At 38.1% G+C, this 57,671-nt stretch carries 48 protein-coding genes, 1 pseudogene and 1 other annotated feature (2 of these 50 cut by a window edge); of the genes and pseudogenes, 33 read left to right on the top strand and 16 right to left on the bottom strand.

Annotated elements, in window-relative coordinates; translation table 11 throughout:
* Positions 1-104: the 3' portion of a glycosyl hydrolase family 65 protein gene (locus bsdcttw_RS17450; RefSeq protein WP_225903693.1), read on the top strand. The gene continues 2,059 nt to the left of window position 1, outside the view; only the last 104 of its 2,163 coding nucleotides appear in the window; its start codon lies beyond the left edge, outside the window; the stop codon is at positions 102-104.
* Between the two features lie 495 nt (positions 105-599).
* Here bsdcttw_RS17450 and bsdcttw_RS17445 read toward each other — a convergent pair whose 3' ends face one another.
* Positions 600-1,616, bottom strand: a complete 1,017-nt coding sequence (locus tag bsdcttw_RS17445; protein WP_185256104.1) for a LacI family DNA-binding transcriptional regulator — start codon at positions 1,614-1,616, stop codon at positions 600-602.
* Between the two features lie 221 nt (positions 1,617-1,837).
* On the opposite strand from bsdcttw_RS17445, the gene pgmB reads away from it, so the two are divergent.
* From pgmB to bsdcttw_RS17360, 16 genes and pseudogenes are all read left to right on the top strand, one after another.
* Entirely contained in the window at positions 1,838-2,506 is a 669-nt protein-coding gene (pgmB, locus tag bsdcttw_RS17440; RefSeq protein WP_225903692.1) for a beta-phosphoglucomutase, read from the top strand.
* An 88-nt stretch (positions 2,507-2,594) separates the two neighbouring features.
* Positions 2,595-4,157 (top strand): glycosyl hydrolase family 28 protein, encoded by a 1,563-nt coding sequence (locus bsdcttw_RS17435; RefSeq protein WP_185256103.1) that lies wholly within the window; start codon positions 2,595-2,597, stop codon positions 4,155-4,157.
* A 25-nt stretch (positions 4,158-4,182) separates the two neighbouring features.
* A complete protein-coding gene (locus tag bsdcttw_RS17430) occupies positions 4,183-4,806 on the top strand; it encodes a discoidin domain-containing protein (protein ID WP_185256102.1) in 624 nt (207 codons plus the stop codon).
* A 29-nt stretch (positions 4,807-4,835) separates the two neighbouring features.
* On the top strand, positions 4,836-6,896 hold the full coding sequence (locus tag bsdcttw_RS17425) for a methyl-accepting chemotaxis protein (protein ID WP_185256101.1): 2,061 nt from the start codon (positions 4,836-4,838) through the stop codon (positions 6,894-6,896).
* 584 nt (positions 6,897-7,480) lie between these two features.
* On the top strand, positions 7,481-8,227 hold the full coding sequence (locus bsdcttw_RS17420; RefSeq protein ID WP_185256100.1) for an ABC transporter ATP-binding protein: 747 nt from the start codon (positions 7,481-7,483) through the stop codon (positions 8,225-8,227).
* Positions 8,224-9,357 carry an ABC transporter permease gene (locus bsdcttw_RS17415; RefSeq protein ID WP_185256099.1) on the top strand — a complete coding sequence of 378 codons (1,134 nt, stop codon included), beginning with the start codon at positions 8,224-8,226 and terminating at the stop codon, positions 9,355-9,357. The genes bsdcttw_RS17420 and bsdcttw_RS17415 overlap by 4 nt, the downstream gene beginning before the upstream one ends.
* A gap of 371 nt (positions 9,358-9,728) precedes the next feature.
* Positions 9,729-12,430: pseudogene (locus bsdcttw_RS17410) on the top strand (heavy metal translocating P-type ATPase).
* 160 nt (positions 12,431-12,590) lie between these two features.
* Positions 12,591-12,863: a metal-sensing transcriptional repressor gene (locus bsdcttw_RS17400; protein ID WP_185256096.1), complete on the top strand. Its 273-nt coding sequence runs from the start codon at positions 12,591-12,593 to the stop codon at positions 12,861-12,863.
* 341 nt (positions 12,864-13,204) lie between these two features.
* Positions 13,205-14,503, top strand: a complete 1,299-nt coding sequence (locus bsdcttw_RS17395; protein WP_185256095.1) for an LCP family protein — start codon at positions 13,205-13,207, stop codon at positions 14,501-14,503.
* 186 nt (positions 14,504-14,689) lie between these two features.
* The gene (locus tag bsdcttw_RS17390; protein ID WP_185256094.1) at positions 14,690-15,397 is read left to right on the top strand and encodes an ABC transporter ATP-binding protein; all 708 of its coding nucleotides are present in this window, start codon (positions 14,690-14,692) and stop codon (positions 15,395-15,397) included.
* Between the two features lie 22 nt (positions 15,398-15,419).
* On the top strand, positions 15,420-16,991 hold the full coding sequence (locus bsdcttw_RS17385; protein WP_185256093.1) for a hypothetical protein: 1,572 nt from the start codon (positions 15,420-15,422) through the stop codon (positions 16,989-16,991).
* A 13-nt stretch (positions 16,992-17,004) separates the two neighbouring features.
* Positions 17,005-17,325 carry an autorepressor SdpR family transcription factor gene (locus bsdcttw_RS17380; RefSeq protein WP_185259857.1) on the top strand — a complete coding sequence of 107 codons (321 nt, stop codon included), beginning with the start codon at positions 17,005-17,007 and terminating at the stop codon, positions 17,323-17,325.
* Entirely contained in the window at positions 17,318-17,950 is a 633-nt protein-coding gene (locus bsdcttw_RS17375) for an SdpI family protein (protein ID WP_185256092.1), read from the top strand. Before bsdcttw_RS17380 ends, bsdcttw_RS17375 begins: the two co-directional genes overlap by 8 nt.
* A gap of 389 nt (positions 17,951-18,339) precedes the next feature.
* Positions 18,340-19,434 (top strand): ABC transporter permease, encoded by a 1,095-nt coding sequence (locus bsdcttw_RS17370; protein ID WP_185256091.1) that lies wholly within the window; start codon positions 18,340-18,342, stop codon positions 19,432-19,434.
* Between the two features lie 4 nt (positions 19,435-19,438).
* Positions 19,439-20,641, top strand: a complete 1,203-nt coding sequence (locus bsdcttw_RS17365) for a hypothetical protein (RefSeq protein ID WP_185256090.1) — start codon at positions 19,439-19,441, stop codon at positions 20,639-20,641.
* Positions 20,638-21,303, top strand: coding sequence for an ABC transporter ATP-binding protein (locus tag bsdcttw_RS17360; protein WP_185256089.1), 666 nt, complete (start codon positions 20,638-20,640; stop codon positions 21,301-21,303). Before bsdcttw_RS17365 ends, bsdcttw_RS17360 begins: the two co-directional genes overlap by 4 nt.
* A 93-nt stretch (positions 21,304-21,396) precedes the next feature.
* Here bsdcttw_RS17360 and argH read toward each other — a convergent pair whose 3' ends face one another.
* Together argH and bsdcttw_RS17350 are read right to left on the bottom strand one after the other, a co-directional pair.
* A complete protein-coding gene (argH, locus tag bsdcttw_RS17355) occupies positions 21,397-22,773 on the bottom strand; it encodes an argininosuccinate lyase (protein WP_185256088.1) in 1,377 nt (458 codons plus the stop codon).
* Between the two features lie 308 nt (positions 22,774-23,081).
* Positions 23,082-24,584 carry a carboxypeptidase M32 gene (locus tag bsdcttw_RS17350; protein WP_185256087.1) on the bottom strand — a complete coding sequence of 501 codons (1,503 nt, stop codon included), beginning with the start codon at positions 24,582-24,584 and terminating at the stop codon, positions 23,082-23,084.
* Between the two features lie 240 nt (positions 24,585-24,824).
* Here bsdcttw_RS17350 and eno point away from each other — a divergent pair, with 240 nt between their 5' ends.
* The gene (gene eno / locus bsdcttw_RS17345; RefSeq protein ID WP_185256086.1) at positions 24,825-26,144 is read left to right on the top strand and encodes a phosphopyruvate hydratase; all 1,320 of its coding nucleotides are present in this window, start codon (positions 24,825-24,827) and stop codon (positions 26,142-26,144) included.
* 63 nt (positions 26,145-26,207) lie between these two features.
* On the opposite strand, the gene bsdcttw_RS17340 is transcribed toward eno, so the two are convergent.
* Complete coding sequence (locus bsdcttw_RS17340) at positions 26,208-26,417, bottom strand: hypothetical protein (protein WP_185256085.1); 210 nt, start codon at positions 26,415-26,417, stop codon at positions 26,208-26,210.
* 503 nt (positions 26,418-26,920) lie between these two features.
* On the opposite strand from bsdcttw_RS17340, the gene bsdcttw_RS17335 reads away from it, so the two are divergent.
* The 5 genes from bsdcttw_RS17335 (at position 26,921) to bsdcttw_RS17315 (ending at position 32,725) form a co-directional block, all read left to right on the top strand.
* A complete protein-coding gene (locus tag bsdcttw_RS17335) occupies positions 26,921-27,838 on the top strand; it encodes an ABC transporter permease (protein WP_185256084.1) in 918 nt (305 codons plus the stop codon).
* Between the two features lie 12 nt (positions 27,839-27,850).
* Positions 27,851-28,894: an ABC transporter permease gene (locus tag bsdcttw_RS17330; protein WP_185256083.1), complete on the top strand. Its 1,044-nt coding sequence runs from the start codon at positions 27,851-27,853 to the stop codon at positions 28,892-28,894.
* A 19-nt stretch (positions 28,895-28,913) separates the two neighbouring features.
* Entirely contained in the window at positions 28,914-29,912 is a 999-nt protein-coding gene (locus tag bsdcttw_RS17325) for an ABC transporter ATP-binding protein (protein ID WP_185256082.1), read from the top strand.
* On the top strand, positions 29,912-30,889 hold the full coding sequence (locus tag bsdcttw_RS17320) for an ABC transporter ATP-binding protein (RefSeq protein ID WP_185256081.1): 978 nt from the start codon (positions 29,912-29,914) through the stop codon (positions 30,887-30,889). The genes bsdcttw_RS17325 and bsdcttw_RS17320 overlap by 1 nt, the downstream gene beginning before the upstream one ends.
* Positions 30,890-31,027: 138 nt before the next feature.
* Complete coding sequence (locus tag bsdcttw_RS17315) at positions 31,028-32,725, top strand: peptide ABC transporter substrate-binding protein (protein WP_185256080.1); 1,698 nt, start codon at positions 31,028-31,030, stop codon at positions 32,723-32,725.
* A 76-nt stretch (positions 32,726-32,801) separates the two neighbouring features.
* Here bsdcttw_RS17315 and bsdcttw_RS17310 read toward each other — a convergent pair whose 3' ends face one another.
* Positions 32,802-35,618: a cation-translocating P-type ATPase gene (locus tag bsdcttw_RS17310; RefSeq protein WP_185256079.1), complete on the bottom strand. Its 2,817-nt coding sequence runs from the start codon at positions 35,616-35,618 to the stop codon at positions 32,802-32,804.
* 383 nt (positions 35,619-36,001) lie between these two features.
* Between bsdcttw_RS17310 and bsdcttw_RS17305 the strand changes: the two genes are divergently transcribed.
* The 3 genes from bsdcttw_RS17305 to bsdcttw_RS17295 all read left to right on the top strand — a co-directional run bounded on the left by bsdcttw_RS17305 (position 36,002) and on the right by bsdcttw_RS17295 (position 41,287).
* Positions 36,002-37,843 (top strand): ABC transporter ATP-binding protein, encoded by a 1,842-nt coding sequence (locus tag bsdcttw_RS17305; protein ID WP_185256078.1) that lies wholly within the window; start codon positions 36,002-36,004, stop codon positions 37,841-37,843.
* Positions 37,833-39,590, top strand: coding sequence for an ABC transporter ATP-binding protein (locus tag bsdcttw_RS17300; RefSeq protein WP_330602238.1), 1,758 nt, complete (start codon positions 37,833-37,835; stop codon positions 39,588-39,590). Before bsdcttw_RS17305 ends, bsdcttw_RS17300 begins: the two co-directional genes overlap by 11 nt.
* A gap of 107 nt (positions 39,591-39,697) precedes the next feature.
* Positions 39,698-41,287 (top strand): L,D-transpeptidase family protein, encoded by a 1,590-nt coding sequence (locus bsdcttw_RS17295; protein ID WP_185256077.1) that lies wholly within the window; start codon positions 39,698-39,700, stop codon positions 41,285-41,287.
* 125 nt (positions 41,288-41,412) lie between these two features.
* On the opposite strand, the gene bsdcttw_RS17290 is transcribed toward bsdcttw_RS17295, so the two are convergent.
* The 3 genes from bsdcttw_RS17290 to bsdcttw_RS17280 all read right to left on the bottom strand — a co-directional run bounded on the left by bsdcttw_RS17290 (position 41,413) and on the right by bsdcttw_RS17280 (position 43,215).
* A complete protein-coding gene (locus bsdcttw_RS17290; RefSeq protein ID WP_185256076.1) occupies positions 41,413-41,688 on the bottom strand; it encodes a hypothetical protein in 276 nt (91 codons plus the stop codon).
* A 21-nt stretch (positions 41,689-41,709) separates the two neighbouring features.
* Positions 41,710-42,576: a hypothetical protein gene (locus bsdcttw_RS17285; protein ID WP_185256075.1), complete on the bottom strand. Its 867-nt coding sequence runs from the start codon at positions 42,574-42,576 to the stop codon at positions 41,710-41,712.
* Positions 42,577-42,735: 159 nt separating this feature from the next.
* Entirely contained in the window at positions 42,736-43,215 is a 480-nt protein-coding gene (locus bsdcttw_RS17280; RefSeq protein WP_185256074.1) for an S-ribosylhomocysteine lyase, read from the bottom strand.
* A gap of 253 nt (positions 43,216-43,468) precedes the next feature.
* Here bsdcttw_RS17280 and bsdcttw_RS17275 point away from each other — a divergent pair, with 253 nt between their 5' ends.
* From bsdcttw_RS17275 to bsdcttw_RS17260, 4 genes are all read left to right on the top strand, one after another.
* Positions 43,469-44,086, top strand: a complete 618-nt coding sequence (locus bsdcttw_RS17275) for an HAD family hydrolase (RefSeq protein ID WP_185256073.1) — start codon at positions 43,469-43,471, stop codon at positions 44,084-44,086.
* 108 nt (positions 44,087-44,194) lie between these two features.
* Positions 44,195-44,443 (top strand) — a binding site (T-box leader).
* 76 nt (positions 44,444-44,519) lie between these two features.
* Positions 44,520-45,530, top strand: a complete 1,011-nt coding sequence (gene trpS, locus bsdcttw_RS17270) for a tryptophan--tRNA ligase (RefSeq protein WP_185256072.1) — start codon at positions 44,520-44,522, stop codon at positions 45,528-45,530.
* Between the two features lie 52 nt (positions 45,531-45,582).
* Positions 45,583-46,542, top strand: a complete 960-nt coding sequence (locus bsdcttw_RS17265; protein ID WP_185256071.1) for a D-2-hydroxyacid dehydrogenase — start codon at positions 45,583-45,585, stop codon at positions 46,540-46,542.
* Between the two features lie 159 nt (positions 46,543-46,701).
* Positions 46,702-47,790 (top strand): bifunctional helix-turn-helix transcriptional regulator/GNAT family N-acetyltransferase, encoded by a 1,089-nt coding sequence (locus bsdcttw_RS17260; RefSeq protein WP_185256070.1) that lies wholly within the window; start codon positions 46,702-46,704, stop codon positions 47,788-47,790.
* A 92-nt stretch (positions 47,791-47,882) separates the two neighbouring features.
* Here the strand turns inward: bsdcttw_RS17260 and bsdcttw_RS25550 are convergent, their stop codons facing one another.
* The 7 genes from bsdcttw_RS25550 to aroC all read right to left on the bottom strand — a co-directional run bounded on the left by bsdcttw_RS25550 (position 47,883) and on the right by aroC (position 54,393).
* Entirely contained in the window at positions 47,883-48,962 is a 1,080-nt protein-coding gene (locus bsdcttw_RS25550; RefSeq protein ID WP_185256069.1) for an ABC transporter substrate-binding protein, read from the bottom strand.
* A 111-nt stretch (positions 48,963-49,073) separates the two neighbouring features.
* Positions 49,074-49,871 (bottom strand): ABC transporter permease, encoded by a 798-nt coding sequence (locus bsdcttw_RS25545; RefSeq protein WP_185256068.1) that lies wholly within the window; start codon positions 49,869-49,871, stop codon positions 49,074-49,076.
* Entirely contained in the window at positions 49,865-50,683 is an 819-nt protein-coding gene (locus tag bsdcttw_RS17245) for an ABC transporter permease (RefSeq protein ID WP_185256067.1), read from the bottom strand. The genes bsdcttw_RS25545 and bsdcttw_RS17245 overlap by 7 nt, the downstream gene beginning before the upstream one ends.
* Complete coding sequence (gene potA / locus bsdcttw_RS17240; protein WP_185256066.1) at positions 50,673-51,752, bottom strand: spermidine/putrescine ABC transporter ATP-binding protein; 1,080 nt, start codon at positions 51,750-51,752, stop codon at positions 50,673-50,675. Before potA ends, bsdcttw_RS17245 begins: the two co-directional genes overlap by 11 nt.
* A 69-nt stretch (positions 51,753-51,821) precedes the next feature.
* Complete coding sequence (locus tag bsdcttw_RS17235) at positions 51,822-52,361, bottom strand: cupin domain-containing protein (RefSeq protein ID WP_185256065.1); 540 nt, start codon at positions 52,359-52,361, stop codon at positions 51,822-51,824.
* 384 nt (positions 52,362-52,745) lie between these two features.
* On the bottom strand, positions 52,746-53,279 hold the full coding sequence (locus bsdcttw_RS17230; RefSeq protein WP_185256064.1) for a biotin transporter BioY: 534 nt from the start codon (positions 53,277-53,279) through the stop codon (positions 52,746-52,748).
* A gap of 7 nt (positions 53,280-53,286) precedes the next feature.
* Positions 53,287-54,393, bottom strand: coding sequence for a chorismate synthase (aroC, locus tag bsdcttw_RS17225; RefSeq protein ID WP_185256063.1), 1,107 nt, complete (start codon positions 54,391-54,393; stop codon positions 53,287-53,289).
* 428 nt (positions 54,394-54,821) lie between these two features.
* On the opposite strand from aroC, the gene bsdcttw_RS17220 reads away from it, so the two are divergent.
* Positions 54,822-55,055: a hypothetical protein gene (locus bsdcttw_RS17220; protein ID WP_185259956.1), complete on the top strand. Its 234-nt coding sequence runs from the start codon at positions 54,822-54,824 to the stop codon at positions 55,053-55,055.
* Positions 55,056-55,255: 200 nt separating this feature from the next.
* On the opposite strand, the gene bsdcttw_RS17215 is transcribed toward bsdcttw_RS17220, so the two are convergent.
* Positions 55,256-55,474 (bottom strand): chorion class high-cysteine HCB protein 13, encoded by a 219-nt coding sequence (locus bsdcttw_RS17215; RefSeq protein WP_185256062.1) that lies wholly within the window; start codon positions 55,472-55,474, stop codon positions 55,256-55,258.
* Positions 55,475-55,762: 288 nt separating this feature from the next.
* Here bsdcttw_RS17215 and bsdcttw_RS17210 point away from each other — a divergent pair, with 288 nt between their 5' ends.
* Both bsdcttw_RS17210 and bsdcttw_RS17205 read left to right on the top strand, forming a co-directional pair.
* Positions 55,763-56,305, top strand: a complete 543-nt coding sequence (locus bsdcttw_RS17210; protein ID WP_185256061.1) for an isochorismatase family protein — start codon at positions 55,763-55,765, stop codon at positions 56,303-56,305.
* Positions 56,306-56,555: 250 nt separating this feature from the next.
* Positions 56,556-57,671 carry the 5' portion of a 2-oxoacid:acceptor oxidoreductase subunit alpha gene (locus bsdcttw_RS17205; RefSeq protein ID WP_185256060.1) on the top strand. Its footprint extends 543 nt past the window's final position, so 1,116 of the gene's 1,659 nt are visible here — the first part of the coding sequence; its start codon is at positions 56,556-56,558; its stop codon lies off the right edge, out of view.

Raw genomic sequence — 57,671 nt, 5'->3', positions numbered from 1 at the left:
AACTGCCGGAAGGCTGGAACAAACTCTCCTTTCATATTCATTATTTAGGAGACTTGTATCAGGTAACTGTAACAAGGGAAGAAGCGAAAGTTGAAAAATTATAATTCATATATCGCTTTTCATTACATGTCCTAAATAAAATTCAATGCTTTCAACGTATTTACAATAAAAAGGCTGGGTAATAACAGATGCAATATCAGATATAATAATTGAATTTTAGCATTGTCGCAGTTCAGCTTTGTATTAATACATGGAAAATTCTATGGCAATACACAGATAGCAGATGTTTCCATTCAGGCATTTTCCATTGAGGAGTTTCGTATGACACTTAAATGGCAGCCGTTATTCCTAGGTTAAATTACGCCATGTCTGAGCTCCCAACATTACACCACCAGTAAAATCGGAAGCGAGTTTGGCGCAATTTAACCTTCCAGGAATAACGTCTGGCATTTTAGTGGAATTCGAAACACCGAACAGGAAAATGAATGAATGGAATCATCTGCTATCGTCCGTCCCCCATAATCCACACCCCTGAACTGTAACTTAGAATTAAATAAAGACACTGCAAAGGGGATGCATGATTTCACATCCCCTTCTGATTAATTATAAAGTGATTTAACGCTTTGACGTTCTACCAGATGTATCGGCAGAATGACTTCTCTTTTAAGTATTGGTTTATTTTCCAGCTTATCCATCAGAAAATAAACAGCTAATTTACCCTTTAAAGGAGCATCCTGATGAATAGTAGTAATGGTTGGACTGGTCAGCTGACAGAGATTGATATCATCAAAGCCCATTACCGAGATGTCCTCAGGAACTCTCTTGCCGGCAGCGTTAAGACCTGCCATTATACCGGCAGCCAGTATATCTGCAGTTGCAAAGACTGCGGTAATATCCTTTCTTGTGGCAAGTTTTGTACCAAGAGCAATGGTGGTAGCCGTATCAAGCTCCTGTTCGAAGACAAGATTCTGACGAAACGGAATGGAAGCTTCCTTTAAGGCATCCTTGTATCCTTGAAAACGTTCATATACAACGCCCTTTTCCTTGATACTTGGTGAAGCAAAGGCTATGTTCTTATGGCCTTTATCTACTAAATACCTGGTTGCAGTATAACCGCCTTCATAATCTTCCAAGCCTACGTTGCAGATATTAGGATGGGATACATAACTATCAATTAAAACTACCGGAATCTTAAGACTTGTCAGAGCCTCAAAGAACTCATCCTGGAATACACCGGTGCAGAATAAACCATCGACATTCCAGTTGTGTAAAAAGTTTATCAAATCAGATGTGGTCTCTACTGTACGAAGCATTAAGTAATAACCATTTTCTCTTAAGGTCTTTTCAATGGAACCGATAAAAGCGGAGTGAAAGGGGTCTTCTACGATACTTTCTTTTTTATTGGAAGCAAGGTGGCTGATCATTCCGATAACTTTGGAAGAGCTGGATACCAAGGAGCGTGCGGACATATTCGGAACATAACCTAGTTTATCTATGGCTTCATTGATACGGGTAATGGTTTCTGCCGATACACGGCCTGTCTTTCCATGTATTACATTGGAGACAGTTGTACAGCTTACCCCTACAGCCTGTGCAATATCTTTAATGGTGGTCATTTTCATGTTCCTTTCTTTCGAAGGTTTAATGTTAAACTAGTAATTAGTTTAACATAATTCATGAAAAATGTACAGATTAAATAAAAAAGGCAGATATATACTGGTAATTTATAGTAAACTGCCAGATATACTCATTCGAAAACTATGACTGCATTCAACACAGGAATGCCGGAAATATAAAGATAGAAAGGAAGTCACAAAGCATATCAGAGCTGTTTTTTGTGACAGTGGTATTAGAAATGATAAGAGGTGTAATTTTTGATTTAGATGGAGTTTTAGTCTCCACAGATGAAATGCATTTTAAGGCATGGAAGATGCTGGCGGAAGAGCTGGGCATTGATAAATTTACAAAGGAGGATAATAAAAAGCAAAAAGGTGTCAGCAGAATGGAATCTCTGGAAGTAGTACTTAGTAAAGGCAGTAAAATCTATACCGCTGCTGAGAAGGAAGAGTTAGCAGAGAGGAAGAATAATTATTATAAGGACCTATTAACGGAGTTGGATGAGAGTGCCATATTGCCAGGAGTGGTGGAATGTCTGAAGATGTTGCGGGAGAAAGGGATTTTAATAGGTATTGGTTCTGTAAGTAAGAATGCGCCGCTTATTTTAACCAAAACAGGATTGATGGAATATGTAGATAAAGTCAGCTGCGGCCTGGATATTACAAAATCAAAACCGGACCCGGAGGTGTTTGAAGTAGCGGCCAATAAGCTGGAGTTAAAATATGAAGAGTGCCTTGTAGTTGAGGATTCCTTTGCAGGCATAGTAGCAGGAAGGGCAGCTCATATGAAAACCCTTGGGGTTGGTTCGGAACACGAGCAGCTTCGTGCAGATTATGAGGCAACTGGCCTTGACGCGGATATTGCTTGGGAGAAAATATTGGAGGAGTAAATGGAGTTTTAAAGCTGAAAGAAAATAAGAAGGAGAAGGAAAGCCACAAATTCTTCTTTCAGCTTTTTTTGTGGCATGGGGTAAAAGCATGAAAAAGATTAAAGCAATAATGATTATTGAGTGGTTTGCAATTCTCGCTCTTATTGTTACTGCAGTGGCAGCGGGAAAGCACTTGAAAGACAGAACGGAAGAGGTCAGTAAAATGATAAGCTTTGAAGGCTCCAAGCTGGTTTTATATGAAGGTCCGAAGTCTTTAAAGGATGCAACAAAGGAAGATTTAGTAAGTGCCAGCGAAAAGGACAGGAATTTCGCCCTGCTTCATTGTACGGACACACAGGTTAAGGTAGATGGGTATGATTGCTATGTCTATGATACCAATGTTAATAACAGCAGAGAGTGGCATGCAGATTATTTGCCGCCTCAGTCGCGTACTCCAATTACATATTTTGATTTTGAAGGTGTTGCCAAGATAGTGGTAAGTGTTCCCGATATGGACTTGAAATCCGTTAAAATAAGTCCGTTAAGCTATGATATCAAACCGGAAGTTGATACTGCTGCAAAGACAGTATCTTTTACCATTACAAAGCCGGATAACTATACTTTAATGTTTAATGATTCCACGGACCGTGCACTTCATATTTTTGCTAATCCTATTGATCCCAATGCTCCTACCAAGAGCAGCGATAATTTAAAATACATCGGACCCGGTGAATGGAACATTGAAAATATTGTTCTGGAAGACAATCAGACCCTTTATCTGGCAGGCGGTGCTGTTGTCCATGGAATTATCAATTCCAACTATGCTAAAAATGTCACAGTAGAAGGAAGAGGAATTCTGGATGGCTCCGGGTTTGAAGGCTGGATGGGAAAGACGGCGTATATCCCATTAAAATTTGATAATTGTGACAGTGTAACCTTAAAAGATATTATTGTACTAAATCCCAATGCCTGGGTATGCTCTGCTAAGAGTTCCACTGGCGGTGTGATTGACGGCATACGAATTATATCCTCCAGACCCAACGGAGATGGTATTACCTTGCAGTCCTGCACCAACTATAAAGTATCCAATTGCTTTGTCAGAAGCTGGGATGACTCCCTTGTTATCAAGAATTATGAAGGAAGTTCTTCCGATATATCCTTTAAAAATATGCAGCTGTGGACAGATTTGGCTCAATCCATGGAGATTGGTTATGAGACCAATAAAGGTAAACAGCCAGAGGTTTACATATCAGGTATCAGTTTCGAAGATATTACTGTATTGAATAACTTCCACAAGCCGGTGATTTCTGTACATAATGCAGATGATGCGACAATAAAAGATATAACCTTTAAAAACATAACCGTTGAAAATGCACAGATGGGTTCCGGAGACGGAGATGAGATGCCATATCTGATAGATCTTCATATTCCTAAGACTTCCAACTGGACATCTACAAAGGAAAGAGGACAGATTGATGGTGTAACCATTGATAATGTTAAGGTACTTTCCGGTAAGTTCAGCCCTTCCAGAATAGAAGGCTTTGATGATACACATAAAATAAAAAATGTAGCCATCAGCAATCTGGAGATTCTGGGAGAAAAGATTACAAGTCTTGATCAGGGGAAATTCGAGATTGATCCTGATACAACGGAAAATATAACTATTCAATAAAATGAGTTTAAAGGAGGATAGGCAGATGAAAATAGTACGTCCTGTTATTATAGTACTTTTATGTGCATTAAATATATATCTTTTTGGTTATGCCCCCGGAACTATAAAAGAGCCATCTCAGAAGGTGGATGCCGCAAATGTAACGGTTGTCAGTGCGCCGGATCAGACAGAAGCTACGGAGCATCCGGATTTTAAGAAGAAAGAATATAAGCTGGTACTGCCGGAAGGAACTAATATCGCTTTAAAGAAGAAAGTTGATGCCAGCAGCTTTAACGATGTCTATACCCCGAGAAAAGTAACGGACGGAGTTGCACTTGGCGTTTCTTACTGGGAGGGCAAGTCAGATTATCCGAATTATCTTACGGTAGATTTAGAGAGCGTTCAGCAGTTCCATGCTATCAGGGTGGCGCTAAGCCCTATGGCGATATGGGGAAAGAGAACCCAGACCTTTGCTGTTAATTTAAGTGATGACGGAAAGAACTTTAAACCTTTTATAGACAGCAAACAGTATACCTTCGATCCGGATACCGGTAATGAAGTACAGCTGCTCTTTGATGATACTAAGGCTAGATATGTTCAGCTTGTATTTACAGAAAATTCAGGTGCCGGCGGCGGTCAGGTCGCAGAGTTTGAGGTTTATCAAAAGTAGCACTAAAGTGCATTACACGGAGGAGTAAAGTGAAGGCACAAAGGAAAATTAAAAGAGGCAACAGTATCAGAGTACGTTTAATAGGTGCTTTTTTGATACCTGCCTTGTTTATAATCGTGTTGGGGGTAGTAAGCTATTATTTGGCATCAAAGGGAATGATATCAAATTATATAAATTCCAGCAAAGTAAGTCTCACAATGATGGGGGAGTATTTTGATCTGGGACTTACCAATATGTCCAGTAAAGCCATTGATATTATTTCTGATGAAACCACTCAGAAATATTATTCCAAGTATTATTCAGATAAACCTACAGAAGAAATCAGCAGGTATAAGGAAATACAAAAGAAAGTGCTTGCTGCTGTTGCTGCAGATAAATCCATATCTAACATATCCGTCTTTGCAGGCTATGGGCATCCCGTTTCATCAGCAGGGGCACTAAAGGATAGTTTTTATGCGGATTTTACAGCTTCGAAGGATTATACCTTACTAACAGCCGGAGGAAAGGAGATTAACTGGATTGGAGAGCATCCATTTTTGGATGAAACCTCTAAGCTGGATTCCTCTGCATACGGCATCAGCTATATTAAGAAAATAACCAACTCTGCATATAAACAGATTGGTTATGTGGTAGTAGATATAAAGAAAAGCTTTTTTTCCGATATTCTTACGAAATCAAATTTTGGAAGCGGCAGTCTTAGCGGGTATATTACGGCAGATAAAAAAGTGATTCTAGAAGGAGTGGAAAAGGGAAAAACTGCAATTACGGAGACTTCTTTCTATAAAGAAGCACTAAAAGACAAGCTATCCTCCGATGCCCGGTATGTGGTGTACGATGGTAAGGATTATCTTTTTGTATATACCAAGTCCTCTTTAAATGGTTCTGTAACCTTTGCTCTGATTCCTGATTCTAAAGTTACGGCTCAGGCAGATGCTGTGAAGGTCATAACCATGATAATTATGATTTTAGCAGTCATTATTGCTCTTATCATAGGTGTTTTTATCTCCGGAGGTATCAGTTCGGCTATCCGCGTTACCAATAAAGTGTTAGATGCTGCTGCCACCGGTGATTTAAGACAGCAGATTCATCTAAAGCGAAAAGATGAATTCCACCTGCTATCCAAGAGTATTAATTCCATGTTTGACGGCATGAGGCATCTTATTGAGAACATTTTTAGCATCAGTAAGCAGACCGCAGGTATGACAGCAAAAGTATCCCATACCTCTGAACTTTTAGTAAATGCTTCAAAAGATATTGCAATGACTGTTACAGAGATTGATCAGGGAATATCCTCTCTGGCAAAAGATGCACAGAGTTGTTTTAATGGTATGTCAGAACTTGCCGGAGAAATTGGAACACAAGAAGAAAATGCCGGAAATATCAGGTCTATCACTTTGAATACCAATAGCATCTTAACCAAAGGGTTAATAAACATGGAAGAGTTAAATACCAAGCAAAAGGATACCTCTGATATTACAAAGGCTGTCATCGGAAATATCCTAAATCTTGAAAAGCAGTCCGATGCTATTATTGAAATAGTAGAGGCAATTAATGAAATCGCAGACCAGACAAGATTGCTATCCTTGAATGCTTCAATAGAAGCCGCAAGAGCCGGCACATATGGCAGGGGATTTTCAGTCGTGGCGGATGAAATCAGAAAGTTGTCGGAACAATCTTTAGGGGAAGCCGGCCGAATAGGTGACATTGTTACCCGAATCAGACAGAGTACCCAGGAAACAGCTAATGTAGCCACAAAAGCCAATGATATTGTTACAAGGCAGGAAGATACCCTTAAAGAAACCCTGTCCGCTTTTCATGGTATTAATACACATGTATCCCAGCTTACAGAAAGCTTAAATGAAATAATTAACGGGCTTGGCCGCATCGGTGAATTAAAAAGCGAGACACTTACAGCAATTGAAAGCATATCAGCAACCCTGGAGGAAACTTCTGCAGCCTCGGCACAATTAGGTTCGACAGCTGATACCCAGCTCTTAGCAGTGGAAGAATTAAATAAGTCAGTGGAGGAACTGAATCAGGAAACAGAAAACATGGAAAATTCTGTGAGGATGTTTAAGATCCACATTTAGTTAAGAATGAGTTAACTTACCTTGATAAGTTATGGCCAGTTAAGGAAAGGAGACGAATAAACTTTGTAGATTGTCAACCTTAAGTTTATTGTGCTAACTAAATGATATTAAAATGTCTTGACATCTAATACCGCTTTATTTGCAGCCATGTATAGGTAGTAAATACCTATACATGGCTATAACTTTATCCCGTATTAATATACATTCCATACATCACAATTGGAAATTACCTCTTAATGATCTATCAATAGTATATACTAAAAAATTAGACTACTTTAATAGTTGACTTTATTTGTAATTGGGAATATAATCCTTTCAAATATATTTTGTCTGGGGGATATAGAGCAAAGACTTTTATGTGATATGATAATGATAAATTTAAAGAGCTTTTATGAGTATATTTTTATACCACTAACAAAGAATAGAAGCTTCTTCGGCCATTTATGAGGCTGGATGCAGAAAGATTCAGTTTGGAATGGAGAGTGGAAATGATGATATAATGTTACCACTGAGCAGATTCAGAATGCAGTAAAACTAGATTCCATTACTTTTAGGCAAGACAGTCTAATTATGAAGGAGTTATCATGATAGAAGTGAATGAAGTGTATAAAAAATATGTTGGGAATAATTTTTATAGCGTAAATGGAATAGAATTCCAGGCTGAATCTGGTTCGATTTTGGGGTTACTTGGACATAATGGTGCCGGTAAATCAACAACAATGAAGATGCTTGCAACACTTTACTTTCCTGATAAAGGATCTATTCTTATAAATGGTATGTCTACCGGAGCTTCTAAGTATAAAATCAGGAAAATATTAGGCGTTGTTTATGAAGAACCTAGGTTGTATGATCAGTTGACCGGAGAAGAGAACATCTTATTTCATACTTCACTTTGGGGATTAAATAAGAAAAACGTTTTATCTAGACTTAAGGATTTGTATAAAGAGCTTGAAGTTGATTTTGAAAAGCAATATGTAAAAAACTATTCAAAGGGAATGAAGCAGAAGTTTTCATTGATTAGGGCACTAATTACCGACCCACAGCTTTTATTGCTCGATGAACCGACAACAGGGTTGGATATCGTTAGCAGAAACCAGATAAGAAATTATATTAAGAGATTAAAAGCCAGTGGAATAACAATCATTATGACATCCCATATTGCAGAGGATATAGAAGCATTATGTGATCGAATTGTTATTTTATCAAAGGGAACTATTATAGAGAATAGTACAGTGAATAATCTAAAAAGCAAATATTCTTCAGAAAGCTTCGAAGAAGCTTACGTAAAGGTTCAAAAGAAAATCGGTGACTATGGGGGTATTACAGAATGATTAGCTTAATGATATCAATTAAAGAATTGAAAGAGCTTCTCAGGGATAAACGGAATATCGCTTTAAATATTATCCTCCCATTTCTGGTGATTATATTAATGGCAGGTATGTATGGGTTTATAAACATGTCTGCATCCTCAAAAACGGATTATCATATCATAGTCAGTGCAAATCTTGATGCAAAGCCTATGTTATACAAATTAAAAAATAGTTTGACTATAATAGAAGCCGATTCGGTGGAAGCTATTAAGAGGAATATATTGGATGGAAAGTCCGAATTGGGAGTATACTGGGATGATTCATATAAAAAAGTTTACTTTTTTGAAGATCAGAACCAAAGAAATAAAGCAATTACACTTGCAAAAGACAGTATTGCTCAAATTATTATGCTCTTAAAGGCAAATAAAAATGAAGTAACACCTATTGTTGTTGAAACAACTGAAATAACAAAAGACAACACTTATACATATATAAATTATATTGCAATTATATGCGGGTATATTGTATTACTTCTCGTGATGAGACTAAATAATGCAAATGCATTTTACTTAAGTACAAAAGAAAAGCAATCTCACACTATCGAAGTATTAAGAATTTCTCCTGTTAAAACAGTACAATTAGTTCTTGGAAAATGGTTAACTAATTTTATATCATGTTTGTTCATTACATTAGTATTTTTTTTAATGATCTTTTTTGGTGTATACTTAATCTTTTCATTAGCAATGAAGATAGATATTGCTTTACTACCTAAATTACCTGCATTAATATTAGGTTATGCTTTATTTGCAGCAATTTATTCTCTCTTACAGCTTGTCTTTGGATTTACTGCAAAAACCACAAAGCAGGCTCAATTGTATTTAATTTACTTTCCATGGATATTATTGCTTCCCCTAACAATAAAATTTGGTATGGATTTAAGCCATGTCAGTAATATGATATCCAAAATGAACTGGATTACTTTTATACCAGTAATAAATATATATAATTTAATTCAGATGATATTTTTAGCTGATTACAATATTATCAGTATTCTAATTATACTTTCTACTAATTATCTCGTAGCTATATTTTTTATATATTACCTAATTAAGTTATTTGATAGAGAACAGTTTACATACTTTACTGAATAAGAAGGGAATGATTTGAAATGGATATTCGGTTTATAGTTGCTGCAGCCATATTGGGAATTATTATTGGATTAATAATTAAGATTATCAAACTTAAATTTACAAGAAAATAATTGGTGTTTTGATAAGAAAATATAACTTTCATAAAGAACTCATCTTTAATACACTAAATATTTATAGTTCTTTGAAAAACTTCTTGACAGTATATTGAGGATGATGTATTTTAATACTGTAGACACCCCACGGGGGTATAGTAATATAAACTTTCCAAATTCGTATAGGAATGTAACGCATGTTTATGCTCTTATACGAAATGGGGTATATTAATATAAAGATTACTGTAAGTATTTGCAGTACTTATGAAAGGGGACAATATGAATCAGAAATTTTCTGTTACCGGGATGACTTGTTCCGCTTGCTCGGCAGCTGTCGAGAAAAGTGTTAAGAATGTCGAAGGCGTTAGCTCCGTCGTAGTGAATCTGCTTGGCAACAGCATGCTGGTGGATTATAACGGAGAGATTACCGACCAGAATACCATAATGAAAGCTGTAGATAATGCAGGTTATCATGCTTCCGTCTTTGTAAAAGGAAACGAGGCTAAAAGCAGCAGTGAACCGGCTGAAAATAAAGTACAGGCAGAATTAATGGAGATGAAACAAAGAATTATAATTTCTTTCGTGTTTTTAATTCCTGTATTTTACATTGCCATGGGCCATATGTTAAATTTTCCTTTACCGATGTTCCTGCACGGTGAAAAGAATGCTATTTCTTTTGCATTTCTGCAGTTTTTACTGACACTGCCTATTGTATATATAAACCGTAAATACTTTCAGATAGGTTTTAAGACCCTTTTTAAGGGGCACCCAAATATGGACTCTCTTATTGCCATAGGCTCCAGTGCAGCGATAGGCTACGGGGTATTTGCAATTTTTCGAATTGGGTACGGCCTTGGACATATGGATATGGATGTAGTAATGAAATATTCCATGGATTTATATTTTGAATCGGCAGCAACGATATTAACCCTTATTACACTGGGTAAATTTTTAGAAGCCAGATCAAAGGGAAAGACCTCTGAAGCAATCAGTAAACTTATGGACTTATCCCCTAAGACGGCCACAGTGGTAAGAGACGGAAAAGAAGAAGAAATACCCATCGAGCAAGTTGCAATCGGTGATATTCTGGCAGTTCGTCCCGGACAGAGTATTCCGGTGGATGGAATTATCACCGAGGGAAGTACCGCTGTGGATCAATCTGCACTGACCGGTGAAAGTATTCCGGTAGAAAAAGGAATAGGAGATAAGGTAATCGGGGCAACGATTAATAAAACTGGTTTCTTTTTGTTCCGTGCAGAGAAGGTGGGAGATGATACCACACTTTCACAGATTATACAGTTGGTGGAAGATGCCAATTCTTCCAAGGCACCTATAGCAAAGCTTGCAGATAAGATAAGCGGAGTATTTGTGCCGGTTGTAATTACCATTGCGGTGTTAGCAACAGTTATCTGGCTGCTTACAGGTGCAACCTTTGAATTCGCTCTTTCTATCGGAATAGCAGTTTTAGTAATCTCCTGCCCGTGTGCATTGGGTCTTGCCACACCGGTTGCAATTATGGTAGGTACAGGGAAAGGAGCGAGCAACGGTATATTAATTAAATCCGCAGAAGCCCTTGAAATTGCCCATAAAATAAATACAGTAATTCTTGATAAAACCGGTACTATTACAGAAGGAAAACCAAGGGTTACAGACATTTTAACAGCAGAAGGTGTAACAGAAGAGGAGCTGCTAAAGATTGCTGCCACCATCGAAAAACCCTCAGAACACCCACTGGCAGAAGCAATTCTGGAAAAGGCGAAGGAAAAGGACCTTATTCCTTTAACGGTAACAGATTTTAAAGCTTTATCAGGAAGAGGAATTATAGCAAAGACGCAGGATGAAACCTATTATTCCGGTAATGCTTATCTGATGCAGGAGCAGGGAATTGATACTTCCGCGCTTTTAAAGGCAGCAGAAGCTTTTTCAGAAGACGGTAAAACCCCTTTATTCTTTGCCGCAGAGAAGAGATTCTTAGGTGTTATAGCAGTAGCAGACGTTGTGAAGCCTACCAGTATGGCTGCTATCATAGAAATGAAGAGTCTTGGTATTGATGTTGTTATGCTCACCGGTGATAATAAAAAGACAGCGGAAGCGATTAAAAAACAGCTTCAGATGGATAAGGTTATAGCAGAGGTACTTCCTCAGGATAAGGAAAGTGAAGTTCGAAAACTTCAACAAGCAGGTAAGAAGGTTGCTATGATTGGTGACGGCATTAATGACGCACCGGCACTTGCAAGAGCGGATGTTGGTATTGCCATAGGGGCTGGAACAGATATTGCAATCGAATCCGCAGATATCGTTCTAATGAAGAGTGATTTGCTGGATGCGGTTACTGCTATTACATTGAGTAAAGCAACTATCAGAAATATCAAGCAGAATCTTTTCTGGGCTTTCTTTTACAATACTATTGGTATTCCCTTGGCAGCCGGCGTATTTTATGGTATACTTCATTGGAAGTTGAATCCTATGTTTGCAGCAGCAGCCATGAGCTTAAGTTCCGTATGTGTTGTAACTAATGCATTAAGACTTCGTTTTTTTAAGCCAAAATATAAGACTTTATAAGACTATATAAGAATTATAGGAATTAAAAGAATTGAAAGAATTGAAAGAATTAAAGGATTAAAAGAATTACTATCAGCAAGTTATCAAAACTGCCTGAGAAGGTCATTTTATCAAAAAGATATGTTCCGATATATTAATATAAATTCATTGAGAAGAAAGGTAAGCCGTAATCCGGTAAAGGTATAAAAATGAAAAAAGTTATGAAAATCGAAGGAATGTCCTGCGGACATTGCCAGGCCAGAGTAGAGAAAGCATTAAGTGAAATTAACGGTGTAACAGCAAAAGTAAATCTTGGAAAAAAGGAAGCTGTCATAGAGTATTCTTCTGATATCAAGGATGATGTATTCGTAAATGCGGTTACAGAGGCCGGATATGAAGTGGTATCTATTGCCGAGAAAAAAGGACTTTTTGGGAGATGATGTGAATTATATAAAGCATAATTCACAGACAAATATGTGCTGACGCCCATATTAGTGGCGCGTTGGCGGTGGAAGGTTAGTGTGAATTATAAAAAGCATAATTCACAGACAAATATGTGCTGACGCCCATATTAGCGGTGTTAGCATTGGGAGGTTTAGTATGAAAGCTGATAAAGAAAAAGTCGCACGCTTGTTGAAGACTGCCAGAGGGCAGATAGATGGCCTGTTAAAGATGGTAGAAGAAGACAGGTATTGTATTGATATTTCCAATCAACTGTCTGCTACCCAGGCAATCCTGCAAAAGGTTAATAATGAAATCATCCAGTCCCATTTAAAGAGCTGTGTTAAGGATAGCTTCGAAAAAGGTAGTGAGGAAGATAAGGATGAAAAAATTGAAGAAATTGTAAAATTGCTGGATAAACTGTCAAAATAAGCAACCAGGTCAAATTCAAAATTTTTGAAATGAGATCTAATATATATTACTAAAAAGAACAACTGACTGCTGGAATCAGAGTGAGAGTGAATATCATTAATCACCTGAACTGGCAGTCTTTTGCGTTTCTGACAACGAACTCCTGAATGATAATTATAAAAATAACAAAATATAATAACGATTCATTAATTTTATCTTAATTTTAAAAAATATACTTTTCTTTTGACAAATAGCTGTGATATAATTGTTCGAGATTTAACACAAATTTTATAAAATTTGAATACTTTCTTTTCATTGATATGGAATCAGAGTATAATGTTGGATAAAACAGGAGCGTTGGGATGGATAATCAAGAGAACGAAAACGGTAAGGGGAGACATAGTTCTGCAGGGGGGACTAATCCTCAAAACGATAATAACTGGTCATCCGGGATAAACGGATATGCAGAAGAAGATGACAATTTTATGCAGGAAGTGAATGCTTCTCTTGCACAGCAGATTAGCTCAGAGTTGGAGGATACTACTACGGACACAGAAAACGGAACAAATAAGAAAAAGAAGTTTCCCAAGGGACTTAAGATATTTACCATAGCATTTTCCAGTATCATGTTAGTATTGGCGCTGCTGGTATTTACTCCGGCAGGTCAAAAATTATTATTCACAATAGCAGGTAACTATATTCATAGTAAGTTAAATTATACTGATAGTAATAACCAACCAGGTCAAGAAGTAAGTACTAGTGTCACACCTACACCAACACCTGCAAAACCGGATAAGGATGTTATTAACATTCTTCTTGTCGGCGTAGAGCAGATTGGAGGAGGTTCAAATACCGACTCAATGATTGTTGCTTCCATGAATACGAAGAATAAAACGGTAAAACTTATGTCTATCATGCGTGACTTGTATGTACAAATACCGGGGCATGATAATAATAAATTAAATGCAACGTATTCCTTGGGTGGAATCGATTTGTTATATCAGACTTTAAAATTGAATTTTGGATTAGACATTGATGGCTATATGATGGTTAACTTTGATACTTTTGAACAGGTAGTAGACATGGTCGGCGGTGTAAATGTAACACTGACTTCAAAAGAAGCGAATTATCTGAATACAACTAATTATATATCAAACCCTGCTAATCGTACGGTTCATGAAGGAACCCAGCTAATGAATGGTAATCAGGCTCTTGGGTACTGTAGAGTACGTTATGTATCAACCGGTACAGAAAATAATGACTTCGGAAGAACACAGAGACAGAGAGCGGTATTAAATGCGATATTTGATAAAATAAAGAGTAAAAATCTGCTGCAAATGGGCTTACTGATGAATAAGATACTTGATAATGTAGACATTGTTACTGATATTAACGGCACTGATTTTAATAATTATCTGCAGTGGGGAGCCAGTATGAAACTGAAAGAGCTTCAGAATTACAGAATTCCTTCTGACGGAAGCTATGGTTCTGAGAAAGTACAGCTTGGTAAGTACAAACAGGATGTTTTAGTTCCTACCGACTGGGATGCCACCAGAACAGAAATTCATGATTATATTTATGGCAGTGGTACAACTACCGATGATTCAATAGCAAGTGGTGATACAACAGGAACAACATCAGAACCTGCAGACGGACAATAATATATCTTAAATGAAGTAAAACCCTTATCTATTATAAACAGTGAATAACTGTAATTATAATGGGTAAGGGTTTTTTTGAGGATTCAGAAAATAAAGTTGACAGAAATAAATAGAAGGAGTAAGATACAGATAGATATTTAGACAATTATCTAAATATCTATCTGCGTGAAAGGAGATTATAAAAGGATGCTTCAAATCGTACATTTTAGTAAAAGCTATGAAGGGAAAAAGGCAGTGGATAATCTATCTCTTGAAGTAAAATCCGGTGATATATATGGTTTTATCGGCCATAACGGAGCAGGTAAAACCACTACTTTAAAAGCAATATCAGGTATTCTTGATTTTGAAGAAGGAGACATTATAATTGACGGGATTTCCATAAAGAAAGATGCCCTTACCTGTAAGAAAAAGATGGCTTATATTCCGGATAATCCTGATATATATGAGCATTTGACAGGGATGGAATTCTTAAGATTCATCGGAGATATTTATGAAGTTCCGAAAGAAGAAAGAGCTATAAGGATAGAGAAATATGCGGATGATTTTGAGATAAGAGCTGCGCTTATGGATTCCATAGGCAGTTATTCTCATGGTATGAAGCAGAAGCTGGTACTTATATCAGCATTTCTTCATAAACCCAAACTGCTGCTTTTGGATGAACCCTTTGTCGGTCTTGATCCGCAGGCTTCCCATACCCTTAAGACCTTAATGAAAGAAATGTGCAGTGAAGGAAGTGCTATATTCTTTTCCACTCATGTATTGGAAGTAGCAGAAAAGTTGTGTAATAAAATCGCAGTTATAAAAGGCGGTAAGTTAATTGAGTCCGGTGAAACAGATGAGGTTAGAGGAAACCAGAGTCTTGAAGATGTATTTTTAGAATTAGTAAAGGAATAAGAGAAGGGTTATGGAGGCTAATATGAAAGGATGGACGATGTTAATACGTTTATTAAAGATTCAGTTTCCGACGGTATTTGACCTGCCCTTTCGTAAGAAAGGAAAGCAAAAAACAGCCGGAAATCCCATTACAAAAATAATTCTTTTGGTCTTTACACTGTTTCTATGCTTTGTATCCTTTATGTACAGTTATGGGATAGGTAATGTATTAAAGAGTATCGGAAAAATTGAGATGTTGCCTGAGCTGGCAGTAGCGATTGCTTCTGTAGCCATGTTTTTTACTACTATATACAAGGTCGGAGGAGTTTTATTCGGTTTTAAGGATTTCGACTTTCTGCTTTCACTGCCCTTGAAGTTCAGTACAGTTGTTGCAGGCAGATTACTGCTTTTATATCTTATTAATCTTCCGGCAGCCATCATTATTATGATACCGACGGGGATTTCCTATAGTCTTATAGCAGGATGGGATATCATAGCGTTATTGTTTAATTTTGCTGGTGTACTTCTGCTGCCGTTGGTACCAGTGACTTTGGCTGCGATTATAGGAGTGCTGACTGCTTTTTTAGCTTCCCGATTCCGGAGCAGTAAGATAATCAGCATTATTTTAATATTTATTATTTTGCTTGTCTTTATGGCAATTCCATATATGGGCGGAGCAGGCAGCTTAAACACGCTTACAAAGCTCTATCCGCTGGCGATTCTCTATAGGAGAGCTGTATGGGGAAAAGAGATTACAGCAATAGTACTCTATCTACTAATATCAGCCTTAAGCCTTGGTATATTTCTGGAGCTGATAGCCAGACGGTTTGTGGCTCTTAATAATGCCTTAAATCGAAAAAATATCAACAGAAAAGTCAAAGCATTAAAGATTCAGACAGGTTCAGCGTTCTACGCTTTATATACAAAAGAGATGAAAAGATATTTTTCATCGGTGAATTATGTGGTCAATACCGGATTTGGTATGGTTCTTCTGACAGTTTTTAGTTTAGCTTTGCTGGTTTTACCAGCGGATGTTTTACAGAAATTTTTTAAGATACCTGATGCAGTGGGAATGATCAGACAGTTTTTACCGGAATTAATGGCTTTTTGTGTGGCAACTACTTGTATCAGTGCCAGTTCCATCTCTTTGGAGGGTAAGAATCTTTGGATTATGAAGTCTTTGCCGGTATCCTATAAAATGATACTCGGAAGTAAGATTGCGGTGAATCTGATTATGATTTTACCATTGGTTATCATTGATGCTTTCATGCTGGCAGTTCGTTTTGACCTTAAACCTTTAGAAACCTTATGTCTTTTAATCGTTGGAATCAGTATGGGTTTCTATATTTCCATAAGTGGTTTGTTTTTTAATCTGCTTCTACCAAAACTTGATTGGAGTTCAGAGATTACGGTTGTCAAACAGAGTATGGCAGTACTGGCAACTATGTTTACCGGCATTGCAGCAGCAATGTTACCGACAGTTGTCAGGGCTTTACTGCCTTCTGTTAACGGTACAGTGGCACCATTGATGGGTGCAGGAATTCTTGCAGTATTAAGCGTAATTTTTTCTCTTAATATTATGAAAAATGGAAGGAAGCAGTTTCAAAACTTATAGTAAGGAGGTTATGATGAACGATGTATTCAAAGCTTTATCCGACTCCACCAGGCGTAAAATCTTAGAATTACTGTCTAAGAAAGATATGAATGCAGGTGAAATAGCAGACTATTTTAATATCAGCAAACCTTCTATAAGTCATCATTTATCGATTCTAAAGAATGCGGACTTAATCAACGATGAACGTAAGGGACAAAATATTGTATATACGTTAAATACAACGGTATTCCAGGATGTAGTCCGGTGGTTTTTTGATATTACAAAGAATGATGAGGAAATAGAAGAAAAAGATTTAAAGCACCAGAATGGGCAAGGAGAGAATCAGGATGAGTAAAAAAGCAGGTATTATATTGTGGGTGGCTGTTATCTTTTCGTATATAGGTATTTTACTTGTTTATAAAAAGCTTCCGCAGACTGTTCCGATACATTGGGATAGTAATTTTGAAATCAATGGCTATGCTGACAAAAAGTATATGTTCTTAATCGGGGCAATGCCGGCAATATTTTATGTTTTATTTTATGTATTAAAATATATAGACCCTAGAAAGAAAAACTATGATCCAAAAACTTATAGTATTATCAGTGGGGCAGTGGTTGTACTGTGTATTTTTTTCACTTGGGTGACAGTTGTTACCTCATTAAAGATGAATCTTAATATGAAGCTGCTGATGCCGGTAGGTATGGGAATACTCTTTATGATAATTGGAAATTATCTTCCTAAAATAAAAAATAATTATTTTGTAGGTATTAAAAATCCCTGGGCCTTATCCGATGACAATGTTTGGCGTAAGACACATAAAGCAGGCGGATATATATTTATGATATCAGGAATTCTAATGCTACCTACCGGAGTAATTAATGAAAGAATATACAGTAATTTTGTTTTTGGATTTCTATTGGCAGGGATTATTGCAGTAAATGGGTATTCCTATCTTATTTACAGGAAAGATCATAAATAGTAAAATTAAAAGAAAAAGAAGGGTGTGGTTTTAATCACGCCCCTTTTTTTCTGTCTTTAAATGAGTAACTAAATACATGTCTTTTGCCAAGAACAGTTTGGATGACAGTCTTTCCTCTTTACGCAAAGGCAGACAACCATACTCTATTATGAAATAAAATAGCAAAATATAACTAAAAATGGTAAAAATTTTATTGACTAGTACAATAGTATATAATATAATGACTATTGTACTAGTAAAAGACATGCAGGTTTATAATGGGGGACATTTTTATTAATTAACTAAAATTTTCTGCTAAGTGTTCTTATGGCAGGGGTTACCAATAGATAGAAATCAGTACAGTACCGATTAGTTTATCTAGTCGGTACTGATTTTTCAAGGAGATAGTAATGAAATCATTTTTCTATCGATCAAAATTGCTTATATTAATTTTTTCAATTGCTGCATGCTTGCTTACTCTTGCCAGTGCTGCAATTGTGAAGTTTCAATTTTCAGATAAAAAAGCTTGTGAAGGTTTATCTGAAGATTACGCTATTGGGGTATTAAGATCATTGGAGTACGAGGACTATAATGTTCCAACGATAAATGATCTAGTTACATACCTAAGGAACATGGATAATACCTGTATATTTGCAAAACAATATTCTTATACAGCCGGAATTGGAATTCTTTATTCAGAAGATGAAAGATTCAAATTGCCACTAGTTTCAGGCAGAGCTTTCAATGAAAAAGATTTTGTCGACCACACGAATACAATTATCGTTTCTGAAGATATTGTTAGTGACTGTACCAATAGAAATGGTACATTATACTATTTACATAATAATGAAGAGTATGAGGTCATAGGTGTTTTTAAAGGTCAGGTAGGTGATTCCGCTGATGAAACATTATACTACATAAATTTAGCTGCTCAAAAATTAAAGGATACATCATCTATCGGTACATATATCCTTGACACGGGATTATCAAGCATAAGTGATTTTGAAAAACTTGGAGCATATGTTGAAAATATAGATAATAATATTAATGTTGATTTTAGTAAAGGCTTAAGCAAGCATGCTTCTAAATTTTCTAATCTAATGACAAATTCTATGCAAATGATAGCTATTGTATTTATTGGAGGAAGTCTTGTACTGATTAATTCCTTCTCAGCCACAACCGTTTGGATATACGCGAGAAAAAAGGAAATCGGTATTAGAAAAATGCTTGGAGCTACAGATAGGCAGATTTATTTACTAATTGTAAAACAATATATTGCTTTAATAGGTTCCAGTTATCTGTTAGGAATGCTGCCGGCATTTCTCATTGTCCACTTTTCCTCTAAATTGCAAGCGATACCCACAGTTTATTTATTGTTTGGAGAAAAAATCGATATTAGGATAGTAAGTCTTGCATTTTTTATGTTGTTGGTTGAGGGGCTTCTGATACTTCTGACGATTTTAGGAATTTACAGGAAGAGACGAATTATTGAAAATGTGAGGTAAATCAATGTTAGTTCAGATTAGGTTCTTTCTTTTCGATTTTAAAAAACACTTTTTAAAATTTACAGGGACTCTCTTGCAGTTTATTATTGTAGTATGCTTAGCAACATATATACTACATGCCTTATGGGATTATAAGAGGGTTGAAAATACGATAGCAGAGATGACAGAAGAAAATCAAATCTATATGTTAGATAATGCAACAGAAGATTTTCGATTTAACCAACTTATTAACGATACCCGATATTTTCCTATGATGAAAGAATTAAATGAGTATGCACAAAGTAGACCTAAGGTGGTTAGCTATGTTGCTAATACCTCTATGACAATTTCGGTTAACCATAATTTTAATGCTCCAAGAGGTATCGAACAAAGTAGCTACAATGGTTTAAGACAATTAAACTGTGTCAGTATTTCACCTAATTTTATTGAGGTTTTTCACCTTCAAGGTGATATAGATAAAAATGAAATAGCCAAGAAGTTTGCAAATTATAATTTGAATGATAAAATTATTCCGGTTATATTAGGTTCTGCATTTCAAAGATATACAAAAAAATATGAAATTATTCAAGATTCTAGAGGAATAAACTATAAGGTTCTAGGATTTTTAAAACAAGGAAGTTATTACATTGCCCCGAATCGTGGTGATGAGACAATCGTCTTAGATGGATATTTTATTACACCATATCAGGTTACATATAATAGTTCTCTTGCCTTTTCTTTTAATTTTTTTTCTACATATTATATTACAAATGATAAGAGCCAAATAACGGATATTATGAAAAAATCAGATGAATTGGGTTTATATGGTTTAAAACTTAAAAGCTTCGATAGGCAAATGGAATATATCCAGGCTGATATCATTGAGAAGGTTTTATTTAATAGTTTATTGTGTATGATTATATTACTTATGTCTGTTATTGGACTTATGGGAAATCTAATTCAATTTATTACAGAGTATATGTCGGAGTTTTCGGTTCACCTTCTCTGTGGTGCCAGTGAATCAGAAATTATATTAAGAGTAGGGATACAAGTTGCTGTACTTATTATAGGAGCTAATATTATGAATTTTGCGATCTATGGTATAAATGTATCTTCATTCATAACTTTTGGGTTGAGTACACTATTGGGTGCATTGATTATGGTATATCCAATAATAAAAATTTATTCACAAAGTATTATGGTTATGATTCGGAGGAGTACGATATGAGTCAGATAGAATTAAAAAATATATCTAAGGTCTATAAAGAGAAAGGGTTTGAGACTAAGGCACTTGAAAATATACAGCTAAAGGTAGAAAAGGGGGAGATGCTCGGTATAATGGGCCCGTCTGGATCGGGAAAATCTACCCTTTTGAATATTTTAGGATGTATTGATACACCAACCAATGGCCAATATCTATTAAATGATAAAGATATTGCATCTTATTCATTAAAAGAAAAAGCAAAAATTCGAAATAGTCAATTCGGATTTATTTTGCAGGATTTTGCATTGATGGAACGACACAGGGTTGATCAGAATATAGAATTACCAATGATATATGCAAAAAAAAGCAAAAAACAAAGAAGCGAAACAGTTAGAGAACTCTTGGACCTGCTAGGTATTGCTGATAAAGGTAAAGTTTATCCTACAATGTTATCAGGAGGTCAGAGGCAAAGGGTAGCTATTGCAAGAGCATTGGCAATGGATGCCGAAATTATTTTATCTGATGAACCAACTGGTGCGTTGGATTCAAAGAATAGTATGGCATTAATGGATATATTTCACAGAATTAATGAAACTGGAAAGACAATTATTATTGTTACACATGACCAAGCTATAGCACAACATTGTAGTCAGATTTTAACAATGAATGACGGTGTTTTATATTAATGAATAAATATTGATATCTCCTAACAATATCAAGGGCTGAGCCTGACTTCGCAGGTTCTGCCCTTGTATGCTTATAAATCAATTTGTTTCAATTTACAAATTCATTAACCATTTTTCACTATTTATGATGGACTGCTGCATTGCCTCAGAACCGGGGGCACCCTTGGTATTCCGTTTTTCCACACAGGACTTTAAGGAAATAGCATCATATATGTCGGCTTCAAATACAGGAGAAGCCTCTTTAAATTCCGTCAGAGTTAAATCATCAAGGGCCGTACCTTTTTTTAGGCATAGGATTACTAATTGTCCGATGATTCCGTGGGCATCCCGAAAAGGAACTCCGTGGTTTACCAGATAATCAGCAGCATCTGTAGCATTGGTAAAACCTCCTTTGGCACTGGCTGCCATTTTCTCTTTCTGAAAGGTAGTTGTAGCAAGCATATCCGTAAAGAGCTTGAGGCATCCCTTAACCGTATCAATGGCATCAAAGGTTAGCTCTTTATCCTCTTGCATATCCTTATTATAAGCAAGGGGAAGGCCTTTCATAGTAGTAAGAAGAGAAACCAACGAACCATACACACGTCCTGTCTTTCCTCTGATTAATTCTGCGATATCAGGATTCTTCTTCTGAGGCATAATGCTGCTGCCGGTGGAATAGGCATCATCCAGTTCCACAAACTGATATTCATTGGTATTCCAGATAATGATCTCTTCACAGAAGCGGCTTAAGTGCATCATGATAATGGAAAAGGCGCTTAAGCTCTCCAATAGGTAATCCCTGTCGGAGACAGAATCCATACTGTTAACCGTAGCTCCCTTGAAGGAAAGGAGGCTTGCTGTATACTCCCTGTCAAGAGGATAAGTAGTACCAGCTAAGGCACCTGCTCCTAGAGGTGAATAATTCAGCCTTTCGAGTGAATCTCTCAATCTTTCGTAATCTCTTTTAAACATCTCAAAATATGCCCCTATATGGTGGGAGAGAGTGACCGGCTGTGCTTTCTGCAGATGGGTAAAGCCCGGCATAAAGGTATCAAGGTGTTCCTTCATAAGTTTTAATAGAAGGAACTCCAGGTCTTTTAACAGTTCCATCACGTTTAATATTTCTTTTCGGGTATAGAGCTTCATATCAAGAGCCACCTGATCGTTACGGCTTCTGCCGGTATGAAGCTTTTTACCGATGTCACCGGTCCTCTCAATAAGAACTGATTCCACAAAGCTGTGGATATCCTCTTTCCTTTCATCGAGTATCAGGGCTCCTTCTGCCAGCTCTGCCTTAATCTGATTTAATTCCTTTATTAATAAGCTGGATTCATCCTTTTCTATTATTCCTTGTTCAGCTAGCATAGTTACGTGAGCAATACTGCCTTCAATGTCTTCCTGGTAGAACTTTCTGTCAAAGGATAAGGAAGCATTAAAATTATGGACTAATTCATTGGTTTCTTTCGTAAAACGTCCGCCCCAAAGCTTCATTTGATTACCTCGTTCTTTCGTTAACTTATAGTTTAATCACTGAAATTAACTAATTATACAATATAATTTATAAATATACAAGAATAAGATGATAGATTTTTATTCAAAAGACAGATGTAAGAACGATGTACAGTGGTAAAATTGCTGCTTTTATCACTGCATCAGGACAGATGTAAGCTTAAATAAAAGCACCGGTTATATATTAAAACGTATAACCGGTACTTCAGTATTTGTGCTCATATTTATGTTTAATGCGGATATAATATTAAAGCGATATAATATTAAAGCTGATATTTTAAGCGGATATATTAAAGCTGATATAACTTTGTATATTTATCAGTCAGATAGGACACGTAATAATTTGCGTTTAAGTCTTCCTGCATCATGTCTTGTAAAAGTTCAGAAGTATTTTTGGTAGCACCATACTTATGAATGTGTTCTTTCAGGAATTCTACAACAGGAATAAGGTTTCCTTCTTTTAAATATTCCTCTACCGGAAGTTTCTTTTCCATATAATGATAGATTTGTGCTGCGATAGCACTTCCTAATGCATAGGAAGGAAAATATCCGAAGTTGCCGCAGGACCAGTGAATATCCTGAAGAATACCCTCAGCATCATTAGAAGGCTCAATGCCTAGATATTCTTTATATTTTTGATTCCAGATAGCAGGGAGATCTTTTACTTTCGCATTTCCTTCAAAAATCATCTTTTCAATTTCATAACGAATTATAATATGAAGAGAATAGGATAATTCATCAGCTTCCGTACGGATTAGGCTTAATTCTGATTTATTGATTCCGGCAACAAATTGATCCAGAGAGATATCACTTAATTGCTCAGGAAAATATTCTACTAATTTAGGATATACCGGAACCCAGAAGGCTTTGCTTCTGCCCAGCATATTTTCAAAGAAGCGAGACTGGGATTCATGAATTCCCATGGAACTGCCTCCTCCAACGGGAGTAAGGGTAATCGCATCATCAATATTCATTTCATAGATACCATGCCCACTTTCATGTATAACGGAAAAAATGGAACTTTCCAAATTATCCGGATAAAGATGAGTGGTTATTCTAACATCTTTATTATGAAGGTTAGTAGTAAAAGGATGGGCACTTTCAGCCAGAACACCTTTTGTAAAATCAAATCCGACATAAGAGCTGATGAATTTTGCAAAGACCATCTGTCTGTCTTTATCAAAATTCTGATAGTTATAAGATTTATCAATCAAGTCCTTTTTGGCAGTAACCTTTTGAAGTAAGGGTACCAGGGAAGCTTTTACTTCGTTAAAGAATGTATCCAGTTTTTCCATCGAAAAGCCTTCTTCATAATCATCCAGAAGTATATCATAAATCTTTTGACCGTCTTTTCTACGGTAACCTGCAAATTTCTTCTGATATTCTATAATTTCTTCAAGAGTCGGAGCAAATTCTTCAAAAGATTTATTTTGCTTTGCCTTTGCCCAAATACCCGGCGCTTTTGCAATTAATTCATTATATGCCCGGTACTCCGCAGGAGGAATGGTTTCCATTTGATCATAGGATTTCTTCATATTCTTTACAATGGCTTTTTGATTAAAGTCTAATTCACTATTTTCAGTACTGGTAAGCTCCAAAAGCAGCTCCTTTACTTCATCATTAATCATAGCTTTAAAATACTCACCGGAGATAACACCGATAGCCTTTGCGGTATTTTCAGAGGCAGCTTCCGGTGCCAAAGTTTCATTATCCCATTCGAATAAGGTTAAAGCCTGACGAAAGGATATTATCTTCTCAATATATTCACATAATTTCTCGTAGTTTTTATTCATATATTCTCCTTTTTTAATGTTTTTTTCCAGTATAACATAAGTTGTCTTTTTGTAGCAACTTGAAATAAAGCCGATGGAAGCATTAAAATATAGGATTCCTCAGAAAATATAGAATATGCAATGTTTTCGCAGTGCTATGAATACCTGTAAAGGGATTGTCTATAATATATAGAGTAGAAAAGTTGGAATTTATATAGAAACGGTAGAAAAGAATTGACTGGCAAGAAGGAGAAAAGCAGCATGAAGAAACATTTTGAGATTGAAAAGGTTACCGGAAGAGAAATCTTAGACTCCAGAGGAAATCCCACAGTAGAAGTAGAAGTATTATTGGCAGACGGAAGTATCGGAAGGGCCGCCGTACCATCCGGCGCGTCTACAGGAGCCTTTGAAGCAGTGGAATTAAGGGATAATGATAAGAAAAGATATCTTGGCAATGGCGTAAGAAAAGCGGTGGAAAACGTAAATAAAGTTATCGCAAAGGAAATAACAGGGCTTAACGCTCTAAATCAGGTAGAAGTTGATAAAAAAATGATTGAAGCTGATGGTACAGAGAATAAAGGAAAACTGGGAGCGAATGCAATCCTTGGTGCCTCTCTTGCAACTGCGAAAGCTGCAGCAGAAGCTATCCATTTACCTCTTTATCAGTATATTGGCGGGGTAAATGCGAAAGTTCTGCCAGTGCCTATGATGAATATTATAAATGGTGGTAAACATGCGGATTCCAGCCTTAATATTCAGGAATTTATGATTATGCCAATAGGGGCTAAATGTTTTAGCGAAGGGTTGGAATGGAGTACAACTGTATTTCATACCTTAAAGAAGCTTTTAAAGAAAGAGGGATATGTTACTGCAGTTGGTGATGAAGGCGGATTTGCCCCTAAATTCAAAAGCGATGAAGAAGCTCTTAATTATATTGTAAAAGCAGTAGGTGAAGCAGGATATGAACCGGGCAAGGATTTTGGCATTGCGATGGATGTAGCATCTACTGAGATGTTTGAAGAAGCAAAAAAGGCCGGCAGAGAAGGAGAGTACCTATTCTGGAAAGCAGGAGAATATAAGAGTGTGGATGATATGATAGCTTATTTGGAAGACTTATGTACCAGATATCCGGTTATGTCCATTGAAGACGGTCTGGCAGAGGAAGATTTCATAGGCTGGGAAAAGCTTACCCAAAGATTAGGAAGCAGGATTCAGTTAGTAGGAGATGATTTATTTGTTACGAATACAAAGAGAATCAAGAAAGGTATTGACCTAGGAGTATCTAACTCGGTTCTGATTAAGTTCAATCAGATTGGAACCTTGACTGAGACCTTGGAAGCGATTGAAATGGCTAAAAACAATAAATGGACAGCTATTGTATCTCATCGGTCAGGAGAGACTGAAGATGTTACCTTGGCTGATATTGCTGTAGCAACCAATGCAGGCCAGATAAAAACTGGTGCACCTTCAAGGAGTGACCGTGTGGCAAAATATAACAGGTTGTTAAGAATTGAGGAACAACTAGGTGATACAGCCGTTTATCCCGGAAAAAGCTGCTTTCAGGTAAAACCTGAAAAGTAAAGAGAAAAGCAGATAAAGATTAAATATACAAAAAGGGTACTCAAAAGAGTACCCTTTCATTTATTAATTATTGTTTGTTGGAACTATAGTTGACTCCAGTGTAATGCAGCGAAAACTTTTAATAACATTGCCGCTAATGAGCTTATGACTTTCTTTTGGGCATAAGTCCACATCCATCGTATAGTTTAGATAGTCATAGATTGTACAGGCACCCTGCATACTGTCATTATAGGGTGCTAAATCCCGTTTCTTTCGAAGTTCGTATGCATCCATAAAATCATCCCTTTTCTCTTTTGCTATTTTGTATTATTGTATTCGCTTTATTTTACGGCATTAAAAAATTAAAGTTTTATTTATTCGTTTCCTATAATAGTATTATACTGAATATTCATAATTTTTCAATTAGTAAATAATAAAAATATTAAGAATAAATATTTATAATATGTATTAAATATTCAGAAACCCAGTACTTTAGCGGTTTGAAGCGATAATGGAAAAAACTTCAATACATTAATGCATCATGTTTTGCTTGACAAATCAATTGAATTATACTATTCTAACTACGTTGATATATACCTTTTATTATAACTGTATATATTTTAAAAAAATATCATACATATAAGAAGATTAAGTCTGCACAATGGCGTGTATACATGTATTTTACATGCTCAAAGTGCGGCTTTTTTTATTATAATTGTATAAATACGGGACATAATAATCTTACAGGTGTGAAATATCATCGAGTAAATAATTTTGTAGAAGGTAGGTCATTTTGTATGGGTAGATACATACTTAAAAGAGTGGGTGCAGCACTGGTAACTATTTTTATTGTTGCAACGATCACATTTTTCCTGATGAACTTGGTACCAGGCGGTCCATTTGTTGCAGAAAAATCCATTAGTAAGCAGGCTCAGGCTGCACTTAATGAGAAATTTGGTTTGGATAAACCGCTGATAATTCAATATAAAAATTACCTGGTAAATGCTGCTCACGGTGATTTTGGTCTTAGCTTAAAACAACGTGGACGTACTGTTACAGGTATTATATCAAGTAAATTCCCGATATCTGCAAGGGTAGGCGGATTATCGGTTCTTGTTGCAATTCTGATTGGTATTCCATTAGGATGTACGGCAGCAATAAACCGAGGAAAGTGGCTGGATAACTTTATTATAGTTATTGCTACATGCGGTATTGCAGTTCCAAGCTTTGTATTATGCACCGTGGGAATGTACATTTTTGGTGTTCATTTAAAATTACTTCCCACTTTTGGTTTGAATTCACCGGCTAGTTATGTACTGCCTGTTTTTGCACTTGCTTTTTATCCTACAGCATATATAACAAGACTTATGCGTTCTTCTATGCTTGATGTTATCGGGCAGGATTATATCCGTACTTCTAAGGCAAAAGGTGTATCTCAGTTTTTATCACTTTTTAAACATGCACTTCGTAATGCGGTATTGCCGGTAGTTACCTATGTTGGTCCTCTGTTAGCTTATACCTTGACAGGTAGTTTTATTGTTGAGAAGATATTTGTTATTCCGGGTCTTGGCGGTCAGTTTGTAAGCTCAATTACAAACCGTGATTATACCGTTATTATGGGAACCACAATCTGTCTTGCAACATTGGTAATTATAATGAATACGATTGTGGATATTCTTTATAAGATTATTGATCCACGTATTCAGCTGAATTAGGAGGAGTTTGAAATGAAGAATAAGAACATACTTAGTTTTCAGTTGAACGTGGATGATTTTTTACCAGCAACTGATGAGGAAAAGCAAAGCCTTGTGCTGATGCGCCCCGGTGTAAGCTTTTGGAAAGATGCACTGCGCCGTTTGTATAAGAATAAAGTAGCTATGGTTAGTCTTGCTGTAATTATTTTGATTATGATTTTTTCCTTTGTTATTCCAAGTGTTTATCCATATAAATATGACCAGCAGATTCAAGGGTCTGAATATCTTAAACCCATGACTTTTTCCAAACAGGAAATTTCTCTGAAGGACGCCGGACAAAAGGTATTTCCACATATTTTGGGAACGGATAATCTTGGCCGTGATTATGCAGTTCGTGTAATGATGGGAAGCCGTATTTCACTGCTTGTAGGTTTGATTGCATCAGCTCTTATTTTAATTATCGGTTCCACCTTCGGATCTGTAGCTGGTTTCTTTGGCGGCTGGGTCGACATGATTATGATGCGTATAGCAGATATTGTCTATACAATACCGGATATCCTTTTAATTGTATTGATATCCTTTGCTATTCGTACTCCTATGGAAAACCTCGCTATGAAGCCGGGATTCCATTGGATTCAGGTGATTGGCGTTAACTTAATCAGTATTTTCCTGGTATTCGCCCTTCTTTACTGGGTAGGTATGGCCAGAATTGTTCGAAGCCAGGTCCTTACCTTAAAACAGAGTGAATATGTAACTGCTGCCAGAGCACTAGGTGCTTCCAGCGGCCGTATCATTAGAAAACACTTACTTACCAATTGTATTGGTACTTTAATTGTAACTACAACCTTACAGATTCCCTCCTCCATTTTTACGGAAAGCTTCTTAAGCTTTCTTGGATTAGGTGTAGCAATTCCCTTACCGTCATTGGGCTCTTTGGCAAGTGATGCTGTTAACGGATTGAATTCCTATCCGTATTTGTTGCTGGCACCTGCAATTGTTATCAGTCTTATCATTCTCAGCTTTAACTTGTTAGGTGATGGTCTGAGAGATGCATTTGATCCGAAAATGAAGAGTTAAGTGAAACGAGGATAATAATATGAGTGAATATTTAGTAGATATACAAAATGAACGACTCTCCTTTTTTACCCCTGCAGGTGAAGTAAAGTCCTTAAATGATGTTTCATTTAAAGTTGCAGAGGGAGAAGTATTAGGGATAGTAGGCGAAAGCGGTTCCGGTAAATCCGTAACAGCTTACAGCCTTATGGGTCTGACAGCACATCCCGGCAGAATAATCGGCGGTGATTTGCATTTTAACGGTCATCACATTAATAAGATGACGGAGCGTGAGATGCGTAAGATAAGAGGAAATGAAGTATCCATTATCTTTCAGGACCCTATGACAAGTCTTAACCCTGTATTTACCATCGGAAATCAGATTATGGAAGCAATTCTTCTGCATACCGATAAAAATAAAAAGCAAGCCCACGAACGTGCCAAAGAATTATTGACGCTGGTTGGAATCAATGAACCGGAGAAACGTTTAAAGCAGTATCCTCACGAACTTTCCGGTGGTATGCGTCAGCGTGTTATGATTGCTATGGCTCTTGCCTGTGAACCTAAGCTCCTGATTGCAGATGAACCTACAACCGCGCTGGATGTTACTATTCAGGCGCAGATTCTGGAACTAATGACAGAACTGAAACAAAAATTAGGAATGGCAATTATCTTGATTACACATGACCTTGGAGTAGTAGCCGGTATGTGCGACCGTATTGCCGTTATGTATGCCGGTAAAGTAGTAGAGACCGGAACCACAGACGATATATTTTACCATCCGTCCCATGAGTATACAAAAGGTTTACTCCTAAGTGTTCCGAACTTAAATGATACGGAGCACAAGAAACTGGTTCCCATTGAAGGTCAGCCGGTGGATATGCTTAATCCGCCAGCAGGATGTCCTTTTGCACCCCGCTGCAATTCCTGTATGAAAATTTGTCTGCGTACTATGCCGGAGTATACTGATTTGGGCAATGATCATCACAGTGCATGCTGGCTGCTAGATAAGGCTAAATTTGAAGGGAAGGTGCAAGAGTAATGGAAAATAAAAAGCTAATTGAGGTAGAGCACCTTAAACAGTATTTTCCCGTCCATGGCAAAGGATATTTTGATAAAAGATACGTAAAGGCAGTTGATGATGTATCATTTTTTGTAAATAAAGGTGAGACACTTGGTCTGGTAGGAGAGTCAGGCTGCGGTAAGACAACAACCGGCCGTACGTTGCTTCGTCTCCATGAGCCTACTGGCGGTAAGATAATCTATGATGGAAAAGATATTACCCATGTTAATATGCTTCCATACAGAAGAAAAATGCAGATTGTTTTTCAGGATCCCTATGCCAGCCTGGATCCTCGTATGACAGTAGGCGATATAGTAGGAGAAGCGATTGATATCCATAAGTTAGCTGCTAATCCAAAAGAACGCCGTGACCGTATTGTAGAATTATTAAGTCTGGTTGGACTTAATACAGAACATGCTAACCGTTATCCTCACGAATTCTCCGGCGGACAGCGTCAGCGTGTTGGTATTGCCCGTGCTCTGGCGGTTAATCCGGAATTCATCGTATGCGACGAACCGATTTCCGCACTGGATGTATCCATTCAGGCACAGGTAGTAAACATGTTTGAAGAACTTCAGCAGAATATGGGTCTTACTTACCTTTTCATTTCCCATAACCTGAGTGTAGTGAAGCATATATCGAACCGTATTGGTGTTATGTACCTTGGCAAAATGGTAGAATTGGCTGACAGTAAGGAACTCACTTTCCACAGCGTTCATCCTTATACCAGAAGTTTGATATCTGCGATTCCCGTTGCAGATCCTAAAACTACCAGGGAGAGTAATCGTATTGTATTGAAGGGCGATGTACCAAGCCCGGTATATCCTCCCTCAGGCTGCCGTTTCCGTACCCGTTGCCCTTATGCGGATGAACGTTGTGCGGCGGAAGAACCGGTATGGAAAGAAGTTTCTCCGAACCATTATGCTGCTTGTCATCACCTAGATAGAGTGGTGTAAATTAAAAAGTATAATCAATTCAAATTTATACCTGTGAAATCCTCGTCACCCCCAATGTATTAGCAGTAAATAATCATGCATCCAATCCCACCATTTTATGATGGATTGAATATAAATTAAAAAATAAGGAGGAAATTTATGAAGAGAAGACTTTCAGTTCTTTTAGCTCTTATCATGATGACCACATTAGTTTTAGGGGCCTGCGGTAAGGCAAACAACAACAGCGGTAGCAGTAATGGAAATACAAATACCGCAACACCAACAAACAGCGGTTCCACCGACACAGGCAATTCCAGCACAGGGAAAGAAAAACAACTTGTTGCTGAAATCGGTCCTAACCCTGAGACCATTGATCCTGCATTAAACAGTGCAGTTGATGGTGGTAATATGATTCTTTTTGCTTTTGACTGTTTATTAAATGTTGACAAAGATAACAAAATTGTTCCCGGCGCTGCTGAAAGCTATGAAGTAAGCAAAGACGGTCTTACATGGACTTTCCATTTAAGAAAAGACTTAAAATGGTCTGACGGTTCTGCTTTAACAGCAAAGGATTTCGTTTACAGCTGGAAACGTGTTGCTGATCCTGCAACCGCTGCACCTTATGCTGAGACTGTTCTTGGTATGGTAAAAGGTTTTGCTGAAGCAGCAGGCGGTAATCCGGATGCTTTAGGTGTAGCAGCTCCTGATGATTCAACTTTCGTAGTAACACTTGCTAATCCTTGTGTATATTTCGATAAATTAGCTGCTTTTGCAACACTTGCTCCCGTAAATCAGGCAACAATCGAAAAGAATGGTGATGCTTGGGCAACTGCTCCTGAATCTTATGTATGTAACGGTCCTTTCTACATTAAGGAATGGGTACCCAGTTCTTACATCCTTTTTGCTAAGAACCCTAACTACCGTGATAAAGATTCCATCAAACTTGATTCCATCAAGTTACTGTTAATGGAAGATGCGAATGCATCTTACGGTGCTTACCAGAGCGGTGAAGCTATGATGATTAAAGATGTTCCTACCGCTGAAATTCCTTCCTTAAGCGGAAATGCTGAATTCCACGTTGATCCTGATTTAGGAACATACTACCTTGACCTTAATACTACCTTACCTCAGTTCTCTGATGCCAAAGTTCGTGAGGCTTTAAGTCTTGCAATCGACAGAAAATATGTTGCTGAAACTTTAATGCAGGGTACTTACACAGCAGCTACAAATTTTGTCGGAACCGGTGTTGTTGACTGGGATGGCAGTGCATTTATGGCTAATGCAAACAGCGGAAAGCCTTATATCAACGTAGATGATTTTGCTGGAAATCTTGCAAAAGCAAAACAGCTTTTAGCAGATGCCGGATATCCTGATGGAAAAGGTTTCCCTACTATTGAATACTCCACCAATGATTCAGGATATCATAAGGTTCTTGCTCAGTATTTACAGCAGGCTTGGAAAGAACTTGGAATTACAGTTAATGTAAACATTGTTGAATGGGCATCCTTCACACCTATGCGTCGTGCAGGAGACTATCAGTCAAGCCGTGATGGTTGGTTATTCGATTACAATGATCCTTCCAACATGCTTGAACTTATGGTAAGCACAAACGGTAATAACAATGCAAAATACAATAATCCTGAGTATGATAAATTAATGGCAAAGGCAGCAGCTGAAAAAGATGCTAAAACACGTTCCGGCTACCTGCACCAGGCAGAAGATCTTGTAATGAAAGATACAGCAGTTATCCCGATTGCTTATTATAATGACTTCTATCTGCAGAGTCCTAAGATTACTGGATCCTGGCATTCACCTTATGGATACTGGTACTTCCAGTATGCAGATATCACAGAATAATTCTTCATACATTTTACTATAGTATCATGAATAAAATAAGCCCGGAATTTGTTTCACTACAAATTCCGGGCTGTTTTTATTTCTTTCTGCTAGTCTTTTGAAGTTCTACAACTACAATCGGCAGGAAGGATAATACCAGTACGATGGACCACTGGGCAGGGGTTAAAGGTACAACTTTAAAGATATTTGCTAAAGGCTTAACGGAGATAACAATAACTTGTAAAAAGGAGCAGACTAGGAAGGAAAGAACAAGCTTTATATTACTAAAAAGACCTATTTTGGTGATAGAGTGTTCACTCCTCATATTAAAGGAATGGAACAGCTGGGAGAGACTTAATACGGCAAAGGCCATGGTTCTTCCCACATAGGGGGTTGAAAGGGCGGCCAGTTCCACTGTTTTAGAATCTCTGATTACATCACTAGGAAGAGTATTGTTGTCAAAGAAGCGGATACCTATAATAAAGGCCAGGAGAGCGAGAGAGCCTATTAAAATACCCTCCGTAATAATCTTAAAGGTCAATCCGTCTGCAAACATGCCTTTATCCGGAGGAAGGGGCTTCTTTTTCATAATATCCTTATCAGGGGGGTCCACTCCCAAAGAAATAGCAGGGAGGGAATCCGTTACCAGGTTTACCCATAGAAGCTGAACTGCCAGTAAGGGAGAGGGGAGTCCGAACAGGATCGCCACAAATATTGTTAGTATTTCACCGATATTACAGGAAAGCAGGAAATGAACTGCTTTTTTTATGTTATCATAGATACCGCGGCCTTCCTTAACGGCAGCTACAATGGTGGCAAAATTGTCATCGGTTAAGATCATATCGGCAGCATTCTTTGCAACATCCGTACCGGAGATTCCCATAGCACAACCAATATCGGCGGCTTTTAAAGCCGGAGCATCGTTGACACCGTCTCCGGTCATGGCGACTACTTCACCTCTTGCCTGTAAGGCTTTTACGATTCGAACTTTATGTTCCGGTGATACTCTGGCAAATACTCGGTAATTCTTAATCCGTTCTACTAAATCCTCCTGACTTATCTGAGAAAGTTCTGCACCGGTCATGGCCTGATTAGAAGAGGGACTTGTATATCTGGCAGAAGCTTTTAGATCAATTTCTGCTGCTCTAAGGCTAGAGTAAGAAAGGTCGTTGGAATTATCCTTTGTTAATATTCCAAGCTCTTTCGCTATGGCACAGGCTGTCGAAACATGATCTCCGGTTATCATAACCGGTGTAATACCGGCCATTTGACAGGTAAGCACCGCATCCTTTACCTCCGGTCTTGGTGGGTCAATCATACCGATAAGTCCTGCCATTGTTAAACCCTGCTCTGCATCATTAATACCATCTTTTAAGGTCTTATTTTTAAGTCTTGAAATATAGGAACTTTCAGCAGGATAATCTTTATATGCGACTGCGATAACACGCAAGGCTTTGGCAGTCATACTTTCATTTAAACGGGTGAGCTGTTCACGCAGTACGTGGGTGATAGGTGTTTCCTTCCCGCCGCGGTAAGCATTGGTACATTCAGAGAGTAATATGTCAAAAGCACCTTTGGTAATCTGCCGGTAGCCTCCGTTTGGAAGCTTATGTATCGTTGTCATCTGCTTACGGCTTGAATCAAAGGGAATCTCATAAATTCTTGGAAATTGTAAATCCAGCTGAGATTTGTTTAGTCCTATCTGGAAGGCTGCCAGGATTAAAGCATTCTCCGTTGGTTCTCCGGTAGCTGATACCTTCTGATGTTTACTTTTACCGGTTATTTGCAGGATAGCATCATTACACAAACTGGATAGCGTCAGCAGGAATTTTCCGGTGTTTCCTTCCGGTTCTTCCTTGCCCTTGCAGGAACAGATTTCTGTTACAGTCATTTTGTTCTGAGTAAGGGTACCGGTTTTATCAGAACAGATTACCGTAGCACTGCCTAAGGTCTCAACCGCAGGAAGCTTACGAATGACTGCATTTTTTTTAGCCATTCTTTGAACTCCAAGAGAGAGCATAATGGTTACGATGGCAGGGAGTCCTTCCGGAATAGCAGCTACAGCAAGGCTAACGGAAGTCATAAACATCTCAAATATGGGTCGATTTTTTAAGATACCTACCAGGAAAATAATGACGCATATAATAAGTGCTGCAATTCCAAGAGCCTTTCCGGTAGCAGCCAATCGTTTCTGCAAAGGTGTCATAGGAGTTTCATCGTCCATAATCATCCTGGCAATGTGACCGACTTCCGTATGCATACCTGTTGCAGTAACCACTGCCGTTCCTCTTCCGTAAGTTACAATACCGGTGGCAACGATCATATTGATGCGTTCTGCCGGTAAGATATTATCCTTTAATATTGCCTCCGCATCCTTTTCAATGGGGTGGGATTCACCGGTCAGAGAAGCTTCATCTATCTTTAAGTTAACAGATGTTAGAAGCCTGGCATCGGCTGGTACGAAATGACCGGTTTCCAGATAGATGATATCCCCCGGTACCAATTCCTTCGCGTCAATACTTTCAAGGAGGTTATCCCGCATAACCAAGGCGGAAGGTGCGGACATTTTTTGCAGTGCTTCCAATGATTTTTCAGCTTTACTTTCCTGCAGGACGCCTAGGACAGCGTTTAAGGTAATAATAGATAATATGATTGCAGGTTCGACTAAATCCAGCTCACCATGTAAAAAGGATACAAAAAAGGAAACCAGAGCAGCGAAGATTAGGGTTAATATCATAAAATCCTTGAATTGGCTTATAAACCGCAGGAATAATGGTGTTTTCTTCTTGGCTTCTAACACGTTAAACCCATATTTTTTCTGCCTCTTTGCTGCTTCTTTTTTTGATAATCCTGTAAGTGCAGAGTCTAATTCCCGCAGGGCTTCCTCCTTCGTAATACTATGCCAACTGGTCATGTATCACACCTATTGCATATCCCGTTTCTTCTAGGGGATTGTGCTCCTTTCATTCTTTCTATATACTAGCTCCCACTAGTGTCAAATTAATTATATGATGAGCTCTTCCTTTTTATTTCAATACAAGGCAAACGCGTGAAATCAAAATATATAAGAACACAGATGACCGGAGGATTGGCGCTTTTGTGGAATAAAGGTTCTTGAGCAATAAAGTCCAACGCCAATCCTCCGGTCATCGTCCGTTCCCATAGACTTTGCAATCCCCGTTTTTGTTGATTTCATTACAATTACTATTAACATCTATCTGAAACAATGGTATAATTTAGAACGTGTCTTTTTAGGATAGATCAATATCCAGATTTTACAGGAAAGGAAAAAATTTTGTGGGAAATCTCGGAACATTCTTTAAACCTTATAGAAAACTTCTCATAATAGGACCTGCCTTTAAATTGATGGAGGCAATACTCGAGCTTTTGCTACCCTTTTTTATGTCCAAGGTCATTGATATCGGGATTAAAAACGGTGACCGGGCTTATGTATATAAAATGGGATTCATTATGCTTTTAACAGCCATAGTAGGAGTGATATGTGCCTTAATATGCCAGTACAGCGCTTCACTTGTATCACAGGGAGTAGGAACGGATATTAGAAATACGCTTTTTCGGCACATGGGGACTTATTCGGGAAAGGAACAGGATAAATTTGGGGTCGGCTCCTTAGTCAATCGTATTACCAACGATGTGAATCAGGTGCAGCTTGCTGTAGCTATGTTCATAAGACTTGTAATTCGGGCACCTTTTCTTTGTATTGGGGGGCTTATTATGTCTTTTTGGCTGGATGTGAAACTATCCCTGATATTACTGCTTGTTCTTCCGGTATTTGTTGCAGTGCTGCTCCATACCATGAGAAGGTCAATTCCGTTATATGGAAAGGTTCAAAAAAAATTAGATGAAATCTCCTTAAGTTTAAGAGAAAGTCTTAGCGGAGTAAGGGTAATACGTGCTTTTGCCAGAACCGGTAAAGAAGCGGAGAAGTTTACGAAGATTAATCATGACTACGCTGAAAATGCTGTAAAAGTCGGAAAAATCTCAGCAATGCTAAATCCGCTTACTACGCTTATTTTAAACATAGCGATAGCAGCTATTCTTTGGGTTGGAGCTCTGAGGGTGGATAAAGGAGTGATGGAAACCGGAGAAGTAATTGCTATCGTGGGCTACGTTACACAGATATTGGCAGCACTGATTGTAATCTCAAATCTTGTGGTTATCTTCACAAAAGCTTATGCCAGTGCAGAGAGAATCAACGAAGTCTTAAGCACCGGTACAAGCATAACTAATCCTGAAGCAGGTTTTATTTACGATATTGTGAATGAACCGAAAGAAACTGAAATACCGGAAGTACCTGCAGTGGAATTTGATAAAGTCTATTTTGCATATAAAACAGAGTCTGGCTTACAACAAGGCAGCCATAACAGTAATCATAATTACGAAAGCACAAAGGATACCGGTTATTATGCATTGACGAACCTTTCTTTTCGAGTAATGAAAGGAGAAACTTTTGGAATAATTGGAGGTACAGGTTCCGGAAAATCTTCTGTAGTGAATATGATTCCACGGTTCTATGATGCTTTATCCGGTTCGGTTAAGATCTTTGGAAAAGATGTGAAAGAGTATGAACTTACTAGCTTAAGGAATATCATTGGTATGGTTCCTCAGAAGTCGGTGCTTGTAACCGGAACCATTGCGGAGAATCTAAGATGGGGTTATGAAGATGCTTGCCAGGAGGAATTAAAAGAAGCGGCAGCTATTGCTCAGGCAGCAGAATTTATTCATTCCTTGCCGGAAGGATATGATACCTCTATTAGAAGAGGAGGAGTAAATGTATCGGGAGGGCAGAGGCAGCGGCTTGCCATCGCCAGGGCTTTGGTAAGGAAACCTAAAATATTGATATTGGATGACAGCTTCAATGCTCTTGATTATGCGACAGATGCTGCCTTAAGAAAAGCCTTGAAGGAGCAGACAAAAGGAATGACGGTATTTCTAATCTCACAAAGGGCAAGCACCCTTAGGAATTGTGACCAGATAATGGTTTTAAATGAAGGTGAGATAGCAGGTATTGGAACACATGATGAATTGCTTGAAAACTGTGAGATTTATGCAGAGATTTGCCGCTCTCAGGAAGCTTCGGGGAATAACGGGGAAGTAGGTGGCAGCAGTGGAAAGTAATAGGATAAAGTTAACAAAACAATCAACTGGAAAAAGAATATGGACGTATGTTGGAAAGAATAAAATGCTGCTTCTTATTGCCTTCCTTTTTTCTATTCTTGGCAATACCATGTCAGTATTTACTCCTTTGCTTATGGGAAAGGCTATTGATACACTTGTGGGGGAGGGCAGTGTTGAATTTAAGACATTAAGGAATATCCTTCTTATGATGCTGTTACTCTATACTGTAAGCAGCTTGTTTCAATGGCTTATGTCAGTGTTCAGCAACAAAGCTGCCAATTATACCGTACGGGAACTTAGAAAGGATGCTTTTCTGAAATTAAATAAATTACCTGTTTCTTATTTTGACAGACATTCCCATGGGGATGTTATCAGTAGGCTTACGAATGATATGGATGCGGTATCCGATGGATTATTTCAGGGGATTACGCAGATTATGTCTTCGATCGTTATCATCGGTGGTAGTTTTATATTTATGCTGACTATAAGCCCGCTTATAACCTTAGGCGTAATAATCGTAACACCTTTATGCTTCTTTTTAGCTTCATTTATTGCAAAACACTCCAAGGTAATGTTTCGTATGCAGTCAAGTTTAACAGGAGAATTGAATGGTTATGCGGAAGAGATGATTGAAAATCAGAAGCTTGTGATGGCTTTTGGTCAGGAAGAGAAGGTAGCAGCTCATTTTAAAGAGCAGAATCAGAAGCTTTACCATGCAGGTCAGAAAGCCCAGTGGTATTCATCCCTGACGAATCCTACCACAAGATTTATCAATAATATTGCCTATGTACTGGTTACCGTAATGGGAGCTCTTCTATGTCTGTCAGGGAGATTATCCATCGGAAACATAGCTAGTTTCTTAACCTACTCTAATCTGTTTGCTAAGCCAATAAATGAGATTACGGCAGTAACTACACAGATTCAGTCAGCCTTTGCATCAGCGGAAAGAATCTTTGCACTTTTGGAGGAAGAGGAAGAAATATCTGCGTTAGAGCCCTATGAAGAGTTAAGTAATTGTCAGGGAAATGTGGAATTTAAAGAAGTCAGCTTTTCCTATAAAAGTCAGGTTCCGTTAATAGAGAACTTTAACTTAAAGGTTAATAGAGGAAGTATGGTTGCAATTGTTGGCCCTACGGGCTCTGGAAAAACTACTCTGGTTAATTTGCTGATGAGATTCTATGAGCTGGATAAAGGGCATATATTCATTGATGAGAAGGACATCCATTATATAAAGAAAGATGAACTTCGGCAAAGTATCGGAATGGTACTCCAGGAGAGTTGGCTTATCAGAGGAACTGTAGCGGAGAATATCGCCTACGGTAAAGAAGGAGCTGACAGAGAAAAAGTAATAGAAGCTGCCAAGGCAGTGAAAGCCCATGGGTTTATTATGAGACTTCCTAATGGTTATGATACAATCATTGAAGAGGATGGCAGGAATCTTTCCCAAGGGCAGAAACAGCTCTTAACCATAGCTAGAGTCTTAATTATGGATCCGCCTATGCTGATATTGGATGAAGCCACCAGCAGCATCGATACCAGAACTGAAATAAAGATACAGGAAGCCTTCTTAAAGATGATGGAAGGAAGAACCAGCTTTGTTATCGCACACAGGCTGTCGACCATTAGGGAAGCAGACATAATCCTGGTTTTGGAGAAGGGAAATATTGTGGAACAGGGGAATCACAAAGAACTGCTCGCCAAAAAAGGTTTCTACTATAGGCTATACCATTCCCAGTTCACATCTTAATAGTTTTGAAATAGTTTTGCCATAAGATTAACACAAAAAATGCTTATGGTTACAGTACTGAAAAGCAAGACAAAATATGGATATTACGAAGCTGTAAGGAGTAATCAATGACACATTCAAAACAAACAATACGAAAGATTATGATCTTAAGCATTGCAGCACTGATGATAAGTTTTTTTTCTCCGATTAAAACACAAGCAAATGATAACAAGACATATTATATTAAAGTAAACAAGCAACAGAACTGTGTTACCGTATACGAAAAAGATAAGAATGGTAATTATACGGTACCGGTAAGAGCCATGGTGTGTTCTGTAGGAGCCGATACCCCCCTGGGTGTTTTTAAAACACCGGCAAAATACCGCTGGAAACTATTGATGGGCGATGTTTGGGGGCAATATTCCACCAGAATTGTACGAGGTATATTATTCCATTCCGTATGGTATTATGAGATGGATGCTTCCACCTTATCCGCTGCCCAGTATAATAAGCTTGGTACTACAGCATCCCACGGTTGTGTCAGACTGGCAGTAGAGGATGCCAAGTGGATTTATGATAACTGCCCTCTTGGTACTACGGTAGAGATATACAATGGAAAAGAGCCGGGACCTCTAGGAAAACCGACAGCAATAAAACTTGCTTCCGGTTCAGGCTGGGACCCAACTGACCCAGATCCAAGAAATCCATACACGAAAAAGGCTCCCGCTATTAATGTTGCTGAAAAAAAGACAGTAGAGTGGGGTTCTAAGGTTAATCTATATGACGGTGTAAAGGCTGTATCTACCACAGGTGTCGATATATCGGGAAGCATTAAAGCGGAAGGAAAGGTGGACAGTTTCACTGCGGGTAATTATAAGGTTACTTATACAGTAAGTGATTCACTGGGTAAAAAGATAAGCAAAACAGTACTTTATACAGTAAAACCTTGTAAGGCTGCACCGGTAATTAAGGGAGTGGCAGACCATGTAATTGGTAAAGATACGGTAGTGAACAAGACTTATGCCTTAAAAGGGGTATCCGCTTATCTTTCTGTAAAAAAACTTGCCAGCAAAGACATTAAGGTGACTATTAATAAAGCCGGTGACAGTGAGTATAGAATCAATTACAGTATTAAAGCTGAAAATAACAAGACTGGAAAGGCTTCTGCTACCGTTTATATAGATTCTGCTCCTCCGATTTTAGATGGTATGACATTTAAGAACATCACCAAGGAACAGCTGGCTGCCGGTCAGACAGCAATACTTAAATTGGCAAGAGAAGGAATAACCGTAGGAGATGATTTTACAGAATTAACTCCGTCTGATGTGAAGATAACAGTAGAACCCAAAGAGGACTATGCTTATCTGGTACATTATGAAGTAGCAGATAAAGTAGGAAATATTACAAAAGAAACCGTTCAGTATACGTATTTTGATGGTGTGCGTATGGAAGGCATTAGTAACCGTACTGATATTCCCGGGGATACGACTATTGATGATACAATGGCACTTACCGGTATTCAAGCTTTTAACAGTGATAATACAGGATACACAGGACCTATCACAGTAAGTATACAGACCGATGATAATAAGAACTATGAGATAACGTATACCATCACAGAGCCGGACGGCAAAGAGGTATCGGTAACCTGTTATTATACGCTGGCGTCTGAAGCTATGGTACAATCAACTGACAGCAATCAGGCTTCCGGGAATTAAGGCACAATTTAAAGATAGATTATTAAAGTAAAAGGGCTGCTCGATTTGAACCGATTGCCCAATGGTTAGATCTTTGGTCTAACCATTGAGGGGAGTTTCAAAACGAGCAGCCCTTTTAATATTACTTACTTCATGGATTTTGACATCTTCCGAATCATTTCTACCTTTTGTTTATCTGCAGCAGACATGTCTTTGGTTAAAATATCTATCAGTAAATCATTTTCTTCTTTTGTAAAAGTCAGATTCATCGCCTTTAATTTTGCATTCGCCTTTACCAGAAGGGGCAGGGCTTTATCAGGCGCTTTTCCCTCCGCTTCGTTTGCCAGTTCCATAAGAATCGTAAGCTTTCTGGCGTCAATATTCTTCATTGCCGGGTGATTCATCCAAGAGTTATTATTCATAGCGACCTCCAAATTATATGATTATTGCTGTTGCATCATGTTAAGCATCATGGACATGTTATCAAATGTGCTTTTTTGTTCTGGACTTAGCATTGTAGAAAGAATATCCATCATATTCGAGTTCATGCCGAAACCGTTACCGCCTCCTGAGTTCTCAGTGCTTTGACTCTGTTCCTCTTTTGCACCTGTATTGTCTGACGAAGAGGACATCATGCTTGATAAAGTCGAATAGGTGTCAAACATATTTTTCATACGCAGGAAATTTAGTACGTTATCTATAAGCTGGCGTTCTCTGGCATAACAAACAGTACGGATACTGTTTAAAAGGGCTTCTATGTCAATGTTTTGTCTATGTAAGCTAAAAGTAGATACACGATCTTGAGTTCTGACTGTGCGAAGAGACTCCATAAGTTCGGAAGCTCTGATAATTAAGTTGGCAGATTCCTGTGTACCGCTGTCTAGATGCGGAAGTGCAGCCTTCATGATATCAACCATATGTTTAAAGCCATCTTCAGAAGAGGGCTCCTCTGAACCATCAGGGCTTTCGGATGTAGTAGAACCAGTCCCTTGCTTCTCACTGTCCGAATACTCGTAATAGCTGGAGCCGGGATTTTCATATTCTGCACCTTCTGTATTCGCGTCAAAGGAGTAATCAGAGCTGCCTAAGTCCTCTGCGCTATAGCTGTATCCGTAATCGCTGGTTATTGTGGCATCGTAGGGATATCCATAGGAATACCCATTGTTAAAATTACCGGTACCAAAATTTCCGCTGTTATTTTCCGTATTCCCATTGTTAAGGGGGGGAGTTGACTCGGTCGTGTCTGGATTGTGTATATTAGCTTCCGTATTCTCCTTATCAAGGGGATTTGGAAAACCGTAACTGTCCATGGCTGCTACCTTTCTGATTTATCATTATACTATATTCAAGGAAGGGAAAAATATAACCTATTGGAGTGACAAGCCATTAGAAAAAGACGGTACCGTTGAATATAAAATGCTCAAGAGTACCGTCTGTCAGAATTAAATAAAGTAGATATATAATCGATATTAGATTGGATAGTTCAAATGCTTTTCATCGATAACATAAAGAATTTCACGAAGATATTTATCTGCCAGATATTTAGCCATTGGCAGGTTCATATCCAAGTAATTTCCACAGTTAATAGCGGCAGCCCCGGGTACTTCGCCGGTAAAATCCCGAATAAATTCGTACATTTCGGTGATGAGCGGAACAATATCGTCTGATTTGTAATCACCGGCCAGTATGAGATAGAATCCGGTACGGCAGCCCATAGGTCCGAAATAAATTGTTTTGTCAGCAAAATCAGGATGGTTTCTTAAAAAAGTAGCACCAAGATGCTCTATTGTGTGTACTTCCGCAGTATTCATGACCGGTTCAAAGTTCGGCCTTGTCATGCGAAGGTCGAAGGTGGTAAGTGTTTCAGCACCTGCCTTATCCTTTCTTGAGACATAAATACCCGGCAGCAGCTGTAAATGATCTATTGTAAAGCTTGCAATCTGTTCCATAATCTCTCCTTTCGTCAATCTCTAATTTGAATTAATATTTTAAATAATATGATTGAATACATAATTAAAATGAGTTTGTTTTTCATGGATATTATAGCACAGATGTAAAGATGATGGAAGTTATGTTTTCCGGGTTGAAAAGATTCCTAAACTTGTTTATAATTCAAGTAATGAAATAAAGGTATAAATATTTGGAGATATATAAGAATAGAATTTGGCAAAACACGCGAAGGATTAATACCAGGAGGACATTATGTGGGACAGTATTATATTTGATTTAGATGGTACATTGTGGGATGCAACAGATGGAGCAGCTGCAGTTTGGAAGGAAGAAGCAAAGAAATACCCGGAAATGAAGGATGTTATTACAGCAGATAAATTAAAAGCTCTCTATGGGCTGCCTTTAGAAGAAATAGCAGTCAAGCTTTTACCGAGCCTAGATAGTGAAACCGCAATTGCTATTATGAGAGAAGCAGTAATAAAACAATGCCCTTATCTGGAAAAGGACGGAGGAATCCTCTATCCTGGATTAATAGAAACACTACAGGAATTAAAGAAAAAATATAAGCTCTTTATTGTAAGTAATTGCGAAGAAGGTTATATACAATGTTTCTTAAATGCCCATCAGCTTTGGGATGTGTTTACAGATTTTGAGTATCCGGGCAGAAGCGGAGAATTAAAAGCTGAAAACATAAAAAGTGTCATTGCAAGAAATTCTTTACAGAACCCTGTTTACTTAGGTGATACGGCGGCGGACTTTAAAGCTGCTACAAAAGCAGGTGTTCCGTTTATATTTGCCAGATATGGCTTTGGTGATGTAGAAGGTTATGAGAGAGCAATTGACAGTTTTGCACAGTTGCTGGAATTCTAAATCGCACATTCTTTATTTCGTGGCGGAACAGAGCTTTAGGTCTGTTACAGCCTTGATTTTATAGTTGACTTATAACTGCCAAATGGATATACTAAAAGCAGTAAAGAAAAAATGCCGATGATTAAGAATAGTAATCAGAATAATTTGCTTTCAGAGAGCTGTCGTAAGGTGTGAGACAGCAGCAGATTCTGTATGAATGGACTTATAGGTTCGGGAGGAAAGGGATATCCCAAGTAATGCCCGACGGGAGCTTCATCCGTTATCAACGAAGCATATATTATCAGTATATGAAATATGAGTGGGCGTTTACGCCAAACCGGGTGGTACCGCAGAAGTCAATAAACTTTTGTCCCAGTAAAATTACTATTGTAATATACTGTGACAGAAGTTTTTTTATTGCAAAATCGAGCAAGAATTTGAAAGGAGTTTTAAGATGTTAGACGGAAAAAAAGTACTATTCAGTGGAATGCAGGCAACAGGGAACATTACCCTGGGAAATTATATGGGAGCATTAAAGAATTGGGTGGCATTAACGAATGATGAAACTTACCAATGTTTTTATTGTGTGGTTGACCTTCATTCTCTTACCATAAGACAGGACCCTGCAGAACTGAGAAAGCGTTCAAGAACGCTCTTAATGCAATATATTGCAGCAGGACTTGATCCTGTAAAGAATTGTATTTATTATCAGTCCCATGTATCCGGCCATGCAGAGCTTAGCTGGATATTAAACTGCTTTACCTATATGGGTGAGTTAAACCGTATGACTCAATTTAAAGATAAGTCAGCAAAGCATGCAGATAACATTAACGCCGGTCTCTTTACTTATCCGGTATTAATGGCAGCAGATATTTTGTTATTTCAAACGGATGTCGTACCTGTTGGAATTGACCAGAAACAGCATCTTGAGATAACCAGAGATATTGCTGAGCGTTTTAATGGTATCTATGGAGATGTATTAACTATACCGGAACCCTATATCGGAAAAGTGGGAGCCAAAATTATGAGCTTACAGGAGCCGGATAAGAAAATGTCCAAATCCGATGAGAATGTCAATGCTACCATCTATCTTATGGATGATGCAGATACGGTTATACGTAAGTTTAAAAGAGCTGTTACAGACTCTGACAATGAAATCCGTTACTCTGATGAAAAACCGGGAATTAAGAACCTTATTGATATTTATGCCGCTGTTAACGATAAGACACCTGCAGAGGTCGAAAGGGAATTTGACGGTAAAGGTTACGGAGATTTCAAATTAGCAGTAGGTGAAGCTGTCAACAGTGTATTGCGTCCTATTCATAGTAAGATGGAAGAGCTTACGAAAGATAAAGCCTATGTGGACGGCATTATAAAGGATAACGGGGATAAAGCTAATTATTTTGCAACGAAGACCTTAAGAAAGGTTCAGAAGAAGGTAGGTCTTCCGGAAAGAATACGCTAAATAGATTAATTAATATCCAATAAAAGTTTGGATATCTAAGAAAGAGGATAGGATGAAGATAGTTTTCTTAGAGACAGATTCCCTGGGGAGTGACGTTGATTTATCCGGTTTTGAGACCTTGGGAGAAGTAATTAAGTATAATAAAAGTGAGCCGGCTGTGAATGCAGAGAGAATAAAAGAGGCTGACATTTTAGTGGTGAATAAGATTCCTATGAATGAAGCTTCACTAAAAGATGCAGCTGATCTAAAACTTATCTGCATAACCGGAACCGGCACCAATATCGTGGATTTTCCCTATATAAACATCAGAAAGATTGCAGTAGCCAACGTAAAAGGATACTCAACCGCATCTGTTGCACAACATACCTTTGCATTGTTATTTTACTTGTATGAGAAGCTTTACCACTATGATACCTTTGTAAAATCAGGAGGGTATGTAAAGAGCGATATATTCAGCTGCTTTGATGAGAAATTCAATGAGCTGGAAGGAAAGACCTGGGGAATTATCGGCTTTGGAGATATCGGAAAGCGTGTGGCAAATATTGCCGGTGCTTTCGGATGTAATATAATCTATTACTCTACCTCCGGGCGTAATCAAAACAATGATTATAAAAGAGTAGACTTTGATACTCTCTTAAAGGATTCGGATATCATCTCTATTCATGCACCATTAAACAGTGATACAGAGAATCTAATAAACGAAGAAGCCCTAGGGAAGATGAAATCTACCGCCTTTCTTTTAAATCTTGGAAGAGGGCCGATTGTTGATGAGACAGCTCTCTATAAGGCTTTAACAGAAGGATGGATTGCAGGCGCAGGTCTGGATGTATTAAGACAGGAGCCAATGGCAGCGGATAATCCGCTGCTGGCTATTAAGGACAGCAGAAAGCTTATTATCACTCCTCATATCGCATGGGCGACGGTTGAAGCCAGAAGGCGGTGCGTGAAGGAAGTATATGAAAATATGACAGCCTTCTTACGAGGAGAAGAGAGAAATATTGTTGTAAAATAAGAAGAGGATAGAATACTAACGTAAAGATTTAAAGATTGAGGCCAGCCTGCAGTATAACCTGAATGACAAAGTTATGCTGCAGGTAAAATTTAAAATAAATAGTTGACTTAGTCAGATAATATATCTATAATTAGCATAAATTATACTAGGAGGTATCTTATGGACACAGTACATACTTCTTTTATCAGTGACATCCGTAGATTTAACCGGTTCTATACCAATGTTTTGGGTTTGTTGGACCAGAATATGCTGGACAGTGAATTCACATTATCCCAAGCCCGCGTATTATATGAAATAGGAGAGTCAAAGAATTGTACCTCTAAGATTTTGATTAGGAAGCTGAGTATAGACTCAGGGTATCTTAGCAGGATAATAAGAGGTTTTGAAAAACATGAACTTATATTCAGAGAACAATCCCCGGAAGACAAAAGAATCTATTATTTGTATCTGACACAAAAAGGCAGGGAAACTATGAAAAGTCTGAATGAGCTTTCGGACAGACATATTTCAAATCTGGTAGCGGAGTTATCGGAAGAAGAAAAAATTAGGTTTGCGAATAGCATGAAAGTCATAGAGAACGCTTTAAACGGAAGCAAAGAGGCAACAGCCCAAAAAGAGGTTACAGCCAAAGAAGAGGTTGTAGCCAAAGAAAAGGCTACTGCTAAAGAAAAGGCTGCGACTCAAGAAGAGTCCACAGACTCAAAAGAGACTGCAGGCCAGGAAAAGTCTGAGGTAAATGACATTGTCAGTACCGCAGAAAAGAAAACAGTCGTTATTCGTTCTGATTTAAGACCGGGAGATGTCGGGCAGTTGATTTATCTTCATGGATGGCTATACGAAAAAGAGTGCGGCTATAACCATATCTTTGAAGGATATGTTTGCAAGACCTTCTATGATTTTTATCAGCATTACAATTCGAAGAAAGATAGAGTATGGATAGCGGAGACGGAAGATAAAATTGTTGGAGCAATTGCTATTGTAGGGCATTCGGAGACAAGAGCACAACTGAGATGGTTTATTCTGCATCCGAATTACCGGGGCATTGGTCTTGGCAGTAAATTATTATCTGGAGCAATCGAATACTGCAGGAATAAAGGATTTAAGGAAGTATTTCTTGAGACGACAAGAGAGCAGCAGACAGCAGTTGCCATGTATAAAAAAGCAGGCTTTAAACTGGTAAAGGAATTTGATAACAATGCCTGGGGAAAGACTCTGACAGAACAGATGTATGAACTGACGATAGAGTAAAAGTTACACAGTAAATGGAAAGTAAAAGAGGTTACTGTATTTTCATAAGAAAATATACAGCAGCCTCTGTCGTATTCGTAACTTTTAGTGTATTATTGTGCAGACTTTACTTCATTCCACTTCTTGATATAAAGCGCATCCATATCTTCGCCAAGATAGTGATAAGTAGTACAACGGTCTAAAACATCCTGTCCAGGGAATGCAATCGGGCTATTCTTAATATCTTCATCCTGAATTAATTCTCTGGCTGCTTTATTGGGGGTGGAGTAGGTAATATAATTAAAGTTCTTAAGAGCGATTTCAGGGTCGCACATAAAGTTTATCCATTTTTCAGCATATTCCTTGTTAGGAGCATTCTTCGGAATAACCCAGCCGTCAATCCATACATTGGAACCTTCTTTCGGAACTACATATTCCAGGTCAGGATTCTCTCTCTGGGTATAGATTGCTTCACCGGAATAGATAACACCGATGGGGTTTTCACCACCAATCATCTTATCTCTAACCTGATCTACCACGTAAGCGTCAACAAGGGGTTTTTGTTCCTGTAAGAGCTTTTTCGCTTCCTCTAACTGGGTTTCATCCGTAGAGTTAATGGAGTATCCTAAATAACTTAAAGCAATGGCAAAGGCATCTCTTACACTATTAATCATAAGAATATCACCGTCATAGCCGTTTCTTTTTATAAAATCCTTGTCAAAGAGAGCACCCCAGCTGTCAATCGGCTCTTTTATCATTGTCTTGTTATAAAGGATTCCCACAGTGCCCCAGCAATAAGGTACGCTGAATTTGTTACCGGGATCGAACTGCTCGGCACTTTTTAAATAAGTAGGGTCTATATTCTTGATATTTGGTACATTATTATAATCAATCTCTGCAAGAAGACCTTCACCAATCATCTTCTCAATCATATAGTCGGAAGGGCATACGACATCGTACTTTTGTGAACCGGTTTTAATGACGGGGTACATATCCTCGTTCTGTTCAAAGTAACTCATAACTGCATGAATTCCGGTTTCTTTCTCAAAAAGTTTTACAACATCAGGATCAATATATTCTCCCCAGTTATAGACATAGACCTTGGGAGAATTACTTTTGGAACAGCCGGTAACAATTCCCGTGCTGGTCAAGATAAGACTGCATAAAAGCAGCAGGGCGGTTATTCTTTTCATTACATGAACTCCTCATATTTTATTTTTAATCAATAAGTAATCCTATCAATAATTCCTACTAGACTGGAACACTTTTCAACAAGCAGTAGGAATTATGTCTTTTAATAATTCCTACTGAGTTATTTGCAAGGTTTTCTCACTGTGTTCTTTGTCTTTTCTGCGGTTAATTAGTACCAGCAGCACCAGGATACTGATAAAGAGCAGAGTAGACAGTGCATACATTTCCGGTTTGATTCCTTTTCGTACTTCCGTATAGATAATGGTTGATAAGGTATCAAAACCTGCACCTTTGGTAAAGTAAGTAATTACAAAGTCATCCAGCGACATGGTAAAGGCTAATAAAAAGCCGGAGAGAATCCCGGGAAAAATATCCGGCAGGATAATCTTAAAAAAAGCATAGGATTTCGTAGCACCTAAATCCAGAGCGGCTTCATAGATGCTGGAATTTTGTCTGGTAAGTCTTGGCATGACACTCAAGATTACATAGGGTATATTAAAGGTAATGTGTGACATTAATATACTGGAAAAGCTTAAAGGGTAATTCAGGGCTATGAATAACAGCATCAAAGAGATACCCGTTACAATATCTGCATTCATCATAGGCACATTGGAGATTCCCAGAAGAATAGTCCTTGGAACCTTCCTCATATTGTTGATGGCAAGGCAGGCGCAGGTACCGATAATGACAGCGATAAAGGCCGACAACAGGGCAATAACCAGCGTATTTCTAAGAGCTTCCATAATTGCTTCATCCTGAAAGAGGTTGTGATACCAGGTTAAGGTAAAGCCTCCCCATTTGGATCGGGATTTCGATTTATTAAAGGAGAGTATAATCAGGATAAAGATGGGAGCGTATAAAAACAGCAATATTAATCCCAGGTAAAACCGCGAAAGGAATTTTTTTACCATATATTCGTGCCCTCCGATTCTTTATCATATTTAGCAAGGACAGCCATACTAAAGAGTATAAATACCATTAGTACCAAGGACAGACCGGAGCCCGTATGCCAATTATTCACTGTCTTAAACTGCTGCTCGATTATATTTCCGATGAGGACTACTTTGCTGCCGCCTAAAATATCCGATATTACGAAGGTGGTAAGAGAGGGTACAAAAACCATTGTAATGCCGCTGATAACACCGGGCAAAGACAGGGGCAGTATAACCTTAAAAAAAGTCGTAAGAGAGTTAGCACCTAAATCTCTTGCTGCATTGATGTAATCGTCACTTATTTTAGAAAGTGAATTGTAGATAGGAAGTATCATAAAAGGCAGAAAGTTATAAACCATACCAAATATAATAGCTCCCGGGGTATTGATTAATTCAAGGGGAGGCAGATGCAAAAGTTTTAGAAAAGTATTAATTACACCTGTCTTCTCCAGGATATTCTGCCATGCCAAGGTTCTAAGTAGAAAGTTCATCCACATGGGAAGAATAAAAATCATGATTATAAAGGAATTACTCTTTAATTTCATCCCATGAAGGATTAAGGAAAGAGGATAGGCTAGTATCAGGCATATTACGGTACTGACAATGGAAAGCTCTAAGGAAAGCCAGAGTGACGCAAGATTAATGGGATCGGCTATCAATGTCAGATTACTTAGGGTAAAGCCTGCACCCTCTGCGGTAAAACCGTAATATATTACTATAAATAAAGGAACGATAACAAATATACCCATCCATATGGTGTAGGGATAGGAAAGCCATTTTTTAGTATTCATCCGGTGCCACAGCCTCCTCATCCTCAGACTGGGGTTTATTCATTATGTGGATATCAAAAGGGTCCACTTTAATTCCGACTTTACTTCCTACCGGGAAGAGATCTGTACTATGTACAAGCCATTCATGGCCTCCTGCAAGTACCTCCATTTCGTAATGTACACCTTTAAATATCAGGGAAGTAATAACACCATTAAGTGCCGTATCTTCTTCTTTCACAAGATCAATATCCTCCGGGCGAATAACCACATCCACAGGCTGATTTTTCCCAAAATCCTTGTCAACACAAGCAAATTTTGTACCAAGGATATTAACGAGACCATCCTCTACCATGGTGGAAGAAATAATATTGCTTTCTCCGATAAAGTCGGCTACAAAGGCATTTTTGGGCTCATTGTATATCATTTCGGGAGTTCCTACCTGTTGTATATATCCCTGGTTCATGACAACGATGGTATCGGACATGGTTAGAGCCTCTTCCTGGTCATGGGTAACATAGATAAAGGTAATTCCAAGTTCATTTTTCAAACGTATCAGTTCATATTGCATGTCCTGACGTAGCTTTAAATCCAGGGCTCCTAAAGGTTCATCCAGTAAGAGAACTTTCGGTTCATTTACGATCGCTCTGGCTATAGCAATACGCTGTTGCTGGCCGCCGCTTAAGGACTCTGGGCTGCGGTTCTCAAAACCCTCCAGATTAACGAGCTTAAGAGCATATTTAATTTTATCCTGTATGTATGACTTGCTCTTTTTCTTGATTTTTAAGCCAAAGGCAATATTCTCAGCAATACTCATGTGAGGAAAGAGTGCATACTTCTGGAATACGGTATTTAACTGCCTTTCATTGGGGGGAAGTTTGGTGATATCCTTTCCGTCAAATATTACCTTGCCGCTGTCGGGATTTTCAAAACCGCCGATAATACGAAGAGTTGTAGTTTTGCCGCAGCCACTGGGACCTAGGAGGGTCAGGAATTCATTTTCTTTAATATATAAATCCAGATTATCCAAAACAACGTTGTTGTCAAATTTTTTTGTTATTCCCATTAAATCAATCAGCTTATTACCTGCCATATGGAATCCTCCTCTGTAAAATTAATATCCTAAACTTAATATGAATGATTGCAACAGCCAGGGGTGTGATTAGAAGCTTGGAGGTGTGGAAATCCACAATAAACTGGCACCCTGTTTGTCTGAGGCAGTTATATAGTGATTTTTTCCTGCCTTATAATAAAAGGATTCTCCCTTTTTTGCTCTGTATGTTTTATTACCGATATGGAGCACAATACTTCCGTTAAGAACATACCCGAATTCTTCTCCCTCATGAGGATTGTCCGGATAAGTAGAGCCACCGGGTTCCAGGGTAAGCAAAATCGGTTCTAGCATATTCTTTTGTGCATTGGGGATTATCCATTGAATATTGTTTTTTAATTCTGAATCATATTTTTCAAAATAGTCTGTTTTTTTAAATACTACTTGTTCAGTTGAGGTATCTGAAAAGAATTCCTCCAGATTCGTACCAAGGCATTGCAGTATATCCACAAGTGTAGCGATGGAAGGACTGGTTATGTCCCGTTCTACTTGTGAAATGAACCCTTTCGATAACTCGGCTCTGTCAGCCAGCTCTTCCTGGGTCAGATTCTTTTGTACGCGAAGTTCCTTGATTTTTTCTCCGATTTTCATACATACTCTCATTCCTGCACGTGTTTTTGTGCATATGAAGTTCACTTTTTAGCTGGTTTTCTTAATGAAATTAAACTCAAAGTTTAGTGTTGCTAAACAGCATCAAACTAATTATACACGGAATTAGTCCTATGTCAATAATTTGTTTATTATTATACAGAAAAATGTATAGAAAAAATTAGATTATTTCCTTTAGCAAAAAAGCAGCCTGGTTCCCCTGATACATCAATCTTTAAATACCTTGAAGGGCTTTGTATGTTTATGAACAAAACTGTTATTATAAACATACAAAATCAGGATATATCGAAAGACTTGTGTATTTGGGAATGCCAGGCTGCTCATTATATCATATAAGAACAGAAGCAGACACTTAATAAATGCCGTTTAATTATGATTGGGGGAGAGACTGCCAAGTATTTTATATACTTCTCTGCCTATGGATATTGCAAGAACAGTAGTGACCAGGTCCTTAGCTAGCATGAGTGGTACGGATGGCAGTATCCAGGTACCGGTTACACGGTAATATTCTAACAGACCCAGGATGTGGCAGGTCAGCAATCCGCAGATACTTAAAAATATACCACTGTAGTAGGATTTTTTACTGCCAAGACCGGTAAGGTATACCATGGGAAGAAATCCAATCAGATAACCGCCTGTAGGACCTACGAGGGTATCTAATCCGCCTCCGAAGCCGGCAAATACCGGGATACCTGCAAAGCCCATTAAAAGGTACAATAGTACGGAGAGAAAACCGGATTTTCTTCCTAGTATAGTACCAATTAAAACAATACCAAAGGTCTGCATCGTCATAGGAATGCCTCCGGGAAGCATGAAGGAGATTTGCGATAATATGACTAATACAGCAGTAAAAAGTGCTATCCTAACCATTTCCTGAGTTGTAATTCTTTTCTGTTTCATCTTTTACCTATTCTTTCCTGAAAAATTTTACAATAGAATCCATCCTGGAGGTCATGCTCTGAAAGAGCATATCCAATAATGTAACGGCTGCCATAGATTCCACCACTACAACGGCTCTTGGAACAATAACCGGATCGTGGCGGCCTTTAATTCTTATATCTATATTTTCGCCTTCTTTATTGATTGTTTTTTGGTTCATTGCGATAGAAGCAGTAGGTTTTACAGCAGCACGAAAAACAATTTCTGAACCGTCGCTGATTCCGCCTAGGATACCTCCTGCATTATTACTTCGTTTTTCAACTTTACCGGTTTCTGAATAAAAATAAGGATCATTGTTTTCAATTCCTGTTTTTTCAGCTGCCAGGAAGCCAGAACCGAATTCAATTCCTTTAATGGCTCCAATTGAAAGGATAGCTTTACCAAGATTAGCATCCAGTTTTTCAAACACCGGCTCTCCAATGCCTGCCGGAACACCTGAGATAATGCATTCAATAATTCCGCCGACTGAATTAAGTTCTTTTATCTTTTCCTGCATCAATACTTCTGTTGCAGCGGAAGCTTCCAGATCTGGCATATAAAATGGACTCTGAAAGATATTTTCCTTACTGCACTTGGAGTAATCTATACTGATACCTCCAATGGATTTTGTGTAAGCACAGACGGTAATGCCAAGCTCCTTTAAGATTGCTGAGGCAATAGCACCTGCTGCGACTCTGCCAATGGTTTCTCTTCCGGAGGATCTGCCGCCCCCTCTATAATCACGAAAGCCATATTTGGTATCATAAGTATAATCAGCGTGTCCGGGACGGTAATAACCTGCTATTTCAGAATAATCCCTGGATATCTGATTGGTATTCATAACTGCCATTGATATAGGGGTTCCGGTGGTTTTACCTTCAAATATACCGGATAATATCTTAACAGTATCCGCTTCCTTACGCTGTGTGGTGTATCTGGTCTGACCGGGACGTCTTCTATCGAGAAATGCCTGAATCATTTCTTCGTTAACTGAAAGACCTGCCGGGCATCCATCTATTACTACACCTATTCCATCTCCATGGGATTCGCCCCAGGTTGTAATTCGAAACATGGAGCCAAATGTTGAACCTGCCATATTAATCCTCCATCCTGCCGGCAATCATTTCTTGCGGATGCCGGTATTTATTTACGCAGGAAATGTTTCTTGATTTTCCTGCTAATCGCAGTGCATAAATATTTTCCTTAGTATATAAGAAAACTATGTTTTAATCAATATCTTTCGAGGACATTTTAAAAATACAATTCATATATTGTAAGGATTGGTAAAGAAATAGCCAATGAATGTATAATTTACTGAGTACCACATTAACGTCTTTTATTCTAATTAGTCTGTTATATCTACACACCAACCGCCATGTCAATTTGAATGCCGGTAATCGTGCCGAGGACTCACGGATATAATCATGTGTCATGCTAATTCCAATGACTGTTTAATTGATTTGATATCAAATATATCCAATTATTGAAGGCGTTAAATTAAGAATAACTTACAAGGAGGTAATTATGCCAAATTATTATTATACAAATAGAGGGAATGATAATAAAAGAGTCAGCAATATGAATGAGAATAATCGCAATACGGATTATTCCAATGGAAATCAAAAAAATGAAAGGGTTGAAAAATCCTCGAAAGATTTAATTATAGACGGTAATACGGTTTACGAAATAGATTCGGATTGCTTTGAAAGAGCAAAACAGAACAGACTTAATTCCAGAGGAGATCGGGGCAGAAGATAATAGTATAGATAATATTTCTTTTGGAGTATTTTATTTCTTTTACTAAAAAGAACCGCGTGTTTTCATGTTCGTCACAGTCTTAATTGTGAAGTATGAAAAAAACACGCGGCTTCTTTTAGGTTCGGTAGTTTTAAACCAGAAAAAAGCTGCCCTAAGGCAGCTTTTTCTGGTTAAGATGTAGCTTCTAATGAAAAAGGCAATTAGAAGGAGTTTCCGCACAAGCAAAGGATTAAAATAATCCAGATTATGGAGCCGCAGCCGTCGTTGCCGCCGCATCCGCATCCATTGTTACCAAAACCGTTACCAAAGAATCCGTTTCCACCGCCACAGCAGAATAAAAGGAGAATTAGAATCCATGCGCTGTTGTTATTTCCACATCCGCATCCACTACCGCAGTTTGTTGCAGCTAAATCACTCATGTAAGAGCCTCCTATTTGTTATTACACTGTATCATATGAAAACTGGCTTGCCCTATTTCCTATATTTGAAGTAAATTTTCATGAGAAAATGTAGAGCTTTTTCGACATTAATTTTACAGCCGAGTAAGTTGCTTCAAAAGGGATAAAATGCTATAATATTTGGAAATAAAAAGTGAAACCAATTTATTTTAATGAAGCCAGGTATACTGCAGGCAGACTATTTAGCAGCAGAAGATGCTTTTAATATCCAATTTATGCAGATACCTGGTCATTTAGATGGGAGTTGTTATGAGAATCAACGCCGAAGATACAATGGCCTTAATCATTGATGTACAGGAAAAATTAGTTCCTGCAATGAAAAATAGCACAGTAAGTGTTCGTAACATAAGAATTTTAGCTGAGGGGCTTTCACTACTTCATATCCCTTGCTGTGTAACGCAGCAATATACAAAAGGGCTTGGTATGACCATTCCTGAAATCCGGGAATGCATAACACCCTTTCTTTATTATGATAAAATCACTTTTAGCTGTTATGAGAACGAAGAGATAAGAACTGTAATAGAAAATACCGGAAGGAAGAATATAATAATATGCGGAATGGAAGCTCATGTTTGTGTTCTCCAGACGGCAGTGGATTTAAAGTCCGCCGGATATCAAGTAATAGCAGTAACGGATTGTATGGAGTCCAGAAAAGATGCTGACAAGTCAGAGGCTATAAAGCGTTTCAGCTACGAAGGAATAATGACTGCAACCTATGAATCTATACTGTTCGAACTGACCCGAAAAGCCGGAAGTGAAACATTTAAATCCATATCAAAATTAATTAAATAAGAATATTACGAACTCACTTTTCATATATCATATGTAATTATGTGTATTATGCTATCATTTTGAGCGCATTATGGTTGTACAAAAAGAATGTTTTGGGAAATAAAACAATCAATAATCACTTGAAATTGAAATAATCAAATTATAAACCATTGCAAGGAAAAATAAAATAATTATAAAAACAATAATCATTATTGAAATTATAAGCAAAATGGGATATAATAACATAAGATTTTAGAAAAGGAGGATTATTATGTATAATATATTAGTCGGCGGTGCAGCAGGTCAGGGAATTGATACCACTGTTGCAATACTGGAGAAGCTGTTAAAACACTCCGGTTATTACATTTATACTACAAGGGATTTTATGTCCCGTGTACGCGGCGGCCATAATTTTTCTATGATCCGGTTCGGAACAGAAGTGATAACTTCTCACAGTGACAAGGTAGATGGCATTATTGCCTTAAATGACGAGACAATACATCTGCATAAACATAAATTGACAGAGAAGGGATTCATTCTTTGTGACAGCAGTTTATCTTTCTCGGAACCAGGTGTAATTAAGCTGGATCTGGATAAACAAGCGAAGGAACTCGGAAATATCAGAGTAGCAGGTATTATAGCTATTGGTGCTGTGTTAAAGCTATTTGGCGAACCTTTTACATATGCTGAGGAAGTTATGGAAAAGATTATAAGAAAAGAGCTTCTTGAAATAAATATTAAAGCCATGGAGCTGGGCTACAACAGTGTGGAACCTGTTTTTGAACACCATGACGGGCCATTTAAAGAGTATATGCTGATATCCGGCAGCAAGGCTTTAGCACTTGGAGCTGTAGCAGGCGGTCTTAAATTCTATTCAGCGTATCCGATGTCGCCCTCAACAGCAGTTATGGAATATCTGGCAAGAATCAGCTATGAGACAGGAGTAGTAGTTGAACAGGCAGAAGATGAGATAGCTGCTATTAATATGGCTCTTGGTGCTTCCTATACCGGAGCCAGAGCTATGACAGGTACCAGTGGCGGAGGTTTCTGTTTGAAGGTAGAAGCCTTAGGATTCTCCGGTATTGCAGAAATTCCATTAGTTGCGGTGGATGTACAGCGCCCGGGACCTGCCACAGGACTTCCCACCAGAACGGAGCAAAGTGATTTAAAGTTTGTTATCTCGGCTGCACAAGGTGAATTCCCACGTCTGGTTATTGCTCTTCGTAATCATGAAGACGCTTTTTACCAAACGGCAAGAGCATTAAATCTTGCTGAGAAATATCAGCTGCCGGTAATACTTTTAAGTGATCAATATCTGGGAGATACTACCGCTTGCGTCAAACCATATGATGTTTCAGAAATTACCTTGGAAAAACATGCCGAAGAG

The sequence above is a fragment of the Anaerocolumna chitinilytica genome, assembly GCF_014218355.1.
Taxonomy (GTDB): Bacteria; Bacillota; Clostridia; order Lachnospirales; family Lachnospiraceae; genus Anaerocolumna; species Anaerocolumna chitinilytica.
Note: the sequence above shows the minus strand (reverse complement) of the source record. Positions and strands in the feature narration are given on the sequence as shown.

Excerpts from the sequence above, each read along its gene's own strand:
- bsdcttw_RS17445 (WP_185256104.1), bottom strand. The coding sequence starts at position 1,616 with ATGACCACCATTAAAGATATTGCACAGGCTGTAGGGGTAAGCTGTACA.
- bsdcttw_RS17435 (WP_185256103.1), top strand. The coding sequence starts at position 2,595 with ATGAAAAAGATTAAAGCAATAATGATTATTGAGTGGTTTGCAATTCTC.
- bsdcttw_RS17430 (WP_185256102.1), top strand. The coding sequence starts at position 4,183 with ATGAAAATAGTACGTCCTGTTATTATAGTACTTTTATGTGCATTAAAT.
- bsdcttw_RS17420 (WP_185256100.1), top strand. The coding sequence starts at position 7,481 with ATGATAGAAGTGAATGAAGTGTATAAAAAATATGTTGGGAATAATTTT.
- bsdcttw_RS17415 (WP_185256099.1), top strand. The coding sequence starts at position 8,224 with ATGATTAGCTTAATGATATCAATTAAAGAATTGAAAGAGCTTCTCAGG.
- bsdcttw_RS17400 (WP_185256096.1), top strand. The coding sequence starts at position 12,591 with ATGAAAGCTGATAAAGAAAAAGTCGCACGCTTGTTGAAGACTGCCAGA.
- bsdcttw_RS17395 (WP_185256095.1), top strand. The coding sequence starts at position 13,205 with ATGGATAATCAAGAGAACGAAAACGGTAAGGGGAGACATAGTTCTGCA.
- bsdcttw_RS17390 (WP_185256094.1), top strand. The coding sequence starts at position 14,690 with ATGCTTCAAATCGTACATTTTAGTAAAAGCTATGAAGGGAAAAAGGCA.
- bsdcttw_RS17385 (WP_185256093.1), top strand. The coding sequence starts at position 15,420 with ATGAAAGGATGGACGATGTTAATACGTTTATTAAAGATTCAGTTTCCG.
- bsdcttw_RS17380 (WP_185259857.1), top strand. The coding sequence starts at position 17,005 with ATGAACGATGTATTCAAAGCTTTATCCGACTCCACCAGGCGTAAAATC.
- bsdcttw_RS17375 (WP_185256092.1), top strand. The coding sequence starts at position 17,318 with ATGAGTAAAAAAGCAGGTATTATATTGTGGGTGGCTGTTATCTTTTCG.
- bsdcttw_RS17370 (WP_185256091.1), top strand. The coding sequence starts at position 18,340 with ATGAAATCATTTTTCTATCGATCAAAATTGCTTATATTAATTTTTTCA.
- bsdcttw_RS17365 (WP_185256090.1), top strand. The coding sequence starts at position 19,439 with ATGTTAGTTCAGATTAGGTTCTTTCTTTTCGATTTTAAAAAACACTTT.
- bsdcttw_RS17360 (WP_185256089.1), top strand. The coding sequence starts at position 20,638 with ATGAGTCAGATAGAATTAAAAAATATATCTAAGGTCTATAAAGAGAAA.
- argH (WP_185256088.1), bottom strand. The coding sequence starts at position 22,773 with ATGAAGCTTTGGGGCGGACGTTTTACGAAAGAAACCAATGAATTAGTC.
- bsdcttw_RS17350 (WP_185256087.1), bottom strand. The coding sequence starts at position 24,584 with ATGAATAAAAACTACGAGAAATTATGTGAATATATTGAGAAGATAATA.
- eno (WP_185256086.1), top strand. The coding sequence starts at position 24,825 with ATGAAGAAACATTTTGAGATTGAAAAGGTTACCGGAAGAGAAATCTTA.
- bsdcttw_RS17340 (WP_185256085.1), bottom strand. The coding sequence starts at position 26,417 with ATGGATGCATACGAACTTCGAAAGAAACGGGATTTAGCACCCTATAAT.
- bsdcttw_RS17335 (WP_185256084.1), top strand. The coding sequence starts at position 26,921 with ATGGGTAGATACATACTTAAAAGAGTGGGTGCAGCACTGGTAACTATT.
- bsdcttw_RS17330 (WP_185256083.1), top strand. The coding sequence starts at position 27,851 with ATGAAGAATAAGAACATACTTAGTTTTCAGTTGAACGTGGATGATTTT.
- bsdcttw_RS17325 (WP_185256082.1), top strand. The coding sequence starts at position 28,914 with ATGAGTGAATATTTAGTAGATATACAAAATGAACGACTCTCCTTTTTT.
- bsdcttw_RS17320 (WP_185256081.1), top strand. The coding sequence starts at position 29,912 with ATGGAAAATAAAAAGCTAATTGAGGTAGAGCACCTTAAACAGTATTTT.
- bsdcttw_RS17315 (WP_185256080.1), top strand. The coding sequence starts at position 31,028 with ATGAAGAGAAGACTTTCAGTTCTTTTAGCTCTTATCATGATGACCACA.
- bsdcttw_RS17310 (WP_185256079.1), bottom strand. The coding sequence starts at position 35,618 with ATGACCAGTTGGCATAGTATTACGAAGGAGGAAGCCCTGCGGGAATTA.
- bsdcttw_RS17295 (WP_185256077.1), top strand. The coding sequence starts at position 39,698 with ATGACACATTCAAAACAAACAATACGAAAGATTATGATCTTAAGCATT.
- bsdcttw_RS17290 (WP_185256076.1), bottom strand. The coding sequence starts at position 41,688 with ATGAATAATAACTCTTGGATGAATCACCCGGCAATGAAGAATATTGAC.
- bsdcttw_RS17285 (WP_185256075.1), bottom strand. The coding sequence starts at position 42,576 with ATGGACAGTTACGGTTTTCCAAATCCCCTTGATAAGGAGAATACGGAA.
- bsdcttw_RS17280 (WP_185256074.1), bottom strand. The coding sequence starts at position 43,215 with ATGGAACAGATTGCAAGCTTTACAATAGATCATTTACAGCTGCTGCCG.
- bsdcttw_RS17275 (WP_185256073.1), top strand. The coding sequence starts at position 43,469 with ATGTGGGACAGTATTATATTTGATTTAGATGGTACATTGTGGGATGCA.
- trpS (WP_185256072.1), top strand. The coding sequence starts at position 44,520 with ATGTTAGACGGAAAAAAAGTACTATTCAGTGGAATGCAGGCAACAGGG.
- bsdcttw_RS17265 (WP_185256071.1), top strand. The coding sequence starts at position 45,583 with ATGAAGATAGTTTTCTTAGAGACAGATTCCCTGGGGAGTGACGTTGAT.
- bsdcttw_RS17260 (WP_185256070.1), top strand. The coding sequence starts at position 46,702 with ATGGACACAGTACATACTTCTTTTATCAGTGACATCCGTAGATTTAAC.
- bsdcttw_RS25550 (WP_185256069.1), bottom strand. The coding sequence starts at position 48,962 with ATGAAAAGAATAACCGCCCTGCTGCTTTTATGCAGTCTTATCTTGACC.
- bsdcttw_RS25545 (WP_185256068.1), bottom strand. The coding sequence starts at position 49,871 with ATGGTAAAAAAATTCCTTTCGCGGTTTTACCTGGGATTAATATTGCTG.
- bsdcttw_RS17245 (WP_185256067.1), bottom strand. The coding sequence starts at position 50,683 with ATGAATACTAAAAAATGGCTTTCCTATCCCTACACCATATGGATGGGT.
- potA (WP_185256066.1), bottom strand. The coding sequence starts at position 51,752 with ATGGCAGGTAATAAGCTGATTGATTTAATGGGAATAACAAAAAAATTT.
- bsdcttw_RS17235 (WP_185256065.1), bottom strand. The coding sequence starts at position 52,361 with ATGAAAATCGGAGAAAAAATCAAGGAACTTCGCGTACAAAAGAATCTG.
- bsdcttw_RS17230 (WP_185256064.1), bottom strand. The coding sequence starts at position 53,279 with ATGAAACAGAAAAGAATTACAACTCAGGAAATGGTTAGGATAGCACTT.
- aroC (WP_185256063.1), bottom strand. The coding sequence starts at position 54,393 with ATGGCAGGTTCAACATTTGGCTCCATGTTTCGAATTACAACCTGGGGC.
- bsdcttw_RS17220 (WP_185259956.1), top strand. The coding sequence starts at position 54,822 with ATGCCAAATTATTATTATACAAATAGAGGGAATGATAATAAAAGAGTC.
- bsdcttw_RS17215 (WP_185256062.1), bottom strand. The coding sequence starts at position 55,474 with ATGAGTGATTTAGCTGCAACAAACTGCGGTAGTGGATGCGGATGTGGA.
- bsdcttw_RS17210 (WP_185256061.1), top strand. The coding sequence starts at position 55,763 with ATGAGAATCAACGCCGAAGATACAATGGCCTTAATCATTGATGTACAG.